The organism is Paenibacillus sp. YAE3, from assembly GCF_057546105.1.
In genome coordinates this window covers 173,014-230,684 of record NZ_BAAIYF010000010.1, presented here as the reverse complement: position 1 = coordinate 230,684, position 57,671 = coordinate 173,014, and the positions used below count along the sequence as shown (strand labels likewise).

General features: G+C 56.8%; 45 protein-coding genes and 5 riboswitches (2 of these 50 only partly in view). Of the genes, 13 read left to right on the top strand and 32 right to left on the bottom strand.

Annotation, left to right across the window (positions count from 1 at the left end):
* From AC27KL_RS20230 to AC27KL_RS20195, 8 genes are all read left to right on the top strand, one after another.
* Nucleotides 1–1,518 carry the 3' portion of a response regulator gene (locus AC27KL_RS20230; RefSeq protein ID WP_487170799.1) on the top strand. It extends 96 nt beyond the left edge of the window, so only the last 1,518 of its 1,614 coding nucleotides appear in the window; the start codon falls outside the window, past its left edge; its stop codon occupies nt 1,516–1,518.
* Complete coding sequence (locus tag AC27KL_RS20225) at nt 1,518–3,320, top strand: cache domain-containing sensor histidine kinase (protein WP_339325074.1); 1,803 nt, start codon at nt 1,518–1,520, stop codon at nt 3,318–3,320. The genes AC27KL_RS20230 and AC27KL_RS20225 overlap by 1 nt, the downstream gene beginning before the upstream one ends.
* A gap of 5 nt (nt 3,321–3,325) precedes the next feature.
* Nucleotides 3,326–4,309: a substrate-binding domain-containing protein gene (locus AC27KL_RS20220; RefSeq protein ID WP_487170798.1), complete on the top strand. Its 984-nt coding sequence runs from the start codon at nt 3,326–3,328 to the stop codon at nt 4,307–4,309.
* A 37-nt stretch (nt 4,310–4,346) separates the two neighbouring features.
* A complete protein-coding gene (locus AC27KL_RS20215) occupies nt 4,347–5,648 on the top strand; it encodes an extracellular solute-binding protein (protein ID WP_339323984.1) in 1,302 nt (433 codons plus the stop codon).
* Nucleotides 5,649–6,166: 518 nt separating this feature from the next.
* On the top strand, nt 6,167–7,543 hold the full coding sequence (locus AC27KL_RS20210) for an ABC transporter substrate-binding protein (protein ID WP_487170797.1): 1,377 nt from the start codon (nt 6,167–6,169) through the stop codon (nt 7,541–7,543).
* Nucleotides 7,544–7,644: 101 nt separating this feature from the next.
* A complete protein-coding gene (locus AC27KL_RS20205; RefSeq protein WP_036712436.1) occupies nt 7,645–8,547 on the top strand; it encodes a carbohydrate ABC transporter permease in 903 nt (300 codons plus the stop codon).
* Between the two features lie 26 nt (nt 8,548–8,573).
* A complete protein-coding gene (locus AC27KL_RS20200; protein WP_487170796.1) occupies nt 8,574–9,419 on the top strand; it encodes a carbohydrate ABC transporter permease in 846 nt (281 codons plus the stop codon).
* 128 nt (nt 9,420–9,547) lie between these two features.
* On the top strand, nt 9,548–10,777 hold the full coding sequence (locus AC27KL_RS20195; RefSeq protein ID WP_487170795.1) for an MFS transporter: 1,230 nt from the start codon (nt 9,548–9,550) through the stop codon (nt 10,775–10,777).
* Nucleotides 10,778–10,809: 32 nt separating this feature from the next.
* Here the strand turns inward: AC27KL_RS20195 and AC27KL_RS20190 are convergent, their stop codons facing one another.
* A complete protein-coding gene (locus tag AC27KL_RS20190; RefSeq protein ID WP_487170794.1) occupies nt 10,810–12,858 on the bottom strand; it encodes a methyl-accepting chemotaxis protein in 2,049 nt (682 codons plus the stop codon).
* A 465-nt stretch (nt 12,859–13,323) separates the two neighbouring features.
* Here AC27KL_RS20190 and trhO point away from each other — a divergent pair, with 465 nt between their 5' ends.
* Nucleotides 13,324–14,223, top strand: a complete 900-nt coding sequence (trhO, locus tag AC27KL_RS20185) for an oxygen-dependent tRNA uridine(34) hydroxylase TrhO (protein WP_339323979.1) — start codon at nt 13,324–13,326, stop codon at nt 14,221–14,223.
* A 130-nt stretch (nt 14,224–14,353) separates the two neighbouring features.
* Here trhO and AC27KL_RS20180 read toward each other — a convergent pair whose 3' ends face one another.
* From AC27KL_RS20180 to AC27KL_RS20155, 6 genes are all read right to left on the bottom strand, one after another.
* Nucleotides 14,354–15,118 (bottom strand): AAA family ATPase, encoded by a 765-nt coding sequence (locus tag AC27KL_RS20180; RefSeq protein ID WP_487170793.1) that lies wholly within the window; start codon nt 15,116–15,118, stop codon nt 14,354–14,356.
* A gap of 107 nt (nt 15,119–15,225) precedes the next feature.
* Nucleotides 15,226–16,200, bottom strand: a complete 975-nt coding sequence (locus AC27KL_RS20175; protein ID WP_339323977.1) for a diaminopimelate dehydrogenase — start codon at nt 16,198–16,200, stop codon at nt 15,226–15,228.
* Between the two features lie 190 nt (nt 16,201–16,390).
* Nucleotides 16,391–18,328, bottom strand: coding sequence for a DUF2207 domain-containing protein (locus AC27KL_RS20170; protein ID WP_487170792.1), 1,938 nt, complete (start codon nt 18,326–18,328; stop codon nt 16,391–16,393).
* 229 nt (nt 18,329–18,557) lie between these two features.
* Nucleotides 18,558–19,544, bottom strand: a complete 987-nt coding sequence (locus tag AC27KL_RS20165) for a hypothetical protein (protein WP_487170791.1) — start codon at nt 19,542–19,544, stop codon at nt 18,558–18,560.
* A gap of 214 nt (nt 19,545–19,758) precedes the next feature.
* Nucleotides 19,759–23,082, bottom strand: a complete 3,324-nt coding sequence (locus AC27KL_RS20160) for a DEAD/DEAH box helicase (protein ID WP_487170790.1) — start codon at nt 23,080–23,082, stop codon at nt 19,759–19,761.
* A gap of 83 nt (nt 23,083–23,165) precedes the next feature.
* Nucleotides 23,166–24,239, bottom strand: coding sequence for an undecaprenyldiphospho-muramoylpentapeptide beta-N-acetylglucosaminyltransferase (locus AC27KL_RS20155; RefSeq protein WP_339323973.1), 1,074 nt, complete (start codon nt 24,237–24,239; stop codon nt 23,166–23,168).
* 415 nt (nt 24,240–24,654) lie between these two features.
* On the opposite strand from AC27KL_RS20155, the gene abc-f reads away from it, so the two are divergent.
* Nucleotides 24,655–26,553 (top strand): ribosomal protection-like ABC-F family protein, encoded by a 1,899-nt coding sequence (gene abc-f / locus AC27KL_RS20150; protein ID WP_487170789.1) that lies wholly within the window; start codon nt 24,655–24,657, stop codon nt 26,551–26,553.
* 132 nt (nt 26,554–26,685) lie between these two features.
* Here abc-f and AC27KL_RS20145 read toward each other — a convergent pair whose 3' ends face one another.
* The 22 genes from AC27KL_RS20145 to AC27KL_RS20040 all read right to left on the bottom strand — a co-directional run bounded on the left by AC27KL_RS20145 (nt 26,686) and on the right by AC27KL_RS20040 (nt 50,166).
* Complete coding sequence (locus AC27KL_RS20145; protein ID WP_487170788.1) at nt 26,686–27,306, bottom strand: 50S ribosomal protein L25; 621 nt, start codon at nt 27,304–27,306, stop codon at nt 26,686–26,688.
* A gap of 161 nt (nt 27,307–27,467) precedes the next feature.
* Nucleotides 27,468–28,634: a multiple monosaccharide ABC transporter permease gene (mmsB, locus tag AC27KL_RS20140; RefSeq protein ID WP_487170787.1), complete on the bottom strand. Its 1,167-nt coding sequence runs from the start codon at nt 28,632–28,634 to the stop codon at nt 27,468–27,470.
* The gene (mmsA, locus tag AC27KL_RS20135) at nt 28,618–30,168 is read right to left on the bottom strand and encodes a multiple monosaccharide ABC transporter ATP-binding protein (protein ID WP_339323969.1); all 1,551 of its coding nucleotides are present in this window, start codon (nt 30,166–30,168) and stop codon (nt 28,618–28,620) included. The genes mmsB and mmsA overlap by 17 nt, the downstream gene beginning before the upstream one ends.
* Nucleotides 30,169–30,205: 37 nt before the next feature.
* Nucleotides 30,206–31,291 carry a multiple monosaccharide ABC transporter substrate-binding protein gene (gene chvE, locus AC27KL_RS20130; RefSeq protein ID WP_339323968.1) on the bottom strand — a complete coding sequence of 362 codons (1,086 nt, stop codon included), beginning with the start codon at nt 31,289–31,291 and terminating at the stop codon, nt 30,206–30,208.
* 288 nt (nt 31,292–31,579) lie between these two features.
* Complete coding sequence (locus tag AC27KL_RS20125; protein WP_339323967.1) at nt 31,580–32,794, bottom strand: response regulator; 1,215 nt, start codon at nt 32,792–32,794, stop codon at nt 31,580–31,582.
* Entirely contained in the window at nt 32,794–34,704 is a 1,911-nt protein-coding gene (locus AC27KL_RS20120) for a cache domain-containing sensor histidine kinase (RefSeq protein ID WP_487170786.1), read from the bottom strand. Before AC27KL_RS20120 ends, AC27KL_RS20125 begins: the two co-directional genes overlap by 1 nt.
* Entirely contained in the window at nt 34,694–35,704 is a 1,011-nt protein-coding gene (locus AC27KL_RS20115; protein WP_339323965.1) for a substrate-binding domain-containing protein, read from the bottom strand. Before AC27KL_RS20115 ends, AC27KL_RS20120 begins: the two co-directional genes overlap by 11 nt.
* 223 nt (nt 35,705–35,927) lie before the next feature.
* On the bottom strand, nt 35,928–36,380 hold the full coding sequence (locus AC27KL_RS20110; protein WP_339323964.1) for a cupin domain-containing protein: 453 nt from the start codon (nt 36,378–36,380) through the stop codon (nt 35,928–35,930).
* Between the two features lie 392 nt (nt 36,381–36,772).
* Nucleotides 36,773–37,453 carry a thiamine phosphate synthase gene (thiE, locus tag AC27KL_RS20105; protein ID WP_487170785.1) on the bottom strand — a complete coding sequence of 227 codons (681 nt, stop codon included), beginning with the start codon at nt 37,451–37,453 and terminating at the stop codon, nt 36,773–36,775.
* Nucleotides 37,450–38,262: a bifunctional hydroxymethylpyrimidine kinase/phosphomethylpyrimidine kinase gene (gene thiD, locus AC27KL_RS20100; RefSeq protein ID WP_487170784.1), complete on the bottom strand. Its 813-nt coding sequence runs from the start codon at nt 38,260–38,262 to the stop codon at nt 37,450–37,452. The genes thiE and thiD overlap by 4 nt, the downstream gene beginning before the upstream one ends.
* On the bottom strand, nt 38,259–39,092 hold the full coding sequence (thiM, locus tag AC27KL_RS20095) for a hydroxyethylthiazole kinase (protein WP_487170783.1): 834 nt from the start codon (nt 39,090–39,092) through the stop codon (nt 38,259–38,261). The genes thiD and thiM overlap by 4 nt, the downstream gene beginning before the upstream one ends.
* Nucleotides 39,089–39,787: a thiaminase II gene (gene tenA, locus AC27KL_RS20090; protein ID WP_487170782.1), complete on the bottom strand. Its 699-nt coding sequence runs from the start codon at nt 39,785–39,787 to the stop codon at nt 39,089–39,091. The genes thiM and tenA overlap by 4 nt, the downstream gene beginning before the upstream one ends.
* A 131-nt stretch (nt 39,788–39,918) precedes the next feature.
* A riboswitch (TPP riboswitch) is annotated at nt 39,919–40,023 on the bottom strand.
* A gap of 97 nt (nt 40,024–40,120) precedes the next feature.
* The gene (locus tag AC27KL_RS20085; protein WP_487170781.1) at nt 40,121–41,143 is read right to left on the bottom strand and encodes a ThiF family adenylyltransferase; all 1,023 of its coding nucleotides are present in this window, start codon (nt 41,141–41,143) and stop codon (nt 40,121–40,123) included.
* A gap of 11 nt (nt 41,144–41,154) precedes the next feature.
* Nucleotides 41,155–41,922: a thiazole synthase gene (locus tag AC27KL_RS20080; RefSeq protein ID WP_339323958.1), complete on the bottom strand. Its 768-nt coding sequence runs from the start codon at nt 41,920–41,922 to the stop codon at nt 41,155–41,157.
* A 5-nt stretch (nt 41,923–41,927) separates the two neighbouring features.
* Complete coding sequence (gene thiS / locus AC27KL_RS20075) at nt 41,928–42,134, bottom strand: sulfur carrier protein ThiS (protein ID WP_487170780.1); 207 nt, start codon at nt 42,132–42,134, stop codon at nt 41,928–41,930.
* Entirely contained in the window at nt 42,115–43,287 is a 1,173-nt protein-coding gene (gene thiO, locus AC27KL_RS20070) for a glycine oxidase ThiO (protein WP_487170779.1), read from the bottom strand. Before thiO ends, thiS begins: the two co-directional genes overlap by 20 nt.
* On the bottom strand, nt 43,271–43,903 hold the full coding sequence (tenI, locus tag AC27KL_RS20065; protein WP_487170778.1) for a thiazole tautomerase TenI: 633 nt from the start codon (nt 43,901–43,903) through the stop codon (nt 43,271–43,273). Before tenI ends, thiO begins: the two co-directional genes overlap by 17 nt.
* A 112-nt stretch (nt 43,904–44,015) precedes the next feature.
* Nucleotides 44,016–44,120, bottom strand: a riboswitch (TPP riboswitch).
* Between the two features lie 133 nt (nt 44,121–44,253).
* Nucleotides 44,254–46,320, bottom strand: coding sequence for a type I pullulanase (gene pulA, locus AC27KL_RS20060; RefSeq protein WP_487170777.1), 2,067 nt, complete (start codon nt 46,318–46,320; stop codon nt 44,254–44,256).
* 457 nt (nt 46,321–46,777) lie between these two features.
* A complete protein-coding gene (gene gcvH, locus AC27KL_RS20055; protein ID WP_487170776.1) occupies nt 46,778–47,170 on the bottom strand; it encodes a glycine cleavage system protein GcvH in 393 nt (130 codons plus the stop codon).
* A 62-nt stretch (nt 47,171–47,232) separates the two neighbouring features.
* Entirely contained in the window at nt 47,233–48,165 is a 933-nt protein-coding gene (sdaAA, locus tag AC27KL_RS20050) for an L-serine ammonia-lyase, iron-sulfur-dependent, subunit alpha (protein ID WP_339323953.1), read from the bottom strand.
* Nucleotides 48,166–48,170: 5 nt separating this feature from the next.
* Nucleotides 48,171–48,845, bottom strand: a complete 675-nt coding sequence (gene sdaAB / locus AC27KL_RS20045) for an L-serine ammonia-lyase, iron-sulfur-dependent subunit beta (protein WP_036714675.1) — start codon at nt 48,843–48,845, stop codon at nt 48,171–48,173.
* 199 nt (nt 48,846–49,044) lie between these two features.
* Nucleotides 49,045–49,156, bottom strand: a riboswitch (glycine riboswitch).
* 173 nt (nt 49,157–49,329) lie between these two features.
* Complete coding sequence (locus tag AC27KL_RS20040) at nt 49,330–50,166, bottom strand: ROK family protein (RefSeq protein WP_487170775.1); 837 nt, start codon at nt 50,164–50,166, stop codon at nt 49,330–49,332.
* Nucleotides 50,167–50,378: 212 nt separating this feature from the next.
* A riboswitch (glycine riboswitch) is annotated at nt 50,379–50,479 on the top strand.
* 3 nt (nt 50,480–50,482) lie between these two features.
* Nucleotides 50,483–50,612, top strand: a riboswitch (glycine riboswitch).
* 92 nt (nt 50,613–50,704) lie between these two features.
* Here AC27KL_RS20040 and gcvT point away from each other — a divergent pair.
* The 3 genes from gcvT to gcvPB are packed head-to-tail and all read left to right on the top strand — an operon-like array spanning nt 50,705 to nt 54,626.
* Complete coding sequence (gene gcvT, locus AC27KL_RS20035; RefSeq protein ID WP_487170774.1) at nt 50,705–51,823, top strand: glycine cleavage system aminomethyltransferase GcvT; 1,119 nt, start codon at nt 50,705–50,707, stop codon at nt 51,821–51,823.
* Nucleotides 51,820–53,172 carry an aminomethyl-transferring glycine dehydrogenase subunit GcvPA gene (gcvPA, locus tag AC27KL_RS20030; RefSeq protein WP_487170773.1) on the top strand — a complete coding sequence of 451 codons (1,353 nt, stop codon included), beginning with the start codon at nt 51,820–51,822 and terminating at the stop codon, nt 53,170–53,172. The genes gcvT and gcvPA overlap by 4 nt, the downstream gene beginning before the upstream one ends.
* Nucleotides 53,169–54,626, top strand: a complete 1,458-nt coding sequence (gene gcvPB / locus AC27KL_RS20025; protein WP_487170772.1) for an aminomethyl-transferring glycine dehydrogenase subunit GcvPB — start codon at nt 53,169–53,171, stop codon at nt 54,624–54,626. Before gcvPA ends, gcvPB begins: the two co-directional genes overlap by 4 nt.
* Before the next feature lie 199 nt (nt 54,627–54,825).
* Here the strand turns inward: gcvPB and floT are convergent, their stop codons facing one another.
* The 3 genes from floT to AC27KL_RS20010 all read right to left on the bottom strand — a co-directional run.
* Complete coding sequence (gene floT / locus AC27KL_RS20020; RefSeq protein WP_339323948.1) at nt 54,826–56,361, bottom strand: flotillin lipid rafts scaffold protein FloT; 1,536 nt, start codon at nt 56,359–56,361, stop codon at nt 54,826–54,828.
* Nucleotides 56,361–56,897 (bottom strand): NfeD family membrane protein, encoded by a 537-nt coding sequence (locus AC27KL_RS20015; RefSeq protein WP_212947389.1) that lies wholly within the window; start codon nt 56,895–56,897, stop codon nt 56,361–56,363. The genes floT and AC27KL_RS20015 overlap by 1 nt, the downstream gene beginning before the upstream one ends.
* 292 nt (nt 56,898–57,189) lie before the next feature.
* On the bottom strand, nt 57,190–57,671 hold the end of the coding sequence (locus tag AC27KL_RS20010) for a sensor histidine kinase (protein ID WP_487170816.1). The gene runs 895 nt beyond the window's last position; the window shows 482 of its 1,377 coding nt (coding positions 896–1,377); its start codon lies off the right edge, out of view; its stop codon occupies nt 57,190–57,192.

Genomic DNA, 57,671 nt, shown 5'->3' with positions numbered 1-57,671 from the left:
GATTTCGCGAACGGCCGGGAAGTGCTGGAGGTGATGGAGCATACGGTACCGGACGTCATCATCTCCGATATCTCCATGCCGTTTATGGACGGACTGGAGCTGGCCGCCAACGTAACCCGGAAATATTCGTACGTCAAAATCATCATCCTGACCGGCTTCGACGAGTTCGAATACGCGCAGCAGGCCATCCGGCTGAAGGTGTCCGACTTTATTTTGAAGCCGATTACGGCCCATGAAATGCGCGAGCTGCTGCGGAAGGTCAAATGCGAAATGGACGAGACGGCCCGGCAGCACGAGGATTTAAGCCGATTGTACAGCCAATTGAAGCAAAGCCTGCCGCTGCTTAAGGAACGTTTTTTGGAGCGGCTCGTCGTCAGCGGCTTAAGGCCGGCCGAAATCGAGGAACGTTTTCGCTACTTCGGGCTTAACCCCCTCCTCCCGCTTCAGCTCGTCATGGTGGCGGACATCGACGATTTCGGCGCGCGGCAGCTTCAGGCGGAAACGGGAAACGATACCGAAATTTTGCGCTATGCAGCCTACAACGTGCTGGAGGAGATCGCCGAACGCGAAAATTTGCTGCTGTTTCGGACGCGAGAGGAACGTCTCGTGCTGGTCGTCTCCGGCAACGCCGAAGCAGCCGGGCTTTACGAGCGGGCTTACCGCATCGCCGAAGAAGCCAGGTTTTACATCGAAAAATTTTTGAAATTTACGGTCAGCATCGGCGTCGGACAAGCGGTCAAAACCGCGGAGGAGCTTCCGGCCTCCTATAAAAGCGCCCTCTCCGCCCTGGATTACCGGTTTTTGCTCGGCAAAAACCGCGTCCTCAGCATTTTGGACTTCGAAGACCGGCCTGCCTACGAAAACCATCTGCGCGGCGATTGGGACCGCAAGCTCGCTTCCGCCGTCAAAACCGGCTCCTTGGAGGAGGTCCGGGAGCTCATTAAGCGGTTCGTCGCGGATTTGAAGGAAAGCATGGCTCCGCTCGATGCCTGCATTTTGCATATCCAAAAGGTCGTCCTGTCGCTGATGAATACGGCGCAGGAGCTTGGGCTCGACAACGCCCGGCCGATCCGCCTGACCGACGCCGACCGCTACAAAACACTGGACGAAATCGGGGCATGGCTTGAAGAAGCGGTGTCTTCCGTCATGTCCGCCATCGCCGAAAACCGCAACCATCATACCCTGGCGCAAGTCCGGAAAGCGGTCGAATACATCGAAACCCACTATGCGGAAGAAAAAATGTCGCTGCAGGATATATGCCGCCATTGCCTGATGAGCACAAGCTATTTCAGCCTGGTGTTCAAGCAGCATACCGGCGAAACGTTCGTCGAATATTTGACCCGGGTCCGCATGGACAAAGCCAAGGAAATGCTGCAGCACACGATGTTGAAATTTTACGAAATCGCCGGCAAGGTCGGGTATGGCGACCCGAATTACTTCAGCATTTTGTTCAAAAAGCACGTCGGCATGACGCCGCGGGAATACCGCGACAAATTCGCCAAGGAGAGCCGGGCGTGATGCTCAAACCGAACAAACGAACTTCCATCATTCCGTTTCCGCCGTTCAAGAGCATCCAGTCGAGCATCTTTTTCACGTTTTCATGCCTGATCCTGGTGACGGTCATGGTCATCAGCTTGAACAGCTACCGATTGTCGGTGGATGCGGTCGAGACGAACTCGCAAAGCTACGTGCAGGAAATCATCAAGCAGGTGAATTCCAACATCCAGTCGTACATCGACAACATGGAAAACATCAGCATGCTCGCCATGACCAACAAAGACGTCAAATATTACATTTCGGACAACAGCTTCATCAGCAAAAGCGACCGCATGCCGTACGAAAAGCGAATTTCCGACTTGTTTCAGGCGATTTTGTACTCCCGCAAAGACATTTCGGCGATCATGGTGTTCGGTTATAACGGATTTAACGTGTCGGACCGGCGAATCACCCTGCTCAATCCATACGTCAAGCTGGAGGAGCAATCCTGGTACAAGGAGGCGAAGCGGAAAGGCGGCCAATCCGTCATCTCGCCTCCCCACGTCCAAAACATCATCCAAAACGAATACCGCTGGGTCGTCTCCTTAAGCCGGGAGCTCAAAAGCACCGACGGCATCCGGGGCGAAGGCATTTTCCTCGTCGATCTGAACCTGAGCATCATCAACGACATTTGCAGCCAAATCAACATGGGCAAAAAGGGGTACGTCTTTATCGTCGATAAATCCGGAAACATCGTCTACCATCCGCAGCAGCAGCTCATCTACAGCAATTTGCGCTCGGAGCAGATTTCGCGGGCGGCGTCGGCCAAAAGCGGCACCTCCTTCACCGTCGACGACGACAAGGGCAAACGCGTTTATTCCGTTCAGGATACGAATTTCGGCTGGAAAATCGTCGGCGTCGCTTACACGGACGATTTGATCGCAAACGAGGGCATGATCCGCAATTCGATTTTGATGTACGCCCTCATCGGGATTCTCTTTTCCCTGCTGCTGTCGCTGTTTTTGTCCTACCGCATCTCGAAGCCTTTGCGCATTTTGCAGCGCGACATGAAAAAAGTGGAACGGGGCAATTTCGACGTGCGTACCAACATCGAACCGATCAACGAGATCGGGCAGCTCGGTCGGTCCTTCAACCTGATGACGGCGCAGATCAAAAACCTGATGGAGGAAATCATCGACAACCAGGAAAGCAAGCGAAAAAGCGAGCTGATGCTGCTGCAATCCCAAATCAACCCGCATTTTTTGTACAATACGCTCGATTCGATCATCTGGATGGGCGAGCAGAAAAAACACGAGGAGGTCGTCCTGATGACTTCCGCCCTGGCGAAGCTGTTCCGGGCCAGCATTACCAAAGACAAGGAGCTTGTGCCGATCCGCGTCGAAGTGGAACACATCACCAACTACTTGTTGATCCAAAAAATGAGATACGGCGAGCAGCTGGAATACGAGATCGACGTTTCCCCGGACATCATGCACTATAAAACGCTCAAAATCCTGCTTCAGCCGTTCGTGGAAAACGCTATTTACCATGGCATCCGCAACAAACCCGAGCCCGGGAAAATCACGATCCGCGGCCGCGAGCAAAACGAGACGATCCTTTTCGAGGTCGAGGACGACGGGATGGGCATGACGCCGGAGCAGCTTGAAAACATTTGGACGATGCACGACAAAAAACAAGGCGCCAAATCGACGAGCGGCATCGGCATCGGCAACGTCCATGAGCGAATCAAGCTTTTTTTCGGGCAAGAGTACGGCATCCGAATCCAAAGCGAGCCGGAAGAAGGCACGGTCGTCACGATCGCCATTCCGAAAATAAAGGAGTAGCGCCCATGCGAATTCAACGTGCCACGCTGCTCTTGACCATTATTTTTATCGCGTCCGTCGTGTATGTCATTTTGTATTTCAAGCTGTTTATCCCGGCGCCGGAGCATGAACGGAGCATTACCGTCATTTTGAAGGAACATAACATCCGCTCGGACTTTTGGCAGACGGTCAGCAGCGGAGCGAAAGCCGCCGCCAAAGAGGCGGGAGCAGAGATCGCCATTGCCGGCCCGCTGCAGGAGACCGACGTGGACGGCCAGGTCGAGCTGCTGGAGGAAATATTGGCGCAAAAACCGCAGGCGGTCGTGATCGCTCCGATCAATGACGACAGGGTGACCGAGCGGCTGCAAAAAATACAGGAAGCCAAAATCCCCCTCGTCATCATCGATACGCCGGTGAAGCTCGGTTCCGCGCCGGCTTTCGTGTCCAACGACCACACCGCCGCGGGCGTTCAGGCGGGAAAAGTGACGCTCGAGCAGACGGGGAACCGCCCCAAATCCGTCATTATCGGCGATTTTGCCGCGTCGGGCGTTTCGGCGGAACGGGAAAAGGGCATTCGCCAAGCGCTCCTTCCCTATGGCCAAAGCGTGTACGGCACGTATTACTGCTCGGATTCGGAGGAACGCGCGTATTTGATCGCCAAAACGATGATGCGGGACCACGGCGATTTAAACGCCATCATTGCCTTAAACGAATCGGCGGCGCTGGGAGCCGCCAAAGCGATCAAGGATGCGAGCAAAATCGGGCTCATCAAGCTGATCGGCTTCGACACGTCCGCTTACGAAATCCGCCTGCTCGAAGAAGGCACGTTAAACGCCACCGTCGTCCAGCAGCCGTTCAACATCGGCTACCTCGGCGTGCAAACGGCGCTCGACATGCTGGACGGCAAAAAGGTCAAGCCGGTGACGTATACGAATTCGATCGTCGTCACGAAAGAAAATATGTACTCCCAGGAAAACCAGAAGCTTTTGTTTCCGTTTATCGATAAATGAATCATGCTAGCGATCCTTATGAAAGGTGTGAGCGCCGATGAACTCCCGCCTGCTGCTTAACCTGGCGAAGCTGTCGATTTCGTTCATGCTCCTCTCCCCGCTGTTGTTGTCCTGTTCCGGCACGAATCCGCCGAAGCCGGCGCTGAAGCCCAAAGACAATCCGCCGGCGGTGATCAATTTCATCGCCTCGGAATACAGCTCGCAAACGAGGCCGCTGCTCGAAAACCTGGTGCAGGACTTCATGCTGAAAAATCCGGACATCGTGATCAATCTTCAAGTCGCCAACTGGGACATCCTGGACATCATTTATACGACCATGATCAGCAAAAACCAGCCGCCGGATCTGCTGAACACCAACGTGTACACGCATTTTGCAAGCGACGGCCTGCTGAACGACATGGATGACCTGATGTCGCCGGAGCTGAAAAAGAAATTTTATCCCGACCTGCTCAAGCTGGACAACTGGAACGGAAAGCAATACGCCATCCCTTACGTCTCTTCGACGAGGAAGCTGTATTACAACAAGGCGTTGTTCCGCGAAGCGGGGATCGAAGCGCCGCCGCAAACGTGGTCCGAGCTCAAGGAAGATGCCCGCAAAATCAAACGCTCCGGCAAAGCCCGCGGGTTCGGGGTGGATCTGACCGACAACGAAATTCAGGCCTACCTTTCCTACTTTTTCCTGGGCGCCGGCGGCGGGTGGATCAAAGACGGAAAATGGACCATCAACTCGCCCCAAAACGTGGAAGGCCTTACCTTTTTGAGGGATATGTACGCCGAGGGATTGACCGATGCCGACCCGACGGTGACGACCCGGGACGAGAAGCAGCGCGTCCTCGGCGACGGCAAGCTCGGGATGATGATTTCTGGCAACTATTTCAATCTCGTCGTTCCGCGCGAATTCCCGAACCTCGAATACGATAAGGGGCCCATCCCCGTCAAGGACGGGGTGAAGCCGATCAACTTCGGCGTGCACGACATGCTCGTGTCGTTCAAAACCGACCACACGAACAAAGAGGCCATCTCGAAATTTCTCGATTACCTGTATTCCAGCCCCGTCTATGAGGAGATCATCCAGCAGGAGGGTTTCCTTCCCGTCACGCAGCTGACCGGGGAACGCCTGGGGTCGGCCAATCAAGAGATGAAAGCCGATTTGGCCGCGCTGCGGAAAGCCAGCTTTTACCCGATCCAGCAACCCGAATGGCAGGCGGTGATGGATACGGCCCGGAAAATGGGGGACGCCGTGCTTCACGACCATATGTCGCCGCAGCAGGCGCTCGACGAACTGCAGAAATTCGCCGAGGAGGAGCAGCGGAAGCTGATGAAGCAGCATAAGAAATAACATTTATCGACGCACTTTCTATGAAGACAGACCGCGTTTATAGGTAGTTAATCTTGCAATATCAGGAAACAACAGCTCTGTAGTTTATTCCTTCTGATATTATAAAATTAACGATGCAAAGCGAGGAAAGCCGGACACAGGGTCCGGCTTTTTTGCGCTTTGACGAGAAGAAATGCTGATGAAAAAAAGCGGGTAGCAAAGGAGACGGAATCGATCTGAAGAAGCGATAGCGGTCGCCTTTGTCCCCGAATTTTCACTTTTTGGAAAGATATCATTCAATAAAATTTGGGGGCAACAGCGATCGGAAGAACGATCTAGATCAGCAGCTGCAGCATCGCTTATTTTCAATCATATATCATAGAACCCAATTTTCCGGAAAGAGAAAATAACAAAGAATTCATGGAAGAATTTCGATAGAGTGATGGAGCCTCTCTCTTTATGATTACTGTAGGCGCTGTAATTCGAGGGCAGCAGACAATATGGCGTTTGAACACGATTCCAAGGGAGGGTTAGCTTTTATGGTGTCTAAAACAAGATTGGCTGCGCTTGGCATCGCGGCATTGATGGCCGTCGCCCCGCTTGCAGGCTGCGGCAGTTCCAAGGAAGAAGCGAAACAGACGGAACCCGCCAAAACGGAAGAACCGGCGGCAACCAATACGGATGGCGGAGCCAAAACGGGCAGCGACGACGGAGCCAAAAAACTGACGGGCGAATTCGAAATCCAATATTTCGTCGGCGGCTACGGCGATAAATGGTGGAAAAAAGTCATCGCCGATTTTCAGGCCGCAAATCCGGATTTGAAAATCAAGGAAAGCGGCGGCCCGAAAATCAACGATCAGATGAAACCGCGCTGGGTTGGAGGCAATCCGCCGGATTTCGTCTACATCGACGGACCGAACCTGAACGACCGGCAAATGGTCGAAGACGGGCAGCTGGAGGATTTGACCGACTGGATTAAGGACGCCAAAAATATCGACGGCGACAAAATTTCCGATATTTTGGCCCAGCCTCCGCAGCTGTTCGACGGCAAGGTCTACGACATTCCGCTCGTTCTGAATTCCTGGGGCGTCTTCTGGGATAAAGCCCTTTTCAAAGAAAAAGGCTGGGAAGAGCCGACCGACTGGCAGTCCTTCATGGCCGTCAGCGACAAGATCAAAGCGGCCGGCGTGACGCCGTTTATCCATACGGGCAAATACCCGTACTACATCAACGGCGCGATCCTGTATCCGGCCATCGTGTCTGCGAATAACAACGACATATCGATCCTTCAGGACATGGCGGCATCCAAGGTGGAAGCCTTCCAAAGCCCTGCCGTCCTAACTGCCCTGAACAAAATCGTGGAGCTGCGCGACAAAGGGTTCATCGACAAAGCTTCCATCCAAATCAACCATACCGATTCCCAAATGCTGTTCCTGCAGCATAAGGACGCGTTCATCCCGAACGGCCTCTGGCTGCCGAACGAAATGGCGAAAGACATTCCGGGCGGATTCGCCTTCGGCTTCATTCCTTCGCTTACGCAGGACAACGGCGGCAAAGTCGTGGCCAACACGTCCACGGCGAACGTAGCGATCGCCAAAAACGCGAAAAACAAGGAAGCGGCGAAAGCGTTCCTGCAGTTTATTTTCTCGAAGGCGCAAGCTTCCCAATGGGCCGAGCTTAGCGGCGCTCCTTCCAACATCAAAGGCGACATCAGCGATTCCAACGCGCCGAGCCACGTGAAGGACGCGGCCAAATATTTGACCGACCCGAACACGGTCGTCGTGCCTGCCATCACCTTCAACGCTGACGTCGATAAGGCCATGCAGGATGCGACCGACGCGCTGACCATCGCCAAAATCACCCCTGAGCAATGGGTGGAACGCGTGGTCGAAGCGGCAAAAAAAGCCAACAAATAAAAAATTGAATCCATTGGGGTTTTGACGATCAGGACGGAGGATGACGGGGATTTACTCTTCGGCCATCCTCCTTATCTTATTTTGAAAGGCAGGTTTAACGGATGAGATTGGGAACTACCAAGTGGCAGCGGAGCCTGTTTATCGCGGCGTTCATTCTCCCCACCTTTTTGTTCTTCTGCCTGTTTACGATTTATCCCGTCGTGCAGGCGATGTATTATTCGTTGTTCGATTGGTCGGGCTCGTCCGACAACAAAACGTTTATCGGGCTCGACAACTTCAAGGAAATGATTCACGACCCGATCATCTGGAACGCCATGGGCAACGACTACTTTCTCGTCGTCGGCAAAATCATCGGCATCATGATTTTGGCCACCTTTTTTGCCGTCGCCTTGACCCGCTTCCGGTTCAGGCTGTCGAACTTTTTCCGGTCCATCTTTTTTATCCCAAACGTCATTTCCGTCGTCGTCATCGGCGTCTTATGGAACTTCATTTACAATCCGCAAATCGGCTTTTTGAACGCGTTTCTGTCGCTGTTCACGAAAGAAAAGGTGGACATTACCTGGCTCGGCTTTACCAGCCATACGATTTGGATGCTCCTGCCTCCGGCGATCTGGGCCGGCATCGGCTTTTACATGATTCTGCTCATTGCGGCGATCCAGGGCATACCGGAATCCTATTACGAAGCGTCCAGCCTTGAAGGCGCGGGCCAGTGGGCCCAGTTCCGCCATATCACGCTGCCGCTCATCTGGGAACAAATGAAGGTATCGATCCTGAACATCATGATGACGACGCTGAACGGCTCGTTCGTCATCGTCATGATCATGACAAACGGCGGTCCGGACAACTCGACCCAGGTCATGGGTTCCTACTTGTACCAAATGGCTTTCAGCCAATACCATTTCGGTTACGGCGCAGCCATCGGCGTACTGATTCTGATCGTTTCGCTCATCACGACCGTCGTCCTGCAGCGCCTGATGCGCCAGGAAACGATCGAAATCAGCTGATCTTATATGCCCGGGAGGAACGTATTATGAAATCAGGCGGTTTACATCCTATCTATAAAATCCTGTTTTATGCCATTCTCGTCATTTGGGGGCTGTCCGTGCTTTATCCGCTGCTGTGGACGCTGCTCGACGCGCTCAAAAACAACGATCAGTTTTTCCGCAAAATGCCCTGGTCCCTGCCGGACGTTCCGCTCCTCTGGAGCAACTTTACCTACGTATGGAGCGAATTCAGCTTCGATAAATATTTCGTGAATTCCGTCGTCGTCACCATCGGCTCGACGCTGCTGGGGTTGTTTTTGGCCGCTTCGACGGCTTACGTGCTTGCAAGATACCCGTTTAAAGGCAGCAACGTGCTTTATCTCATTTATATCGCGTCCATGATGATCCCGTTCAGCCTGGCGCTGATTCCGCTGTTTTTCTTGCTCAATTCGATGCATCTGACCAATTCGTCCTTCGGACTGATCCTGGTGTATGCCTCCACCCTGATCGCCTTCGGCGTTTTCGTGCTCGTCGGCTTTTTCAAAAGTTTGCCCAAAGAACTCGAAGAAGCGGCCGCGATTGACGGCGCCTCGTATTTCGGCATCTTTTTCAGGGTGATGCTTCCGCTCTCCCAGCCCGGATTGATTACGGTCGGCATCGTCAACGTGCTGAACATCTGGAACGAATACATCATCGGCACGATCCTCGTCAACGATCCGGACCATTATACGCTTCCCGTCGGGATCGCGATGATGCAGGCGCAGATGCAGTACCGTACCGAATGGGGTCCGCTGTTCGCGGGACTGCTCATTACGATGGTACCGGTGCTGGTCGTCTACATGTTCTTCCAGCGCCAGATCGCGAGCGGAATTACGGCCGGCGCCATTAAATAAGGCCAAGCTTGGTCAGCCGGATGCAGCTTCGCACACATTAAAAAAGCGGATGAACAAGCCTTAGTTTTGGTTTTTCCATGCTAAGGTTATTGTTTTTTTCCAAGGGCGAAAAAGGGAGCGTTACTTACGTGTCAAAGACAATCCGAAAACTGCTGGTCATGAACATCCTCAGTTCGATCATCTCCATCTATATTTCGATTTTTGTGAATCTCTACATTTGGGAATCCGATCATGGCATTGGCGACGTTTCCCTTTATAACGCATCGATGTACGTCTGCTGGGGGCTGACGTTTGCGCTGGCCTCGAGGATGAACAGCCGCTTCTCCATCAGGCCGCTGCTCGCTTTGTCCGCCTTATGCGGCGGTTTGGCGTTCTTATATTTGATGACCGTCCATTTGGAGTCCCGCATGCTCTGGATCGTGCTGCTTGGCGTCCCGGTCGGCATGATGTTCGGTTTATCCCAATCCTCGCAAAATTTGAGCATCGCGCTGCAGGGCAAGGAAAACGAGCTCGCGCCGTATTTCGCCGCCGTCAATATCACCTCGCAGGTTTTGAACATGGCCGTGCCGATTTTTTCCGCCGCAGTGATCGAATGGTTCGGCTACAACGGCTCCTTTGTCGCCATGCTTCTTTTTATTGCGGCCATGCTCGCCTATTCGGCAAAAATGCCGAAAATATACGTGCAGGTTCGGCCGGCAGCCCACGGGGAGCGGATCAAGGAGCCTTTTTACGCCTTGGGCTTCCGGACCGCCTTCAGCTATCCGGGCGCCAAATGGGTCCTGCTTTCCCTGCTTGCGGCAGGATTGTTTTTGCAGTTTCAAAATATGTTCGCATTGCTTTTTACGTTTTCGGTCACGCAAAACAAGATGCTGATCGCCGTGTTGAATCTATTGTACACGTTATCCTCTTTGCTTGGATTATGGCTGTACCGGAGAATCCGCCTCCATGAAATGCGCTGGCTCTGGATCGGCACGCTGCTGCTTGCCGCCGGCTTTTTGATCGCGCTGCTGCATCATCCCGCCATGCTGATCGCCTCCAACCTGCTCACTTCCGTGGGGATGTTTTATTTCTCGATCGTATGGAATGCGCAGCAGTTCAAATACATCAAACATTTGTCCCCCGGGACCAAACGCAGCTTTCTGGTGTGGCGGGAATGCATCCTGGTACTGACCCGCTGCGTCCTGCTGGGACTTACCTTTTCGCTGACCGAAATCAAAGGCGCTGCCTTTGTCGTTATCGCAGGTTTGGCCGTCGCCTGCCTGATCGCGATCCCCGTGTTCCAAAAATGCGCCGGCAGGGAAAACGGCAAGCTCGGCCCGCCGCATTCCCCGGAGCCCGAACCTGCAGCGATGCCATAGGCGATGCCAGAAAAAAAAAGACTCCCGCCGGCTCAGGTTTTGAACCGGGATAGGGAGTCTTTTAACGTTCCTGACAGCACCTGGAGTTTTCTGGACAGCTGGACCAGCCCCGAGCTGATGCCAAGCTGTTCCGTGCTGAGCGAAGCCACCTCTTCGGAGGTTGCCAGGGATTGATCCGACACGCTGCTCACGCCGGCCATCGCATCCGACAGCAGAAGCTGGGACTGCTCCAATTCGAGGATGGAGCCGTTCACCAGCGCCAAATGCCCCATCAGCTCGTTCATTTGCGCGCCAACCTGGTTAAACAGCATGTCGGCTTGTTTCACGGAGGCGATTTGCTCCATGAAAATCGGGCCGGACTCCTGCAAAACCTGCGCGGTTTCGCCGATCTCGCGAAGTATGGCCCCGGTGATCGGACGGACGGCGTCCACGGATCGTTTCGCCTCCTCGGAGAGCTCGCGGATTTCGTCCGCTACAACCTTGAAACCTTTGCCGTAGCTCCCAGCCCGGGCCGCTTCGATCGTTGCGTTGAATGACAGGATGTTCGTCTGCTTCATCAGCTGCGTCAACATTTCGAGCACTCCGGAGATGGATTCCGTGCTTTGCTGCAGTTTGGCCACTTTCCCGGTCATGATGCCGATTCGTTCTTCCATATCCCCGGTTTTGGCGATCAGTCCGGCCATATATTCCGTTCCCGTCCGGCTCGTTGCGTTGACGTCCTCCGCCAGCATGCGCATGTCCCTGCTCGTTCGCACCAGCATTTCGGTCTGTTCTTGGGACCGCTGCGCAAGCTGCTTCCCGCGTTCGGCCTCGCTTGCCAGCCCTTCTCCACCCCGAGCGATTTCGGAGGTGGCGGACGCGATTTCCTTGGCCGTTTCCGCCGTGTTCAGGGACACGTACGAAAGCTCCCCCGCCATCTCCCGCATCTCGTCCGCGGACCGCTCCGCCTGCTCGACCAGACCGGTCAGGTGCCGCATCATTTCGTCGAAGCTTCGGCCGACCTGTCCGATTTCGTCCCTGGAGACGGCATCGGTTCGAACCCGCAGGTTCCCTTCCGCTCCCTGCTTCATCAATTCCCGGAGGCGGCCAAGCGGTCTGCCGATCATCCGGGCGACCAGCCATCCGATGGCGACGGCAAGCGCAAATGCGCAGGCCAGCACCCATATCGTCGCTTGAAAGATGCGTTTCGTATCCTTCACCATCTCGCCGACCGGAATCATCCCGATCGTGAACCAGCCGTTGATTTCCGACTTGGCCATCACCACCTGCTTCGACCGGTCCGGCGCAAGGAAAGCGTATTTCGGCTTGCTCATCCCTTCGGGAGGCAGCGAAATACCGGACGTACGTCCCAGCTGCGAGGCACTCTCGCTGTAGATCACCTGATTTTGGGGACTGATGACCTGGATGCTGCCGCCGTCGCCCATCCCCACATGCTCCACCTGATCCTTGATCGCAGCCAGATCGATATCGATTAGGATGACGCAGTAACCCCGCGAGGCCCCTTCGCCGGAAATGACCCGGCCGAGCGTAATGGTTGGATTCGTATTCCGGTTTCCGTCCAGATTGTGGTGGATCCAGACGGAGCGGCCGCCATTTTCGGCAATTTGCTTGAACCAGTCCTCGTTGCCGTAATTTTTGCTCGCCAGCAGGCCGGAACGCGTCGGAATGACCGTACCGTCGGTTTCCAGCACCTCTATCGAAGTGATGTACGCATCCGAAAACATATACGACTGCAAAATTTCATCCAACCGATCGGCAAGCCGCGTATATTCCGCCGGTTCGTTTTTTTGCTGAAGCAAATCCAGGACCGTCTCCTGCATCGCTTTATCCACCAGCATCTGCATTAGAATCTTGTCGAAGGAATGAAACAAAAAGTCGAGCTTTTGGCTCGTTTGCACCGCGGTTTCCAAATACGCCCCCGTCACTTCGCGTTCCAGCGCCCTTTTGGAAATGCGATAAGATACCGCGCCGGTCACCGCCACAAAAACCATAACGGCCGCAATCATCATCAGCGCGATTTTCGTTCCGATCGACCGCAGCGGATTCCAGCGGAACGATTCCTTGAAAGCTCTTTCCGACATCGGCATGCCCCCCTATTGTATCGTACCGTTTTTTGGAAGCGGCATAACCTTACTATATCGGTCTTCAAGGGGATGCTCTATCGATTATCTTCTACATTTTCTCGAAATTATTCTCTTCTGAAAAACCGCCCGTCCCGGAATCGCCGCAAATGTTTGTGCCAATAATGGGAACATTGCCTTTTTAAGTTGACTATCCGCGTCACGTTCATCTACAATAGATTAGAAAAGCGTTTTAGGCGCATTTTCACAAAAGCGGACCGCCTTTTGAGGTGGTTTTTGCGGTTTTAGGATGACCGGCTTCGCGGAAACGAAAGATTTTTTAACAGGATTTTGCAGCGTTCGTCCAGCCGCTCCCGGTGCCGGCCGACCAACGGGACTCCCCGTTTTCGGTCCGGCGGAAGCGACTCTGCGAAGTTCGCAGCATCCTCTTTTTTAAGATAAATTTACAAGACAGGTGAAGAAAGAATGACAGCATCCAAAGATTACCGTATTCTGCTATATTATAAGTTCGTACAGATTCCAGATCCGGAGCAGTTTACTGCTGAGCATCTTCAATACTGCAAGGATCTGGGCGTGAAAGGACGCATTCTGATTGCCTCGGAAGGCATTAACGGAACGTTGTCCGGAACGGTGGAACAAACCGAGAAGTACATGAACGATTTGAAGGCGAACCCGCTGTTCTCCGACATCGTCTTCAAGATCGACGAAGCCGACGGCCATGCATTCAAAAAGATTTTCGTGCGCCACAGAAAAGAACTGGTTACGTTCCGTTACGAAAAACCGCTTGATCCGAACGTAATCGGCGGCAAAAGACTGTCTCCGAAGGAATGGCATGAGCTGCTGCAAAGAGACGACGTCGTCGTGATCGACGGACGGAACGATTATGAATACGAGATCGGCCATTTCCGGGGCGCGATTCGTCCGGAAGTTAAGTCCTTCCGCGAGTTCCCGGAATGGATCCGGAACAACCTCAGCGAATATAAGGACAAGAAGGTGCTTACGTACTGCACGGGCGGCATCCGCTGCGAAAAACTCACCGGATTCCTCATTCACGAAGGCTTCAAGGATGTCAACCAGCTTGAAGGCGGCATCGTGACCTACGGTAAAGATCCGGAAGTCAAAGGACATCTGTGGGACGGAAAATGTTACGTGTTCGACGAGCGCATTTCGGTTCCGATCAACCGCACGGAAGAAGACGTGGTGATCGCAAAATGCCATCACTGCGGCACGACGGAAGACCGTTACATCAACTGCGCGAACCCGGTTTGCAACAAGCAGCATGTATGCTGCCCGGATTGCGAGGAAAAACATCAATCCTTCTGCTCGGATGAATGCCGCGAAGCGGTTCTCGGCGTCAACGCGTAAAGAAAGGTTCCAAAAAAACGGCTTGTTCGTTCAAAACGAACAAGCCGTTTTTGTATGCCTTGCCGGCCGTTTCCGCGAGAAAACAACATGGGTTCCCCGTTGGGTCGGGACGTTTTGGGACAACATCCGGCTACCGGCCTCCTTCTTCCTCCAGCAAAATCTCCAGCATCTTCTCGCGGTCGTTCATCATTTGGCGGGTAATGATGTAATGTTCCGTTTCCTCCAGCTCCACCTCGCGCATTCCCGATTCGTCGAGCAGCCAAATCTCCGCATGGGGATAAGACATCAAAATCGGCGAATGCGTGGCGATGACCAGCTGCGAATTTTGCTTGACGAGCTGATGGATGCGGGACAACATCGACATCTGCTTCAGCGGCGAAAGCGCCGCCTCCGGTTCGTCCATCAAATAAAGCCCCCGTCCCCCGAAGCGATGCATGAAGGTTGCGAAAAAGCTTTCGCCGTGGGACTGCTCATGGAGCGACTTGCCGCCGTAGGATTCCTTGATGGGGCGGCCGCCCCCCTCAAGATCCAGCTTGTCGATCGTCGTCGCCACGTTATAGTAGCTTTCCGCCCGGAAAAAAAATCCGTCCTTCGGCCGCACCGCGCCGCGAACGAGCCGCAAATACCGGTACAGCTCCGAATGGGAAGCCATCGTCTCAAAGGCGAAGTTTTGCGTCCCGCCCTCCGGGTTGAACCCCCACGCGATGGCCAACGCTTCGACCAGCGTCGATTTGCCCGAGCCGTTTTCGCCGACGATAAACGTGACCGGCTTCCGGAACGACAGGCTGGCCAGATCATGCACCGCGGGAAGGTTAAATGGATACGTCCGGAAGGACGGCACCTCGTCCCTTTTCAGCATCATGCTGCGCAAATAAAGCGAACGCGGGTCCAGCATTCGGCCCTCAGCCTCCTTTCCACCCGATCCGTTCCTTGTGAAAAAGGGCATCATCCACCCTCAAACTCCGGTAGGAATGATGCCCTTGCGATAGGCTTGTCCGAAAATTACAGCAGTTCTTTGCGAAGCTGCTCGGCCGATTTCGGCGACAGCAGGCCGAACGGAATATCGAACACCGTTTTGGCGCCTTTGTCTCCTTGAGCGGACAGCTTGGCTGCGGCACGCGCATAAGCGACCAGCACGCTCGCGGTAAATTCGGGGTTGCTGTCCAGCTTGAGGCCGAACTCGATGATTTGGGTGCTGTTTTCGCCGGTGCGTCCGCTGCGAAGCACGGTACCGCCGTGAGGCATCGCCGAGTGGTTCGCCTTCAGCTCCTCTTCGCTGATAAAGTTCACGGTCGTGTCATAGTCGGCGAAGTAGTTCGGCATTTCTTTGATTTCTTTTTCGATGCGGGCCACATCCGCGCCTTCCTCCGCAACGACAAAACATTCGCGAAGATGCTTTTGGCGGGTGCTCAGCTCCGGATTTTCCCCGGCGCGCACTTTGGCTACCGCTTCTTCGACCGGAATGGTGTACTGCACGCCGTTTTTAACGCCCTCCACGCGGCGGATCGCATCGGAGTGGCCTTGGCTGACGCCGCGTCCCCAGAACGTATATTCCTTGCCTTCCGGCAGGATGGCTTCCGCCAGCATCCGGTTCAGCGAGAACAGGCCCGGATCCCAGCCCGTGGAAATGACGCTGACATGGCCGGACGCAGCCGCTTCGGCGTCGACGGCCGCAAAATATTCGGGAATGCGCGCATGCGTGTCGAAGCTGTCGACGGTATTGAACCATTTCGCGAATTGGGGTCCCTGTTCAGGCAAGTCGGTCGCAGATCCTCCGCACAGAATCATCACGTCGATTTTGCCGATATATTTTTCCGCTTCCGAAATATGTACAACCGGCACGCTAGCCTCTACGCCGTTGGGCTCGCGGCGGGTGAAAATCGCTTCAAGCCGGATGTCCGGGTTTTGCCGGATCGATTTCTCCACGCCTTTCCCGAGATTTCCGTATCCCACAATACCAACCGTAATTTGTTTCATATAATCCTCCCAAAGCAAGCAATATAGTGTCTTTTCTATTTCTGACCTCTATTATAAACGGAATTGCGGATACATGCCATTCGATGTGAGGAAAAGCACAAATTTTTGGCATAAAAATGCAGGGACGTCTGCCCCTGCACAGCGTAAACGATGCTTCCGCATCCAGGTCCGGATGCAACAATTTCCATGGTTAAAACGCTCCCGTCCCCCCGCCGTCGCCGCCTCCACCGCCGCCGTCGTAACCTCCCCCGCTGTCGCCGGAACTATAGAGAGGGCGGGGAGGGATGAAGTTCAAGTGGCTTTGCGTATACGCAAGCGACGACAGCAATTCGGCATGCAGCAGAACCGGCAATGCCGCGGCGGATAAAACCGTGCCGGCCGCATCTTTTTTCTCCATATTTTTTAAGTATTTCGGCACGACCCCAAGCAGAACCGCATCCTCCGCCTCCCGTTCCGCCGCGGCCGCGTCTCCGGTTGGAGCGTCTCCGCCCTTGGCCAGTCTTTTTTTTGACTTTTTAAGCGCGAAACGGTATTTCAGCATCTCCGTCGACAGGATCGTTCTCGGCATCAGCGCCGCGAACAGTAGCGAGCTCAGCACGAAGATCAGGTACGCATCCATCCCCTGCTCATGCGTCAGCTGGGCTCCGGCGAAGAAGCAGCCGGTCAGATAGGCGACCAGCCACCATTTGTTTTTGGATTTGACGCAGGCGAAGATGCCGGCAATCCCGATCAGTACGGCAACCGTGACGATAGCCGCGGCGGATGCGGCATCGGCGTAAAACAGGTAAAGAAGCAGCCCGTAATGAACGATCACGGTCAGCGGCGCAAGCAGTTTAAGAAGCCCGTTAAATCTGACCTCGCGGGCGTACGGCTCCGTCTTTGCCAGGATGCTGCACCATTGTTGAAAGTTTTTGGCGTGTTTCGCCGCCTGAAGGCGGTATTTCATAATCTGCTTCTGATCCTGTTTTTCCTTAAAGGTCGGAAAGGCGACCGAATCCAAACGAAATGCCCTTTTTTCGCCGAAAAGCCAATGGATCAGCTGCCGGTCGGCGGCATTCAGCTGATCCGCTTTTCCTCGAAGCGTAAATTCCAGCGTCGCGTCGGGAGCGGTCGGCTCCTCCAAAAAGCGTTTGGACGCTTGGACCTCTTTGACCGTCACGTGCCCCCTGCTCCGCAAAGACAGCAGCCCCGCGATGAAATCCTGGGATTTCAGCTTTCCTTTGCGAAGAACATAGGTTTTCATCAGGGGGTCCAGTTCTTCCAGCTCCCGCTTCGTTACGCTTCTATGCCCGAACCAGGCCGACAGGGTTCTGACGGACAGCACGTTGTACATCAAGGCGCCCAGCAGGGCGACCGCCGTCAGGACGCGAAGGACGTTGCCGGCTTGCCCCATCTTCGCATCGCGCGCCTTGAGCCGCGCTTCCGCCTTCTGCTCTTTTTGAAGAAGCTCGGAAGCAGAGACCTTTTTTTCGCTCGCCGTCATCTGCGACAGCTGCTCCTGCGGAAAAAAGATCGACAAATGCGCATCCCCGCGTTCGGACAGCACCGGGTTTTCATAATGAACCGCCGATTCGCCCCCGGCCGTGACCGTCCCGCCCGTGCGGTCAAGCAAATAGGCATGGACATCGGCCTTGCCGTCACCGGAAGGCAAAAACACATCGAGCGTGACGTGATGAAGCTCCTGCTTGTTGTTTTTGAAAAAGCGCCAATCCAGCTGTCCCACATCGCTGTATCTAACGGCGGCCTTGTCGATCCGGTAGCGGTAATAAACCCGCTTCGTTTCGTCTTTGGCGGCATCATAGACGTAGTAAGTTTCATTTTCGCCGTTCCATTCGGTCTTCAGGCGTTCCAAATGTTCATATGAAAACTCCCCGAGCTTTTTGCCCTCCGGCGGAACATAAGCTTCGAAAAATTCGATCCCGTCGTGCTCTCCCGGAGAAACGGCCCGGGTCACACCTTCGTAATCGCCTTTAAACGTATACGTGAACAGCTCTTCCACATATAAGTCCCCGTCAGGCGTAATATATGCTTTCGAATCGACGCGATCCATGGAATAGGCATCATTATCGCATCCCGCGATGACGATGGCCAAAAGGAGAGTCCCCAGCGCCAGCATCCATTTTTTCATCCGCTCACTCCCATCGTCTCTTTTCCCCAATGCCCGTTTTTTCTATTTTCCAGGCGTTTGCTTTATATATTAACAAATGCTCCGGGCGGTTCTTCAAGAGGAAAAGGTACCAATCTTGCTTGGGACGGGGAAGGCTTCGGATTGAAAAAGAGCGCGCGAAAAAACGGCCGCCGCCTGGGCGCAAGCCGGTTCAAGCGGAACGGGGGACGACCTCCCCCTATGCCTATACCTAAGCTTCGAGCGGCTCCACCGGAGCAAAACCGCCCGCCGGATCGAACCGGACACGGTGAGTAAAATGCCCCAGCAGCTGCAAATAAGACCCCGGGGCTACGTCCAGCCGGGACAACGTGTCCCGGTCGAGGCTGATGGACAACACGGTCACATACTCCTCCTGTCCCGAGTCCCGGTTCATTTTCGTGTCGCGGGCATGGATAAGCACCGTTTCGAGGGGCAATATCATAAGCAGCTCCCGGGCGATCCGTAGGACGCAGCCGCAAACGTATTCGTATTCCAAGGCGTTTCGAGCCTCCGCATCGAGCGGAGCAGCCGCCAGTTCCCCTTCTTCCGTAAGTCGTTTGGATGCAAGCGGAATGATCTGCCCCGAATGGACGTCCAATTCGACTTCAACCGTCTTCGGGTCCAGAACCACGAATTCCAATCCGCTTCCAAGGGCCAGCAGGTCATTCAGCGGGGCAAATTCCTCCAGCACCCGCAGATACGCGGTGCGATGGCCTTCCATAATGTCGCGGGCAAAATCGGTCGCGTGTTTCCATGCGGCATATTCCCGCCGGTCCTGCTCCTTTGCCTGCGCCAGCTGCTCCTCCAGCTCCTGCCGGATGGCGGCATCCTGTTTCAGAAGTTTCTGCAGCCGCGTCGGCTTAAACTCGGCATAACGCGTTTCCGCCGCCTGTTCGCGCGGACCTTTTTCCCCTCGGCGGAACGGAGGCGCCAATGAAGCGATCCGGCTCCAGTCGACCGCTTCGCCGCAAACGTGGTGAACAGATTTGATCAGCTCCAGCCGATCGGCGTACCTCTCCGCTTCCAAAGCGGCTTTGCCGGCTTCGCCCCCTTCCGGCCCTTTTTGACGCCAAACATGCCGGGCCAAAAGCTCCTCGCGCCTGCGGCACGGTCCGCTTGTCTTTTGGCGATGAAAAAACGGCTCCATGAACGTTGGCTCAGGATGTTGTTCTGTCATTAGGTCTGGTTTGTACCCCATATCGTCGTTCTCCTCATATAAAATCTATGATGAATCACAGATTAATAGGTCAAATATACTAGTCCTTATGCTGGTACATTTCGCCATACCCTCCGAAATTCCTTCATAAATCCGTTAAAAGTACATCCTTTTTTAGGGCTTCGCACCAACGAACCCATAAAAAAACGCTTGGCTCGCGCCAAGCGTTGCGTCGTAGTGAGGGAAGCGTTTTTCGCTACAGCGCCAGCAGCTCGCGGATTTCCTGCTCCGTCAGCGCCGTTTGGCTCTGTTCCCCCGGTTCCATCACTTCTTTGATCAAGTCTTTTTTGCGCTGTTGCAGCTCCACCATTTTCTCCTCGACGGTACCTTTCGTGACGAGCCGGATGACCTGCACCACGTTTTTTTGGCCCATCCGGTGGGCACGGCCCGCCGCCTGCTCCTCGACCGCGGGATTCCACCACAGATCGTACAAAATGACGGTGTCCGCTCCGGTCAGGTTCAGTCCGGTGCCGCCGGCTTTCAGCGAGATCAGGAACACGTCGTGTTCGCCGGCGTTAAAGCGGCTGCAGATGTCCACCCGCTCTTTGGCCGGCGTTTGGCCGTCCAGGTAAAATGCGGGAATGCCAAGCTTGCCGAGTTCGCTGCGGATGATGCGCAGCATGCTCGTAAACTGGGAGAAAATGAGGATGCGCCTGCCGCTTTCCAGACAGTCCTGCGCTACCTCGAGCAGCTGCTGCAACTTGCCGGATTCCCCCTCGTAGCCGTCGACGAACAGCGCCGGGTGGCAGCACAGCTGGCGAAGCCGGGTGATGCCGGCCAATATTTTCATCCGGCTGCGCTGAAAGCCTTCGAATTCAAGGTCGCGGATCGTTTCCTCCTTGAACTCTTCCAGGTAGGCGGCATACAGCTTTTTCTGATCCCTGGACAGCTCCGAGTGCCGCACCGTTTCGATGCGTTCGGGCAGCTCTTCAAGCACCTCCGAGCGCAGGCGCCGCAAAATGAAGGGCCGCACCATCCGGGCAATCCGGTCCCGGGACAACCCGCGGAAATTTTTCAAGCCCGAAAAAAGCCCCGGAAAAACGGCGTCGAAAATCGACCACAGCTCGTCCACCGAATTTTCGATCGGCGTGCCTGTCAGCGCAAATCTGCATCCGGCGGTTATTTCGCGGACCGCCTGGGCGGTTTGGGTCGAGGCGTTTTTGATCGCTTGCGCCTCGTCCAAGATGAGGGTGCTGAACGCCATTTCCCTGTAGATCCGGATATCCTTGCGCAGCGAAGGATACGAGGTGATGATGACGTCGGCATCGGATTCCCCGGCGGCGTCTTCGCCGCCCTCCTGTACGTCCGTTTCGCTATCCGCATCCGCCATGCGCAGCAGCATTTCGCTTCGTTCCTTCCTTGCGCCCAGGGCCACCTCTACCTTAAGCGACGGGGCAAAGCGGCAGAATTCCTGCTCCCAGTTATATACGAGCGACGCCGGCGCAACGATCAGCGCGGGTTTGCGAGTCGCCTGCCCGCGAGCCTCCGACAAAAGGTAGGCGATGCTCTGCAGCGTTTTCCCCAGCCCCATATCGTCGGCCAAAATGCCCCCGAATCGGTAAGAGCCGAGCGTTTTCAGCCATTGAAAGCCTTCTTTTTGGTAATCGCGCATAACGGAGGCGAGTTCGGCCGGAACCTCAAACTCCCCGTGCTGCGGATGGAGCATATGGTCAAGCAGGACGCGCAGCGATTTTCCGAGCTTGAGGCTGCCGTGATCCCGGTCCCGCAGCTGAAGGCTCCTGAACAGGGGAAGCTCCATGCGGCTTCCGGCGAGGTCCCCTTTCCTCATGCCCAGCTCGTCGTACAGCTCGCCGAACAATTGGAAAGCCTCTCCCTCAAGCGACAAATACGTACCTTCGGCAAGCCGGTAAAATTTCTTTTTTTCCACGATGCTGAGCAAAATGTTGCGGATTTCCTTTTCGCTGATGCCGTCCAGCTCGAAGCTGATCTCCAGCCAATTGGTCGTCTCGTTGGTATCCGCCTTGATTTTGGGCGCCTTGCGGCCGGTATGGATCATCTGCTTGACGCTGTCCGTCGCATAGACCTCGACCCACGAATCCAGCTTCGGAAGCAGATGGAACAGCACGTCGTATACGCTGTCCTCCTCCGCCAAATCCAGCTGCCACGCTTTGTCCAGGCGGATAAAGTCGCTTTCGTTCAGCGCGTCCAGCAGCTTTTTCTCCTTTTCCGAATCCCTGACGAGGATCAGGTCGGCATGTTTCCGCGTTTCCCAATCGCCCGCTAGCGCGTCGATCACGATCCCGCCGTACACGAACTCCGCTCTGGCATGCAGCGCGGCCTCGTCCCGGTCGAGATAGAGTTTCGCGGACAACGCGGGCTGGACGATGCGGTCACGGATCGCCGGATCCACGGACACCCGGCCGATGCTGCGCAATCCCGGGACGACCTTCTCCATCAACGCATCCATTTGATGCGGGGATACGTGGATTTTCGTATGATCGTGACGGTATAGGAGCGACTTCATCTCGGACAGCAGATAAAGCTCCCGTTCCGGCAGCAGGTACACCTTCCCCTCCAACACGGCGCAGCGGTAGGCGTTCATTACCGTCACCCTTTTGAGGCCCCGGATTTCAAGGCCGTAGGCCTCGCCCGTGCCGCCGCCGATTTCGAACGAGACGGGAAGATTCCCCTCCGCCGCCTCCATCCGCGCAGGCTCGCCGAAGTCCCGTTCAAGGAAGGCGCCGGCGGCGATCAGCCGCGGCAGCAGCGTCTCCCATGCCAGAGGCGGAACCGTCAGCAGCCGCTGGTTTCCCGATGAGGCGAATCCGGCATAATACCGGCCCGTCTCGTCGTATGCGAATTCGCTGGCGGCAATGCGCAGCAGCTGCTCGATAACCGCCCAGTCTTCGTCCCGAAACGTATGCTTCGCGGGATCGTAGGTAAACAGCCTCGTAAACGGCAGCGGCCGTCCTTCTTCGATATGCAGCAGCAGCTGCCGGATGTTCTGGACAACGTACGTCCGCTTCAGCCCCACCTTCATTTCGATTTTGAATTTGGGCTCGGGCAGGTATTCGTCGGTGATTTTGCATATGAATTCGACGCTAAGGGTTTCCTTCAAGGCGTTCGCAAGCCTTTGCCCCGCTTTGATGCGCCTTTGGTCCGCGGCTTTGCCGAACAAATCAATCAAACCGCCGGTCAATCGGATGTCTCGGGAAGTCACGCCGGGCGTCGGGAGCGGCACCACTTCGCCTTTTCCCCGGTTCTCCCGCGCTCCGTTTTTCTCCTCGTCCAGCATCAGAATCAGCACGGCCGCAATGTGCTTGCAGTACGGATAATAACCGCCGTAAGCGCCGCATTCGCATTCCGCATGGAAGTCCGCCCCGTCAATGTCGATATGGACGTGATATACTTCATGGTCCTGCACGACGGCCCGGCTGCAGCGGTCCTCATCGTCGCGCTCCGCGACCATGACCTGTCCCTGCTCGACCATCGCCTCGCCGCGTTTATAGCCCGTGACGCCGCACAATGTCCTGATTCGTTCAGCGGTAAATGCCAGCATGAATGTATCCTTTCCGAAGCGTATTTGGTCTCTGTCTTACCAATATACCATATATCCCGCGAAACCGAGAACTCTTGTTCTCCTTATCGGCGGTTGGCCGTCTCTTTGATCAAGCGGAACACCTCGGAAAGCGCATCGGAACTCGGGTTGCTCCGCATGTTCTCAACTATTTCTTTCCGGCTTTTGAATACGTCCATCACTCCCGAGAACAAGGTGTCCCCGTTCAGTTCTTCCTCCTCCAGAACTTTGCAGTATCCCGCCTTTTCGAACGAGCGGGCGTTCAGGATCTGATCCCCCCGGCTCTGCTGCCTGGACAACGGAATAAGAAGCATCGGCTTGCGCAGCGATAAAAACTCGAAGATCGAATTCGATCCCGCGCGGGAAACCACCAGATCCGCCATGGCCATGACGTCCGGCAGCTCTTCGTTGATATATTCGTATTGAATATAACCGGGTCTGTCCATGCTCGGGTCGACCTGGCCTTTGCCGCATATGTGGACGACTTGGAAATATCTCAGCAGGGTAGGCAGCGCCGATCTGACCGCCTCGTTGATTTTGCGGGCTCCCAGGCTTCCGCCCATGACCAGCAGCACGAACTGGTTCGCTTGGAAACCGCAAAAATCCCTGCCCCGGTCCGCATGGCCTTGGTGAAGCTCCTGGCGCACCACCGCGCCCACGTAACGGCTTTTAGCCGTATTCATCTGTTCGGCCGTTTCCGGGAACGTCGTGCAGACGACGGACGCCATCGGAATCGAGATGCGGTTCGCAAGGCCCGGCGTAATATCCGATTCATGGATCACGACGGGCACATTGTTCAGCCACGCCCCGATCACCACGGGGACGGACACGAACCCGCCTTTCGAAAAGACGACCTGCGGCTTGCGCTTTTGGATCAACCGGTAAGCCTCGTACACGCCTTTGGCTACCTTAAACGGATCCTTTACGTTTTGGATGTCGAAATACCGTCTTAATTTGCCTGTCGAGATTGGAAAATATTTCACGTCGGGCAGGGCGCTTACCAGGTCTTTTTCGATGCCCGCCACGGACCCCGCGTATTCTACGGTCCAGCCTTCTTCCAAAAAAAGCGGCATCAGCGCCAAATTTACGGTGACATGACCAGCGGAGCCCCCGCCGGTAAACATAATTTTGTTCATCATTTCCCCCTGAATCTGCTTGCAGTGTTTTATTCCATTATACAGCCCAAAGGAAGGCTTGTGACGATGCCGTCGGCATCAATCGGGAATATGGCGTCTTTAGCCTATTGCCATTTGCGTCCAAAGCCGCTAAAATGAGCGTATCTATATTTTGAAGGAGGTGAGGTAGCAGTGGTGCGCAATTTTTCGAACGACCGGATCAACCAATTACCCATGGCATTGTCCGGAATTTTTTATGCAGCGGCATTTCACGGGATCAGTCTGTCCATTTTTAAATATCCGGTTGCTTCAAAAAATTGCGAAATGCCGCTCCTACCTTAACTTCAACGGATGATGTTGCGTTGAACGCTTAAGCCGCAGGGACATTTCCCTGCGGCTTTTTTTCTGTAGGTCCCGGCATCTATGGAGGAAAAAACAAATGATGATTCAATGCAAAAACGTGCAAAAATACCATGGCGCTGAACTGGTGCTCTCCGATATCAGCTTCGAAATATCCCGCGGGGAAAAGGTCGCGCTCATCGGCCGGAACGGCAGCGGCAAAACCACCCTGCTCCGCCTCCTGAACGGGAACGAAACCCCGGCTCAGGGGCAAATCGCCATCTCGAAAGGAACGAAAGTCGGCATGCTCGCCCAAATTCCGGAAGCGGCCGCGGAAGAAACGGTTCATGACGTGCTCCTGCGTCCGTTTGCCCATGTCCTGGAATGGCAGGGCCGGATGCGGGCGCTCGAGGCGCTGATGTCCGATCCGGCGCAAAGCGGCGATCCCAAGGCGCTGGCCGGCTGGCTTGACGAATACGGCAAGCTGCAGGAGCGGTTCGAACGCGCAAACGGCTACGAAATCGAAGCCTCCATCGCCAAAATCACGGCCGGCCTGGGGATTCCAGCAGACCAGCTGCCGCAAGCCTTCTCCTCCCTTTCCGGCGGGGAGAAAACGAAAATCGGCCTCGCTTCGCTGCTGCTCGAACGGTCGGATCTGCTGCTGCTGGATGAACCGACGAACCATCTGGACATGGCGGCGCTCGAATGGCTGGAACAGTTTTTGGCGGAATACGCCGGCACGGTGCTCGTCATTTCCCATGACCGTTATTTCCTCGATCGCGTGATCACCAAGGTCGTCGAAATCGAAGACGGCGAAGCTTTCATTTACCACACGAATTATTCGGGCTACCAAAAGGAAAAGGAAGAACGTCTGCTGCTGCAATTCGCGCAATACCAGGAACAGCAGAAAAAGATCAAAAAAATGCAGGAAAGCATCAAGCAGCTGATCGAATGGGGCAACCAGTCTAATCCGCCGAATCCCGGTTTTCACCGCCGCGCCGCTTCCATGCAAAAAGCGCTGGATCGCATGGTCAAGCTGAAACGGCCCGTGCTGGAGCGCAAAAAAATGGGGCTGGAGCTCCGCCAGGAGGACCGCTCGGGCAAGCAGGTCGTATATCTTGACCGGGTCGGCAAGGCGTTCGGGGAACGTTTCCTGTTCCGGCATGCGAACGGACTGCTCCGCTACGGCGAAACGGTCATGCTGCTCGGGGCGAACGGCTGCGGCAAAAGCACCCTGCTCCACATGCTTATGGGGCGCGAAGAAGTGACGGAAGGTTCGATCGCTTTAGGTTCGCGCGTCGTCATCGGCTATCTCGCCCAACAGGAGCATCCGGACGACAACCGGCAAACGGTGCTCCAATTTTTCCGCGAACAAGCGGGGGTCGAAGAAGGCGAAGCCCGCGGCAAGCTGGCGCGTTTCCTGTTCTACGGGCCGGACGTGTTCAAAAACGTGTCGAACCTCTCCGGAGGCGAGTGGACGCGCCTGCGTTTTGCCGTTTTGATGGAGCTGAAGCCCAATCTGCTCATTCTTGACGAACCGACAAACCATCTGGATATCGATTCCAGGGAAGTGCTCGAGGAAGCGCTGGAGGAATTTCCCGGAACCATCCTTGCCGTATCCCATGATCGTTATTTTATCGACCGGCTTGCCGACACGATTTGGAGCCTGGAGGAAAGCGGGCTGCGCGTCATCCATGGGGGGCTGGAGGAATACAGGCAGCAGGCGGTTTCGGAAAAGCTGAGGACCGTGCGCGAAACCGAAACCGCTCCTGCCCCGGCTCCCGGGAAGCAGCGCGTATCCCCTCCGAATGCGCCGCGGCGAAACCGGGAAGAGGAAATCCAAGCCGCCGAGCAGGAGCTGCAGCGCCTCGATTCGCAAATGATGGACGACGAGGTCGCCTGCGACGCGATCCGGCTGGCGGAGCTTCACGAACAACGCGAACGGCTGGAGGAACATCTTCACCGGCTGTACGAGGAATGGCTGCTTCATTCCGAATAAAACGACGCCCGCGAACGGCCGGTTTTTAGCAGGCAGCATATATAAAAAACCAGCCCGTCTCATTCCAGAGACGGGCTGGTTTCAAATGGGGATCAGTCTGCCGTCCATTCGATGAACGGCCTTGAGGCGGCCTTATTCCTTGGCCGCTTCTCCCGCAGCATCCGCGGCTGCTTCGCCTTCGGCTTCCGCTTCGTTTTCGGCTTGCAGCACGGCACGCGGAGCGGTGACGGAAGCGATCAGTTCCTCGGGGGACGCCACCAGCGTCACGCCCTCAGGAAGCTTGATGTCGCCTGCGACCAGCTTGTCGCCCATGTTGAGGTGGGAAATGTCCACCTGAATCGTGGCCGGCAAATTCGCCGGAAGCGCCTCGACCTCAAGCTCCGTTTCCTGATGCTGGAGCACGCCGCCGGCTTTCGTCCCTTCGGCGGTTCCGAGGAACTCGATCGGCACGCGGACCTTCAGCCGCTTATTCGCGGATATTTGCAAGAAATCGACGTGGCTCACGGCCCCGCTTTTTTTCTGGAAATCCTTAATGATGACGTTAAAATCGGAGGAACCTTCGACCTTCAGCGTAAACATTTCGGTGCGTCCGGTCCGGGCCACCTTCATCAGTTCCTTGACATCGACGCTGAGCGGAATGCTTTCCGTTTGGGATCCGTACACGACGGCCGGAATGCGCCCGCTTTCCCTCAACTTGCGCAAGCTCGAATGCTTGGTATCTTTTCGCGGCTCAGCCGTAAGTGTCTGTGACATCTAGCATTACCTCCTTGGATATCGCCAAATCTGCCGCCTTTTCTATCGAAACGGCATACTTATGTATTACCCATAATGGAGCCAAATCAAACATTGCGCCTATGAATTTGCGGCCCGAACAAAAAAATAGACGGAGGCTGTTGCCCCCGTCTGGCGTCGATTTACGATACGCTGCTTTTCTTTTTGTTATAAATGTCGAAGGCGACGGCCGCAAGAAGCACAAGCCCTTTGATGCCTTGCTGCCAGTCGATGCCGAGGCCGATGAGCGACATGCCGTTGTTCAGGATGCCCATGACCAGGCCGCCGATAATTGCCCCGAACACCGTTCCGATGCCGCCTGTCGCCGAAGCGCCGCCGATGAAGCTTGCGGCGATCGCATCAAGCTCGAAGTTGGTGCCGGCCCGCGGCGTGGCCGCGTTGAGGCGCGCCGCGAAGATGAGACCGGAGATGGCGGCCATGACGCCCATGTTGACGAACACCCAGAACGTCACCTTTTTCGTTTTGACGCCGGACAATCCCGCCGCTTTTTCGTTGCCGCCGATCGCGTAAATATGGCGTCCCATCACCGTTTTGTTCATGACGAAGGAATAGATGAGGATGAGCGCAAGCAGCAGAATCAAAATGTTCGGCAATCCCGCGTAGCTGGCCAGCATAAACGCAAACGCCATGATGACGGCCGCGATGATGACGAGCTTGAGGATGAACAAGCCGCCAGGCAAAACGTCGAAGTTGTATTTTTTCTTGGACTGCCGGTCGCGAAGTTCATTGATGACAAAAATGACGGTGCAAATGACGCCGGCCGCAATCGCCACCACGTTGATGCTGCCGCTGCCCACATCCGGGATGAAACCGGAGCTGATCTTTTGAAAGCCAGCAGGGAACGGCGCGATGGATTGGCCTTTCAGCACGATCATGGTCAATCCCCGGAACAACAGCATGCCCGCAAGCGTGACGATAAAAGCCGGGATTTTGACGTAAGCGACCCAAAAGCCCTGCCATGCGCCGATCAGCCCGCCGACGATCAGGGAAGCGATGACCGCGACGACCGGATGCAGATGCATATCCACCATCATGATGCCGGCGACGGCACCGACGAAGGCCGCCACCGATCCGACCGAAAGGTCGATATGTCCCGTAATGATCACCAGCACCATGCCGATGGCGAGGACGAGAATGTAGCTGTTTTGCAAAATGAGGTTCGTAATGTTGATCGGCTCAAGCAGCAGGCCGCCCGTGATCAACTGGAAAAAGATCATGATGACGACAAGCGCGATAATCATTCCGTACTGGCGGATGTTATTTTTGAACAATTTAACTAACGTTTCCATGCTTTGGACCTCCTGTCTTGGTCATGTATCTCATCAACGTTTCCTGCGAAGCCTCTTCCCGGCTGACTTCCCCGGTGATCCGCCCGGCGTTCATCACGTAGATCCGGTCGCAGATGCCCAGAATTTCCGGCAGCTCGGAGGAGATGACCAGGACGCCTTTTCCTTCGTCGGCCAGCTGGTTGATGATCGTATAAATTTCGTATTTGGCCCCGACGTCGATGCCGCGCGTCGGCTCATCCAGAATGAGGATGTCCGGTTCGGAAAAGATCCATTTGCTGAGGACCACCTTCTGCTGGTTGCCGCCGCTGAGATTGCCGGTTTTTTGCAGAATGTCCGGGGCTTTGATCTTCAGCTTTTTCCGCATGTCTTCCGCCACCAAAATCTCCTGCTTATCGTTGATCACGCTTTTTTTCGCCAGCTTGGATAGGCCGGTAAGCGAGATGTTCCGCTTGATGTCGTCGATCAAGATCAGCCCGTAATGTTTGCGGTCTTCCGTCACGTACGCGAATCCGTTGTTTATGGCCTGGGTGACCGAGTTGTTTTCGATGGGCTTGCCGTCCTTGTACAAGGTGCCGCTGATGTTCCGTCCGTAAGATTTTCCGAAGACGCTCATCGCAAGCTCCGTCCGCCCGGCGCCCATTAGTCCGGCAATCCCGACGATTTCGCCGCGGCGAACGTGCAGGTTGACGTTATCGAGCACCTTCCGGTCGCTCCGCACCTCGTCGTACACCGTCCAATCCTTGATTTCCAAAATACAATCGCCGATGTTTGGCGTCCGCTCCGGATACCGGTTCGTCAAATCCCGCCCGACCATGCCGCGGATGATGCGGTCTTCGTTCACTTCTCCGCTTTTCATGTCCAGCGTTTCGATCGTTTTGCCGTCGCGCAGGATCGTGATCGAATCCGACACCTTCGACACCTCGTTCAGCTTATGGGAAATGAGAATGCAGGAAATGCCCTGCTTCTTGAACTCCAGCATCAGCCGCAGCAGGTTCTCGCTGTCGTCTTCGTTCAACGCGGCCGTCGGTTCGTCCAAAATGAGCAGCTTCACTTTTTTCGAGAGCGCTTTGGCGATTTCCACCAGCTGCTGCTTGCCGACCCCGATATTGCCCACCAGCGTGTTCGGGTGCTCGTTCAGTCCCACCTTTTCCAGCAGTTCGCGGGCTCCCGTGATCGTTTCGTTCCAGTTCAGCAAACCTTTGCGGGAACGCTCGTTGCCCAGAAAAATGTTTTCCGCGATGGACAGGTAAGGGATGAGGGCCAGCTCCTGATGGATGATGACGATGCCGAGCTCTTCGCTTTGCTTGATGTTTTTGAATTCGCAGGTTTTGCCTTTGAACAAAATATCCCCTTCGTAGGAGCCGTGCGGGTACACGCCGCTGAGCACCTTCATCAGCGTGGACTTGCCCGCTCCGTTCTCCCCGCATAACGAATGGATTTCGCCTTCCCGGATTTTCAGGTTGACGTTATCGAGCGCTTTGACGCCGGGAAACGCTTTCGTGATGTTCCGCATTTCAAGAATGTATTCCGACATGGATTTCACCTTCCGATCCTTCGAGTATGTGAACGGCTTATTTCAGGCCGATTTCCTCCTTGGTGTAATAGCCGCTTTCGACTAGCTCCTTTTCGACGTTGGACGCATCGACGGAAACAGGAGGAAGCAGGTACGCGGGAACGACCTTCACGCCGTTGTCGTAGGACTTCGTGTCGTTGACCTCCGCCTCTTCGCCTTTCAGGATGCTTTCCGCCATTTTGACCGCCTGCTCCGCAAGCTTCCGCGTATCTTTGAATACCGTTTGGGTCTGTTCCCCGGCGACGATGGACTTGATGGAGGCTAGCTCGCCGTCCTGTCCGGTAATGACCGGCATCGGTTTTTTCGCGGTTCCGTATCCGACGCCTTTGAGGGACGATATGATGCCGATGCTGATGCCGTCGTACGGGGACAGGACCGCATCCAGATGCGCGCCCGAGTAGTTTGCGCTGAGCAGGTTATCCATCCGCGCTTGCGCAAGCGAACCGTCCCACCGCAGCGTCGCGATCTGGGCCATCGTCGTTTGTTTGCTGCGGACGACCAGCTGCCCGGAATCGATGTACGGCTTCAAGACCGACATGGCGCCGTCGTAGAAGAAATAAGCGTTGTTATCGTCCGGCGACCCGCCGAACAGCTCGATGTTGAACGGCCCCTTCCCTTCTTTCAGTCCGAGCTTTCGCTCGATATAGGACGCTTGCAGCACGCCGACCTTGAAATTGTCGAAGGTGGCGTAATAGGATAAGTATTCGGTGTTCCGGATCAACCGGTCGTAGGCGATCACCTTGATGCCCTGGTCATGGGCTTTTTTGATGACATCGGTCAGCGTATTGCCGTCGATCGAAGCCACGACAATGACGTCGACGCCTTTGGTGATCATGTTTTCGATCTGCGAGATTTGATTTTCCACCACGTCTTCCGCAAACTGCAGATCCGTCTTGTATCCTTTTTCCTGGAACAGCCGCTCCATGTTTTGTCCGTCGGCAACCCAGCGCTCCGACGATTTGGTCGGCATGGCCAGTCCGACATAACCTTTATTTTTGTCGCCGGCTCCCGATTCGGCCAAGTTGCAAGCCGTCAGGACCATCAGCATCGATGCGATCAAAAGTCCTGCTAATGCTTTCTTCATCGGTTCAATCTCCTTTCCTGAATGCTGCATCCGAGAGCGCTTACACCTGCCCGGCCGTAAGGCCTCTCTGTATTAAAAAGAATACACTTGAAGGCCGGGCGGGGTCTTTTCACCGGATCGACCATTTTTTATAAATTTCATACCTTTGTCGATCTTCCAAGTCGCAAATGTTTAAAAACGTCTCCGTGGGAGGCATGCTGCGGATAAAAAAAAGAGCACCCCTCCGCCGACCGTCAAACGGCCGGAAGGGATACTCTCCGGAATACGCGGGATGATTGCCTAAAGCGGCTACATGTCTTGGAACGCTTCTCCTTTGCGGTAACGGTTGGGCGAAACGCCCATCACCTTCTTGAAGGCGGTGCTGAAATAATGCTGGCTTTCGTAACCGACCCGCTCCGCGATCTCGTACATTGTCATATTGGTGGAATTCAGCAGCTGGATCGCTTTCCGGATCCGGGTCTGCGTCAGGAAGCTTACAAAAGACGTTCCCAGCTCTTTTTTCAGCAGCCGACTCAAATACACCGGGGACACTTGCAGGCTGGATGCAAAAGTCTCCAGCGTCAGTCCCGGCTGGTCGTATTGCTCATGGATAAGCTGCCTTGCCCTCCGGACGAGCGGCGACAGCTGCGCTTCGCGGAAGACGGCTTCCCGGCAGGCGTCGTAGGCTTCCGCCACCGCTCCGGGCCCCTCCTTCACCGCTTCCAAATGGACGTGGACCGTCATTTTCAAAAAGTTCTGCACCGCCTGCTCGATTTCCGCCGCGATTTCCACCGGCGTCTCGTCCCACAGGCAAATGCCGATCAATCCCGTATGTTCGCGGAAAAGCAAATGGTCCGCCTGCTGGACGAACTCCGCGACGATGTTTTCGATGGCGAACAGGAACAGCTGCCTTTCGCTTTCCTTCATCAAAGGCTGATTCACCGATGTTTCCGGCCAGCGGACGACGCCGACCTGCACGGGCAGCCTGGAAGGAAGGCCTAGAAATTCAAGCTGCTCCGCCGCCTCCGTGTCGCCGATGAGCCCTTGGATCCATTCCCGGCAAAACCGTTCCCGCAGCACGGGAATATTTTTTTCGATCTGCTCGGAAGCTTTTTTCAGGTAATGGTCCCGGACATGCAGCTCGTCGAGCTCCTCCTTGACGCTTTGCAGCACTTCCCTTAAATGGCCGGCATTGACCGGTTTAAGGATATAGTCCTTCACCCCGAGCCGGATGGCTTCCTGCGCGTAAGCGAACTCGTCGTGGCCCGTAATGATGACGAATCGGCATGCGGGCTGCGACTCCTTCAGCTTTTTCATGAACGTGATGCCGTCCATGATCGGCATGTTCATGTCGACCAAAACGATGTCGATATGGCGCCCTTGGGCAATGTCGAGCGCCTCTTCCCCGTCCTCGGCTTCGGCGGCTACCTCCATGCCGAGGTTTTCCCAATCCACGGCGTCGATGATCCCTTCGCGAATGATCGGTTCATCGTCGGCTATCAGCACTTGGTACAGATTGTTCATCACATGTTTCCCCCATCGTTTTCGGTTGGCGAAGGGGCTTCATGGAGCAGAGGATGACGGATCGTCACGCTTGTCCCTTTCCCCTCCGTGCTTTCGATCGAAATGCCGTATTCCTCCCCGAAGGTGAGGACAATCCGCGCCTGCACGTTCAGCATGCCGTAGTTGCGTCCGGCCGGCCCGCCCCCGCCGGCGTTTTCTTCCATCGCCGACAGCGGATCCCGCAGCTGACGGCGCAGCTCCCCGAGCTTGTCGGGCGGAATCCCGGCCCCGTCATCGGATACGGTCAGCAACAGGGCGTGTTCGTCCACGGATGCCGCAATCCGGATATGGCCGGGGCCTCTGCGGGCTTTGATGCCGTGATAGATCGCGTTTTCGACGATCGGCTGCAGCAGGAGCTTCAGCACGAACAAACCTTCCGCTTCCCGGGGAAGCAGGAAATCGCATCGCAGCCTGTCGCGGTACCTTGTTTTCTGGATTTGCAGGTAACTCGATATATGCGTCCACTCGTCCCGGATCGGGATGATGTCGCTTCCCTTGCTGAGTCCGATCCGGAAAAGCGTGGACAGCGACTCGACCATGTCGGACACGTCGTCCGCCCCTTTTTTCTTGGCCATCCAATGGATCGTATCGAGCGTATTGTACAAAAAATGCGGTTTGATATGCGCCTGCAGGCTTCGCAGCTCGGCTTCGCGCTTCTGCCGCTCGCGCAGCTCGTTCAGTTTGATGAGCTTGCGTATTTCCAGCAGCATGCGGTTAAAGCTGCGTCCCAGCATCCCGACCTCGTCCTGCCGGTGCCGAAGGTAGCGGACGGTCAGATCCCCGGATTCGGCCTTTTGCATGAAAGACATCAGCTGGCGGATCGGCCGGGAAATGGACTGGGAAAGCGTATAGGAAGCCGTAAGGCCGAACAGGCAAACGACGAACAAAAAGCAAATGAGATAAAAACGGATTTCCCGGACCTCATATATCGCTTCATTCGTTTCGAAGACGCCGATGGTCCGCCACCCCGTAAACGAGGACGTGCCGTAGATGAATTGCAGGCGGCGTCCCCCCGCCTCCTTTACGAACGCGCCGCTATCCTGTTGTGGAAACCAGGCCGAAGGCACCTCCGGTACGAGAGGGTCGTCCGGCGCATAGATCGGGGCGCCGTTTTTTTCCGTCACCATAAGATACCCGTTTTTCCCAAGCGTCACATCGCGGACCGCCTTCGCAACCGCCCGCAGCTTCAGGTCGATCAGCACCGCCCCGGTAACCTTGCGGGTATCGGGATCCACAAACGAACGGACGACCGAAACCAGCTCGTCATTCGCATAATGGACATGGGTCGTTACGTTGCGCTGCTGCGGATGGCCAAGCACCGTAAACAAACCTTCATGTTTGGCCGCTTCCATGTACCAGTCATCGCGCGTCAAGTTCTCCGGAGACCGGGCATACATTTCGTTGCTGACGTAATCCCCGCTGCCGTTTACGACCAGGATCGCCGCAATCTCGGGGTAAAGCGTCGTAAACCCTTGCAAATACTGCTTAACCGCGTACAACTCGCCGTTTTTATCGTCAAGCACCGGCTTTTGCCCGCCTGCCGCCGTGCCGCCGCGAGCCGAAGGCATCCGGCCGTCCAGAAACCGTTTGATCTTCGGATCGAACCCGATCAGGTACGTGATGTTTTGCAGGTTCTCCATATCGTTATCAAGCGTTTGGTTCACCTTGCCGATCAATTGGATCGTGTTCGCCGTCACCTGCTGGTCCACGATCCGGTTCACCGTGAAGTTGACCAGCACGCCGAGCGCGATCGACGGCAGGATGCCGACCATCAGAAACAGGACGCTAAGCTTGTACCGGAGCGGCAAGTCGCTGAAGCGGCCCCACTGCATCAACTTGTCCCTCCATGTTCCCTTCCGTTTATTTCGCATAATAATCCTTCACATTCTCCCGGGTTACGATCGTTACCCCCGTGTCCACCCGCGGCGGCAGGGGAGAAACGTCATTCCCGAGCGTCGGGGCGGGGACCGTCAGACCGTGGTGCAGATGAAACAGATACTGCAGCGACCAATACCCCATGTTCCAAGTGCCTTGGGCGATCGTGGCCGAAATCGTTCCGTCGGAAATCCGGTCCAAGGTGGCCTTATTCGTATCGAATCCGATGATTTTGACCTTGCCGGTTTTGTTCGCGGCGATGACCGCATCCGCCGCCCCGGCTCCGCCGCTCGCTTCCGTGGCGAAGATGCCTTTTAACGCCGGATGTTTTTTTAGCATTTCCGACGCGCCGTTTTTGGCAATCATCGTATCGCCCTTCCCCTCCTTGACGTCCACGACCGACATGGCCGGATATTTGGCGGCGATCGTGTCGCGGAACCCTGACATCCGGTCGTCATGGTTCTGCTGTCCGGGCTGCGTAATGATCCCGACCTCGCCTTCCCGCCCCAAAATGAGGGCCATTTGGTCGGCGGCCGCGGCCCCCGCGTCGTAATTGTTCGTGGCGAGGAATGAATAAGCTTTGCTGTCCGGAGCGTCGGCGTCGAACAAAACGACGGGAATGCCGGCGTCCACCGCCTTGTTGATCGTCGAGGTCAACGCCCTGGAGTCGATGGCGGACAACGCAATGCCTGCCGGTTTTTTGGCGATGACCTGCTCCAGCACCGTGATCTGCTCCTTTACGTCATATTGCGTGGAGCCGCGATAATCGACGGAGACGCCAAGGGCATCGCCTCCGTCTTCGAATCCTTTAAGAATGTTTTTCCAATATTCCATCCCGGATTGAAAGGTGACCATGACATAATTTTCGCCGATGCTGCCGTGCAGGCCCCCGTCCTGCCAGGCGTTGCTGCGGCGCTGGTCTTCAAGCCGGTACATCACGACATATCCGACGAAAGCGGCGATAAGCAAAATGTAGATCATCATCAACTTCTTCATGTTTATATCCCCCGTATCGGCGTTCATTCCGTATGTGGAATCGGTTACATTATAACATGATGTAATATACTTCATCCGTGAGGGAAAGTTCAACAATTCTTGGGAAGTTGCCTGGGTCGGGGGGATGGGGAAGCGATATCGCCTTGTTCGGCGAAAAACGCAAAAACCCTGCCGCAACGTGGATTGCAAGCAGGGTTTCCTATTCAGGCGCTGGACCGCTGTGTTAATCGATCATCGTAAAATCGTCGAAATGAAAGCCGGGCGATACGACGCAGGAGACGAGCACCGGTTCGTTCCCAAGCGGGCGCGCTTCCTGCCATACGTTGGCCGGCACCAAAGCTTGGGGAACTTGTCCTTTCTCCAGGTCCATGCCAAGCACGATTTCCTTCCGCTCTCCCGGGTTCTCTCCGTCTCCGCCAAGCACGAGCTGCAGCGGGCTTCCGGCATGCCACAGCCACAATTCGTCGGAGTAGACACGATGCCATTTCGAAAATTCGTTCGGGTGCAGCAGGAAATAAATGGACGTGGCCGCCGGCCGCGAACCCGAATATTTGGCGTCAAGCACCGCTTGAGGAATCTCGAACGAAGATTTCCAAAGCTCCTTGTACCAACCGCCCTCGGGATGGGGCTGGAGGTCCAAGGTTTTAACCAAAGGGGACAACATTGCTTCCGTCATGTTCTGCCTTCTTTCCGTGCCAGGATTGTACATACTGTAGAATGAAATGAACCCTGTTTATGAGGGAATCCGCCCTTTACTTTAACAAATAAAGGAGCGGATTGTAAATGACGGATTCCCTTCTGCCGAAGCATTGGCGAATCCTTCCCTATTTTGCCCCGGACGGCCCGGACTGAACCGGGCGGTAAGTTTGAGTGCGTTCATCTTCGAATGACCCCTTTCCAATTCAGCCTGTAAGCGAAACCGTATGCATGGTTTTCCTTTTCGGTGCAACATGCCCTGTCATGCGGTACATGCTCGAGCTGATGCGCAGCGTTACCTTGTTGTTGGATTCATATCCGCGATCATCAAGGATTCCGGATCCATCCTTCGGGACGTCAAACCGGGATATGTTAAGCTTGGGGATTTCGTCCAGCCATGGATACGGTCAACGCGCGGGACAGCTCCATCGCCGCCAGGTACGGATCGGGCGTTTGCGTAATCGCCGAAATGACCGCGATGCCGTCCGCCCCCGCTTGAATCACCTCAGGGGCGCGGGCTGCGGTAATGCCTCCGATGCCGACGACCGGCATGGCCGCATGCATCCGCCGGATATTCCGCAGCATTGCCGTGCCTTGAACCGGGCGGGCATCCTCTTTGGAAACGGTCGGAAAAACCGGGCCGACCCCGAAATAATCGGCACTCAGCTCCGCGCCCAGCTTGGCTTCTTCAAGCGTATGCACGGACAAGCCCAAAATTTTGTTCCCGATGCGTTCCCTCACCCGGTCCGCCGGCTCGTCCTCTTGTCCGATGTGCACGCCGTCGGCGTCCAAAGCAAGCGCCAGGTCGACGTCGTCATTGACGATAAGCGGCACGCCGTATCGCCGGCAAACCGCAAGGATGCGTCCGCCCAGCTCGGCCTTGGCGTTCCCCGCGAGCGCATTTCGCCCTTTCTCGCGAAGCTGTACCATCGTGACCCCGCCCCGGATGGCTTCCTCCACGACCTCCGCCGCATCTTGCCTGCAATTGACGCTGCCGACGACAAGATAAAGCTTCAGCCTTTCCTTCAAGTCGGTCGGTTCAAAGCGTTTCACCGGACCATCTCCTTCCTGCGCCGGTACGCCCAATGATTGGTCGGGCCGCTGCCTCCTCCGATGCCAAGCGCCTCCTCGATGGCGGCCTGGATGTAATCCCTTGCGGTATGTACGGCTTCGCCAGGGGACGCCCCTTTCGCAAGTTCGGCCGCGATGGCCGCGGAAAACGTGCAGCCCGTTCCGTGCGTATGTTTCGTCGCTATTCTGGGCCGCGCGATCTCCGTAAACGACTCCCCGTCGTACAGCAGGTCGACGGCCTCGTCCGACGCCGGATCGTGGCCCCCTTTAATGACGACCATTTTGACGCCGAACTCCGCGATTGTTATTGCTGCTTCGCGGCGCTCCTCCATCGAGGCAATCGGCCGCCCGGCAAGCACTTCCGCCTCCGGTATATTCGGCGTGACGATGAGCGCAAGCGGCAGCAGCCTGCGCGTCAACGCCTCGACGGCATCGTCCCGCAGCAGTTCCGCCCCGCCTTTGGCGATCATGACCGGATCGACGACTACCCGGTTCCATCCGAATGTTTCGATCTGATCCGCAACCGCTTCGATAATGTCGGCGCTGAACAGCATGCCCGTTTTGACCGCGTCCGGGCCAAGATCCGTCCCCACGGCATGGATTTGCCCGGCAACGGCTGCGGCCGGCAGCGGATAGACGCCGTCCACGCCCAGCGTGTTTTGGATCGTAACCGCCGTAATCGCCGACATTCCGAATGCGCCGAGCTCCTGGAACGTTTTCAGGTCGGCCTGGATTCCGGCTCCGCCGCCGCTGTCGGAACCGGCTATCGTCAAGGCTTTCGGAACGCTCATTGCACGAACCCCCTTCCGGCCGAAACCGGGTGCTCGCTAAGCGCCTCTTCCGGAAGCGGATATTGATCCATTTCGGACAAGGCGTCAAGGAACGCGGCTTGAAAGCTTCCCGGCCCGCGGCCGCCTGCCGCCGCGTACGCCCGCGATGCCGCCGCCCCGTAAAAGGCAAGCGCAGCCGCCCCGGCCGTCAACAAATCCGTTTCAACGGCGGCAAACGCGCCGATGACCGACGTCAACAGGCAACCCGTCCCGGTTACGCGGGTGAGCATCGGATGTCCGCCCCGGACCACGTATCCCTTCAATCCGTCCGTAATGACGTCCTCCCGACCGGTGATCGCCACGACGCTGCCGAGACGGCAGGCGGCCCGCACCGCGAGGTCGACCGAAGGCTCCGATTCGGACTCTTCCGCATCCACGCCTTTGATGGCCGCCGTTTCGCCGATCAGGTTCGCGATTTCGGCCGCATTGCCGCGAACCAAGGCGACGCGGACTTCCCGCAGAATCTCCAGGGCGGCTTTCGTCCGGAACGGAGTGGCGCCTGCACCTACCGGATCGAGAATCACCGGCACTCCGTGCAAATTCGCCGACCGGCCGGCAATGATTGCGGCTTCGACCAGCCCGGCGCTGAGCGTGCCCAGGTTCAACACCAGCGCGCCCGCTATTTTCGCCATATCAGCAACTTCCTTCCGGGCATAGGCCATGACGGGGGACGCTCCGATCGCCAGCAATCCGTTCGCCGTAAAATTCGTCACCACCATATTCGTGATGTTGTGCACGAGAGGCCTGCGCCGCTTGACGATGCCGGGCAAATGCTGCATATCCTCGATCATCGTCCCACCCCTTCCGCCGGGATCATGGGAACCGGCCATTCTTCCAGCGTATATGCCATGTCCCAGAACATGTACTCCAGACGGCAGCTTGCCGCGAAATGCTCCTTGAGACGTTTTTTCCGGTCGGAAGACAAACCTTGCGCCCGCTCGTCCAGCAGCAGACGCATCTTATCCGTAATCCCGCCTTCGAAGCGGCCGTAAAAGTGCATCCAATCGTAAAACGGATGGGAACGGTCCGGCTTCACTTCCGCCAGCAATTTGGCGCCGATCTCCGTATACGTCCAAGGGCACGGCAGCATCGCCGCCAAAATATCCTCAAGCGTTCCTCCATGGGCCACGCTCAGCATGTGGCGGACATAATGGTTCGCCGACGGGGCAAGCGGGTAACCCTGCAATTGTTCGTACGAAACGCCCGCCACGCTGCAAAAATTGTTGTGCGGATGCGTTTCGCTGTGCAAGATGAACGAAATTTGCTCGTTAAAAAGGGCCATCGTGTCGCGGCTGTCGCATTTCGAGATCGCGATTCCGTATAACTGGATATAGGCGTTCAAATACTCGAAATCCTGCTTCACGTAATGGATCAGCTGCTCCTTCCGCAAAGTTCCCTCCGCAATGCCGCGCACGAACGGATGGTCAAAAATGGCGCGAAAAATCGGATCCGCTTCGTTTCGAAGCTCATCGGTAAAACGGGTCATGCCAACACCTCCGAATGAATTTGGATGAAATCCAAACAAGAAGAAGCCGGAAGCGGCCGATCAAACTCAAAAAAGCCGCCCCGAAATGGAGCGGCTCCGAAACGCTATCAGCATGAAAAGGCATGGGATAGGCGAAGTCCGTTCCACTTCCCTACGCCGGTATGATCCGGATCAGGTTCAAAGGGTCCAAGCATCCTTGTCTCAGCCGCTTGCTCGCGGCTCCCCCAGTGGATTTCGTATGAAGTTCGTTTTTCACCCTTTACTTTATCCTTCAAGCCGCCGCTTGTCAAACCGGAAACATCGGCGCCGAATGTTCCCTCCGCCCCTTCGGACTCAGCCTAAATAGCGGTGGTACAAGCTTTTGGCTTCCGCGATGTCCTTCGTTCCGTGCACGAGAACCCGCCCGTCCCAAAAAACCGTCAACCGGCATCCTCCCGCCGCAAAAGACACGAGATACGGGTTCTCCTTGACCTCGCCGCCCAGCCGGGACAATCTGCGCGCCAGCTCCTTCAAATCGCGCCGGACCGGTGCGTGCGGACGAATTTGCACCGTATCCCGGCCGCACAACACGGCTGTCCGGGACTGATTGGCCGGCTGCAGGTACGGGTGGGTGCGGTGTTTTCCGCATGACGGGCAATCCGGCTTCTTCATGCCCCCGACCCGGATCGCGGCATGGGCGCCCGTCCATAAATCGAACGAAACGAGCTTGCCGTGCAAAGCATCCCGATCGCCTACCAACAGCTTAAGCGCTTCGGAGGCTTGGTAAGCCGCGACCATTTGCGCCGCCGGAGCGATGACGCCGGCCGTATCGCAAGTTGCGCCGCCGGTCGGCACCGTCCCAAGCAAACAGTAGAGGCATGGCGTTCGGCCGGGCACGATCGTGAAGGTTATGCCGTAACTGCCGACGCAAGCGCCGTAAATCCATGGAATGCCCAGCTTCTGGGACAAATCGTTGATCACGAGCCGCGTCTCGAAGTTGTCCGTCCCGTCGAGGATGACGTCCACGCCCTGCGCCAGCCCTTCGATTTCCGCAGCGGCGGCGTCGGCGACGACGGCCCGGATGTCGATGTCCGAATTGATGCGTTCCAGGCGGGCTTTGGCCGCCGCCGCTTTCGGCAGGCGCAGCAGGGCGTCTTCTTCGCAGTACAGCTGCTGCCGCTGCAGATTGCTCGTCTCCACGTAGTCGCGGTCCACGATGGTGACGGTGCCTACGCCTGCGCGCACAAGCGTTTCCGCGCTTACCGACCCCAGCGCTCCCGCGCCGACGATCAGGACATGCCCCTCTCCAAGCTTCCGCTGGCCGTCCGGACCGATTTGGGGGAACAACGCTTGCCTCGAATACCGATCGTTATGCATCCCGTCCCCGCTCATGTGACGCTGATTCCCTCGAGCGGGCTGCTGGCGGTCCCGCAGCGCTTTTTCGGAATGCGGCCGGCTTCGTAGCCGAGCCGCCCCGCTTCGATGGCGAGCTTCATGGCGAGGGCCATTTTTACCGGGTCCTTGGCGCCCGAAACCGCCGAATTAAGCAGCACGCCGTCGGCGCCAAGCTCCATGGCGACGGCCGCGTCCGACGGCGTGCCGATGCCGGCGTCGACGATGACGGGCACGGTAGATTGCTCGATGATAAGGCTCAAGTTCAAGGGGTTCACGATTCCTTGGCCGGAGCCGATCGGCGATGCTCCCGGCATCACCGCGTGCACGCCGAGTTCCTGCAGCCGCTTCGCCAGCAGCACGTCGTCCGACGTGTAGGGCAGCACGATGAATCCTTCCTCCAGGAGCATTTCCGAAGCCCGCAGCGTTTCGATCGGATCGGGAAGCAGCGTCTTCATGTCGCCGATCACCTCGACCTTGATCATGTCGCATAATCCGGAGGCTTTGGCGAGCCTTGCGATGCGCACCGCTTCCTCCGCCGTCCGCGCGCCCGCCGTATTGGGCAGCAGCGTAAACCGTTCGATGTCGATCATCTCCAAAAAATTAGGCTGGTCCGGTTCGTAAATGTTCATCCGCCGAACGGCAAACGTCAAGATTTGGGCGCCGGATACGTTTACGGCTGCCTTCTGCACCTCAAAATCCGGGAACTTCCCCGTTCCCAGCAGCAATCTCGATTGAAATTGATGCGGTCCGATAGTTAACATGTTCCTTATCCTCCTCCCACAAAATGCACCAGCTCGATCCGGTCTCCGTTTCGGACGGCCGTGTCCGCATGTTCGTTTTTCCCGAGTACGGCCTGGTTGATTTCCACGACGACGACTTGCCGATCCAGGCCAAAATGTTCCAACAGCCGCGATACCGTCGCGACCGACTCCGGCACCTGCACGGCTTCCCCGTTAACGATCAGATCCAGCATGAACGCCCCTCCCTTCCGGCTGCCTGACGGCCCCATGCCGCTCGGGCGCAAAAGATTCCCAGCCTGCGAATGCGGGCTGCCCGCCGCTCATCTGTTCGGCGATCAGTGCCCCGGTAATGGGGCTCAGCAGTACGCCGTTGCGATAATGCCCTACGGCGACGAACAAACCGTCGCAGCCTGCCGCCGCTCCGAGATAAGGGAGGCCGTCGCGGGTTTGCGGCCGCAGCCCTGCCCACGCCTTCTCCCACCTGGCAGCCGTTATCCGCGGCACGAGAGCGGCTGCTTTGGCCATCAGCCCCATCAAACCTTCGACGGACACCGTCAGCTCATCGTTGCGCTCGACCATGGAAGCTCCGACGAGGAGTCTCCCTCCCCGCTTCGGCACCAAATAACAGCCGTCGGTGAATATGGTATGGCTTACCAAAGGGACCTCCGTTACGACCGAAAAGCATTCGCCTTTCACCGGGTATACGCCGGTTTCGATTCCCGCTTGCGCCAGCAGCCGCTGGCCGTGGACGCCTGCAGCGATGACCGCCTGTCCGCAGCTTATCGTCCCTTCATCCGTGACGACGCCGGTAACCCGCCCCCGTTCCAGCCGCAGCGAACGAACGCTGCAATTCTCCTTGGCTTCGGCGCCGAGCATGACGGCTGCCCGGACATAGGCGGCCGTCAATTCGGGCGCCGACACCTGCCCGTCCCCGGGAATCCGCATCGCGCCTTCGATGCGGCCCGTCAGGTTAGGCTCCAACTCGTTAGCTTCAGCAGGCGTAAGCCACGCCGCCGTTTCCCCTGCTTGGCGTTGAGAGGCGATCATCCGCCGGCAATCGGCGGCCTGGTCGGGCGTCAACGCCACCTTCAAAAGCCCTTTCTGCACCAGTCCGATGTCGATGCCGGTAAGCTCCCTCAGCTCCTCCGCCAGCCGGGGAAACATCGCCCGGCTCTGCCGTGCGAGGTCGAACAGCACGTCCGCCCGGTGCGTCTCCGACTGGGCGCCGAGCATGCCGGCCGCCGCGCCCGACGCGCCGGAGCCGATTGTCTCCCGCTCCAGAATCAATACGCGCCTGCCCTTCTTTGCCAGATGGTACGCGATGGAACCGCCGATGACGCCGCCTCCGACCACGACGACGTCAGCAACGTCAGCTTGATGGACCATGGTTTTCCCTCCCGTTATGTAAACATTGATAATAAGCGGCAGCAGCGCTGACCGGGTCTGCCGCTTCCAAAATCCCGCTCATGACAGCCACGCCCGCCGCGCCGGCTTCAAGTATCTCCGCCACGTTCGCCGGCTTCACCCCGCCGATGGCGATAACGGGAATGCGGACGCGGCTCGCGAGCAGCCTCAGTTCCCCAGGTCCGCGGGCCGGAGAACCGGGCTTGGATGCCGTCGCATAGACATGCCCGAAAATCACGTAATCCGCCCCTTTCTCCTCGGCCTCCACGGCCTCGTGCAGCGAATGGACCGACCGGCCGATCCGCAACTGCGGAAACCACTTCTTCACATCGGATACATCCAGGCTGTGATGCCCGAGCTGCACGCCCCGCACCCCGGCGGCAGCCGCGACGTCGGCCCGATCGTTCAGCACGATGCGGTTTGCGGGAACCCCCGCAGCCAGCAGCATTCCGATTCCCTCCAGCAGCTCGCGCGCCGTTTTGGCCCGTTCCCTTACATGAAACGCATCCACGTATGGATGGATGAGGCCGGCAATTCTCGCCAGCTCATCCAGCGGCTGCCTTCCCGTCGAAACGACATGCAGTTCCCTCCCTGCCACAGGACCTCAACTCCCGCAAAAAAATAAAGGCCGCTTTCCCGAAAGAAAGTGGCCTTTTCCGCACGTCGACAGCCTTGCGCCCCCAAAAAAACGCATAAGGCGCAAGCATAAAACGTTGTTCTTACCACTTCCCTCCGCTGGCATCGCTCCAGATCAGGTTCAAAGGGTCCGGAAATCGCACTTCCGTCTCAGCCGTCAGGCACCCCTAGTGATTTGCTATGAAATTGAAATTTACTATAACATGAATTCCGGCATGTGGCAATCTCTTCCATCCTGTTTTTTCAGCCAGCGCATCCGAAGCATCCGGCCAAAGCGCCCCCGGACCGAAAACCGGAAAAACGCGGCGGCAGTCAACGCGTAAGCAGAAATCGATGGGCTTGGCTGATGCCGCCCGCATCCTCGAACAACACCATCATGGACAGAGCCGGAACAACCGCCTGTTCGTCCCGGATCCAATCAAGCGCCTCGTTCCCGGCACGCTCTTCGTTTACCGCGACCTTCCAGCCGGTTTTGGAAAAAGGAATGTCCAGCTTAATCTCATGGTTGTTCGCGTTATAGACGACGATGATGTTTTTCCAAGCATCGCCGCCCGCAAAGTCCTTCAGCATAAAAGCGACCACCTGGTCCCCGCAGCGGAGCGTTTCCAAATGATTGTCAATCTGCTCCCGGGAGGTCAAGCGAAAGGCGGGGTGGCTTCTCCGAAGCTCGATCAGGCCCCGGTAATAGTCAAAAACCGGCCTAAACCTCCGCTTGTTTTCCCATCTTATGGCATTGACGGCATCGCCGCTGCGGTAGCTGTTATGATCCCCGTATTTCGTGCGGAGCAGCTCGTCGCCGGCATGAATGAGCGGAATCCCTTGGGAGGTCAGCACGATGCCGTTGGCCAGGAGGGCGCGTTTTACCGTCTCGCTTTTCATGATGTTCTCGCCGTCTATGCTCCGGTACGGCTCGGATTTTTCCACGGCCTCATGCAGGCTCCCTCCATGAACGAGTTCCCCGTTTCGGATGTCCGGAAACTTGGCCTCGTCCCGCAGCCCCTGCGTCGCCAGCACTTTATCCCATAAATTCAAATTGTCGTGAACGGTCACGTAATTGACCGATTCGAGCGGAGCATCCGCGAAATCGCAAATCGATCCCCTGACCCCTTCAAGGACCGCCGCTTCCGTGCCCGTTCCGCCCGTGGCGAAACCTTTCCCTTCGCCGTCGCTGTCCCCTTTGATCGCGCCGCGGAAATGGTCGTTGAATACGGCAAAGCCGAGATTCCTCTGGCTGCCTTTCAACGTTTGCCGCGCGAGCGGAGATTCCCCGCCCGTCCAGGGCTCCCCGTAGACGATGATGGCCGGGTCCGCCTCGCGGCGCAGCTCTTCGACCATCAGCTTGACGGTATCGGTATCGATTAGTCCCATCAAGTCCAAACGGAATCCGTCGATGTGATATTCGTCCGCCCAATAACGAACCGAATCGAGAATGAATTTCCGGACCATCGGGCGCTCCGTCGCCAGCTCGTTGCCGACGCCGGAACCGTTTGCCAGCCTGCCTTCGGCGTCCCTGCGGTAGAAGTACCCGGGCACGACCGCCTCGAACGGTCCGTCCTCGACGCTGTAGGTATGATTGTACACGACGTCCATCACTACGCGGATCCCTTTGCCGTGCAGCGCCATGACCATTTCCTTGAATTCGCGGATCCGGAGACCCGGCACGGTCGGATCGGTCGCGTAGGAGCCTTCCGGCACGTTAAAATGCTGCGGATCATACCCCCAATTGTACTTCGGCCCGGAAGCGCCGGGATCGTCCGCCTGCAGTTCGTTCACCGTTTGGAAATCGAATATCGGCAGCAGGTGGACATGCGTGACTCCAAGCTCCGCCAGATGGTCGATGCCAATCGCATTGCCGTCCTTATCGCGCAGTCCCGTTTCCGTAAACGCTTTAAATTTTCCTTTATGTTGAAAACCGGCGCCAGGGTCGGCCGAAAAATCGCGCACATGCAGTTCATACAAAACGGCGTCTTCGCACCCTGCCATGGGCGGCCTGCGGTCCGCTTCCCAGCCGGGCGGGTTCCAGGCTTCCATGTCCACGATCGCCGACCTGGCGCCGTTGGCGCTGACGGCTTTCGAATACGGATCTGCGGCATAGCGGATGGTTCCATCCGGGTGCTCGATTTTGTACATATAATAGCGGCCGGCAAGATCGCCGGAAAATCGCAAAAACCATACGCCGTCCTTCCACTTTTTCATCCCGACTTCGAGTCCGCCCGCATGATCGAAGACCTCGCCGTCCGCGTTATAACAACCCGCATCCTCATAAAGCGCGAGCGTCACTTTTGCGGCCCCGGGCGCCCACAGCTTAAAAACGCTTTCCGTTTTGCTATACGTGCAGCCCAAATCCCGTCCGCCGTAATACTCCGTGATTTCCCTCATGATTACACCACCGTAAGCTATGACATTCGATGCACGCAAGGATGCTGCATAATCCCCAAAACAGACTTTCAGTCCGAAATAGACAGCGACAAAGTTTGGTTCGGCTACATACTGTTTCCGGGAGCGGCCGGAACCGGATTTTGCATCATCCCAACGTCAAAAAGCCTAACCTATCCTATGTGCTTTTGTTGCCAAATGTACAGGTTTGTATGCATCGAAAGAGCCCAATTTGAAGCGTGCCGCCGTCAAAATAGGCGGAACGTGGTTGCGGGCTTGCGGAAGGCGGCAACGGCGCAGCTGCGCCGCCATTTAGGCGGGGCGTCGCTGCTGCAGGCCCTTTAAGGCGGACTTCGGCCCTCCCGCTTATTCAGGCGCTTCAGCGCGGATTCAGGCGCAAAAAAGGCGCCGGATCATGCCGGATCCGACGCCTTTCCCCTCCGTTTTTTCGGATTGAAAGCTACTCTTCGAGAAACTCTGCGTATTGCTCCGGACTGAGCAAAGCCGAGAGCTGCTCCTCCAGATCGCCTTCGACTTCGATTTCAGCCATCCACCCGCCGCCGTACGGCTCGTTGTTGACGAGCTCCGGCTCGTCGCCGAGCCGCGGATTGATTTTGGCGATTTGACCGCTGACGGGGCTGAACAGGTCCGACACGGTTTTGACGGATTCGATCGTGCCGATGCTTTCTTCAGCCTGTACGCTTGCGCCTTCTTCGGGAAGCTCCACGAATACGATGTCGCCAAGCTGATGCTGGGCGAAATCGCTGATGCCGATGCGCACGACGTTTCCGCTTACCTTTTCGACCCATTCGTGATCCTTGCTGTACCAACGGTTTTCTTTCACATTGCTCATCGTTTTTCGACTCTCCTTCGATTCTTGTCGTCATCCTTCGAAATAGGGTTGCTAATGAGCCATTATGGGGTGTCTGACGGCGGCTGCTTGGTTTCTTTGGCTTCCTTGGCTTTGCGGCGGCGCTGCTCGACCAGCTCTCGGGTCAGCCTGCGGCCGGTAGGCGTGGCGGCAAGGCCGCCTTTGCCCGTTTCGCGGTGTTTGCTCGGCATGGCGCTGCCGACCTCCAGCATGACGCCGATGACCTCGTCGGCGGGAATGACGCTGCCGACGCCGGCAAGGGCCATATCGGCGGCTGCCAGCGCGGTGACGGCGCCGAGGCCGTTGCGGACGATGCACGGAATTTCCACGAGTCCCGCAACGGGATCGCAAATGAGGCCGAGGCAGTTTTTCAAGGCCAGGCCGACCGCATGGACGGCCTGAAGCGGCGAGCCGCCCCTCAGTTCGACCATCGCCCCGGCCGCCATGCCGATCGCCGATCCGACCTCGGCCTGGCAGCCGCCTTCCGCGCCGGAAATCGACGCGTTGTTGGCAATGACGTACCCGATCGCCCCGGCCGTAAATAAGCCGCGCACCAGCTTGTCGTCCTCCCAGCCGAAGCGTTCCTGCGAGCTGACGAACACGCCGGGAATGATGCCGCAGGAGCCCGCCGTCGGCGTGGCGATGATTCTCCCCATCGAAGCGTTCACTTCGGAGACGGCGAGCGCGTAAGCCATCGCCATGGCGGAGGGCTCGCCGAGCGACGTATCGCCCTGCCGCATGTAATCCGCAACCTTCTTGGCGTCGCCCCCCGTCAGGCCGCTGCGGGATTTCGTGTTGCCGGTCAGCCCTTTGCGGACGGCTTCCTTCATCACCTGGTAGTATTCGGCCATCTGCCGGAATACGTCTTCGGCGGGAACGCCCGTTTCCTTGGCCTGATCCTCCAGCATCACCTCGGCGATCGTTTTGTTTTCTTTCAGGCATATGTCTGCCAGCTGTTCCAGCGTCTCGAATCTCATCGCATTTAGCTCCTTTGGGTCAAATCGATCATCGTCACTTCCAAAATATGCGGAAGGCGGGCCATCTCCTCCAGAACGGAGGGGGCGGGCGCCGAATCCAGCTCGAACACTGTCATGGCCGCTTCGCTGCGCCCCTTGCGGTCCACGTCCATGTAACCAATGTTGACGCCTTCCCGGCTGAGCAGGCCCGTCAGGCCGGCAATCACGCCGCGGCTGTCGGTATGCGTCACCGCGATCGTCGGGTATTCGCCGGTCATCTGCACGTCGAATCCGTTCAAGGCATAAACGGCAATCGTTCCTCCCCCGATGGAAGCCGCGACCATCTCCGCCTTCCGTTCCCCGGCCCAAAGCTTGAGTTTGACGGAATTCGGGTGCGGACCGTTGCCTTTCCCCTGAACCCATTCGATGCTCATCCCGGCTTTTTCGGCTTCAATGTCCGCCTCCGGGATCCGTTCATCGTCCGTGTCGAAGTTCAGCAGGCCCGCGGTCAAGGCAAGGTCCGTTCCATGTCCCCAATACGTCTCCGCAAAAGAACCGTACAAAGTGGCTTCAACCTTCTCCGGCTGACATCCGAGCAGTTGGCGCGCCACCCTGCCGATGCGCACGGCGCCCGCGGTATGCGAACTGGAAGGACCCACCATGGACGGGCCGATGATGGAAAATACATGTTTGAATCTCACTAACTCCACGCTCCTGTTTTAGGTCATTCAAGTCAGGAAGTTTCACGGTGTTCAACATCGCACGAACAAGGGCAACAAAAAAGAGGACAGCAAAAAAGGTATGCAGCACCTTTTCTCTGTCCCTTGTACCTGAGAGTTTGGACGGAAACCTGCCGTTTCCGCGTTCCCCTTGGGTGGCTGACGCTCTCTCCAGAGCCGCGTCCGGCGACGGTTCCTTGTACCTGAGAGATTAGCCGCCGGTTTGTGCCCTCCCGCAGCTTGCTCCTTCGGTGCCGCCTTACGAAAAAGGCAGTCTCTCCCGTTCGCCATCATCCGCTTGTATATAAATGTCCATTCATGATTGAAACCATTTACAATCCTAATCACCTTAAGAATAAAGCAGAGCAAACGGCGCTGTCAATATAACAGGAACCTGATTTCCCCGAACAGCGACAACCCTCTTGTTTTCCGCGGTTTTCCCGTCGTTCTTCCGCCTTCCGGCCGCCTAAATCCGCATGCCGCTGCGCATGTATTCCATGGCGCCGAGGGCGACGATGCGTTTATTGTCTTTGGCCGGGGCGATCAGGCAAGCGCTGAACATGTCCGGAAGGGTATGTTTTTGCGCCGTTTCGAGCGCATGCTCCATATACCCGGGATAGGTGGCGGTGCTGCCGCCGACCACGATCACATCCGGATTAAACAGGTGGATCACGTTCGTCAACGCCATTCCGAAATATTCGCCCGCCCGGGCTATCAGCTGCATGGCGGCCGGTTCGTTTCGGTTGATCCGCTCCAGGAACTCATCAATGCCGCAGCCGGCCTGCTGCAAAATACCGATGCCCCCCGCGATGCTGTCCAGCCTCTGGGGACCTTCTGCCGTCTGGATGATGCAGTAGCCCAGTTCCCCGGCAAAACCGTGTGCCCCCGTAAACATCCGTCCCTTCGAATAGACGCCGAGCGCCGTGCCGGAACCGGCCATAATCACCGCTAGCGTGTCTTTGTCCTTATAATGGACCGTTTCCGCAATCGTAGCGGATTTGACGTCATTTATAAGCCGGACGGGAAACCTTCCCTGCCCGAAATCATCGGCGGTAATTCCGCTTAAGGAGCGGACGTCCGACAACTGAACGCGGTGATCCCCCTCCACGAGGCCCGGCACCGCCATGCCGACCCCTTCCGGCTCGAACGGAAGGCGCTCGATAAACGCGTCGAGCTCCTGCTTCAGCCGCTCCCGCGGGCAATCCAGCCCGGTCGACACTTTGTTTTCAAACGTTTTTCCTTCATGCTCCGCGTACATGTACATTTTCGTGCAGCCGATATCCACGCCGACGATTTTTTCCACGTGTTCATCCTCCCCGGATTACAGCTCGTAATGGGTCATGCCGATATCATTGTATCGCGGCGAACGCGGAAAAAGTATGTTAAAATTCAATGTTTTCCGATACTTTTGCCGTCGGGCGTCCGCCCTGCCAAGCTTCGGCCTTTCCCCCGGATAATGTTGTTGACATTCCGCAAGGCTTTGAGTATTAATGGTAGTAGACAATTCAATAGCGGATGAAGGTAATGGGAGAGATTACTGTTTACCGGTGACGCCGAAGGAGTAAGCCCGCGTGAAAACGGGTGAATCTCTCAGGCAAAAGGACCATTATCGGACGCATCTCTGGAGAGAATTCTTGAGCGAAAAGAATCACCCAAGGGGAAATTTGTTGACCGGCACGACAGCGGCGCGCAGCCTTGCACCCGCGATGAGCCGTCAAGCAAAGTAACTCTCAGGTACCAAGGACAGAGCAAGAGGATCCGTATGCCGATGATCGGCATGCTTGTTCTTTTGCCTGTCCTTTTTGTGCTTTCGAAAAATGGAAAGAGAAGGTGATGGAAACGTGTCCGAGCTTAAACGAACCCCGCTATACCCGCTGTATGCCGACATTCCGGGCGTGCGCTGCATTGATTTTGGCGGCTGGGAGCTTCCCGTCCAGTTCAGCGGCATCCATAAGGAGCATGAAGCCGTCCGCGAAGCCGCAGGTTTATTCGACGTGTCCCACATGGGCGAATTTTTCGTCAGCGGCCCGCAGGCTGAAAGCTACCTTCAGCGCATGACCGTCAATGATGTAACCGCTCTCGTCCCCGGGCAGGCGCAATACAGCGCCATGTGTTATCCGGACGGAGGCGTCGTCGACGATCTGCTGGTTTACAAGCTGGCCGAGGCATCCTATATGCTTGTCGTCAACGCTTCGAATATCCGCAAAGACTGGGAATGGCTGAGCCGGCATCTTGCGGACGGGGTCCAAATGACCGACAAATCCGATGATACGGCTCTGCTCGCGCTGCAGGGGCCCAAAGCGGAAGACATTCTCGCCCCCCTTGTCGATTGCGATTTGACGCAGCTCGGCGCGTTTCATTTTCTGCAAAACGTATCGCTGTTTGGCGCGTCCGTCCTCATCTCCCGCACCGGCTATACCGGCGAAGACGGATTCGAAATTTATCTGCCTGCCCAAGATGCGCCGGCCGTTTGGACCGGATTGCTTGAGCGCGGCGTTGCCTTCGGCCTGATCCCGGCCGGCCTCGGCGCCCGCGACACGCTCCGCTTCGAAGCCAAGCTGCCGCTTTACGGGCAGGAGCTGTCCCAGGACATCTCGCCGCTGGAAGGCGGCATCGGCTTTTTCGTGAAGCTGGGCAAAGGCGATTTCATCGGCAAAGACGCTCTGCAGCGGCAGAAGGAAAACGGCGTGCCGCGCAAATTGGTCGGCGTGGAAATGATCGACCGCGGCATCCCCCGCTCGCATTACGCGGTTTATGCTGGCGGCGAGCGCATCGGAGAAATTACGACCGGCACCCAATCCCCCACGCTGAAACGGAATTTGGGGCTGGCGCTCCTCGATAGCCGTTTTGCCGCCGTCGGCACGCAGGTCGAGGTCGATGTGCGGGGCAAACGCCTGAAAGCCGAAGTTGTTCCCGTTCCATTCTACAAACGAGCCCGAAAAGGAGCTGACTCCAAGTGAAGCACCGTTATCTGCCGATGACCGAGCAGGATCAGCAGGAAATGCTGAAAACCGTCGGAGCGAATTCGATTGAAGATCTTTTTAAGGATATTCCCGAAGAAATCCGTTTCAAAGGCGAGCTTCCGGTCTCCAAGCGGCTGGACGAGTACGCCCTCACGACCCATCTGTCCGCGCTTGCCGCCAAAAATGCGAACACCGACCAATACCCCAGCTTCCTTGGCGCCGGACTTTATGATCATCATATTCCTTCCGTCATCAACCATGTCGTATCCAGATCCGAATTTTATACGGCTTACACGCCGTACCAGCCTGAAATCAGCCAAGGCGAGCTGCAGGCGATCTTCGAGTTCCAGTCTTATATTTGCGAGCTGACGGGCATGGCGGTCGCCAACGCCAGCATGTACGACGGCGCGACGGCCCTCGCGGAAGCCGGCTCCCTGGCGAGCGCCGCCACCAAGCGGACCAAGCTTGTCGTCTCCGCGGCGGTTCACCCGGAATCGAGACAAGTGCTTCATACGTATGCGCGGGGACTCGGTCTGGACATCGTCGAGGTCGGCACGAACAACGGCGTGACGGACATGGCCGAGCTGGCCCAAGCCGTTTCGGACGATACCGCGGCCGTACTCGTGCAAAACCCGAACTTTTTCGGATCGGTCGAAGATCTTGCAGCCATCGGCCGCTTGATCCACAACCACAAAGGGCTTATGGTGGTCAGCGCCAACCCGCTGTCGCTCGGGCTGCTGGAAGCGCCGGGCAAACTCGGCGCCGACATCGTCGTCGGAGACGCCCAGCCGCTTGGCATCGCGGCTTCTTTCGGAGGTCCGACCTGCGGATTTTTCGCCGTGTCCCAAGAGCATATGCGCCGAATCCCGGGCCGCATCGTCGGCCAGACGGTCGACCGGAACGGGAAACGCGGCTTCGTCCTGACGCTTCAGGCCCGCGAACAGCATATCCGCCGGGAAAAGGCAACCTCCAACATCTGCTCGAACCAGGCGCTGCTTGCGCTTTGCGCATCCGTATACTTGTCCGTCATGGGCAAGCAGGGATTGATCGAGGTCGGCCGGCTGAACCTGCAAAAAAGCCATTATGCCGCGGGACAACTTGCGAAAGTGCCCGGCGTGACGCTGCCGCACGCCTCTCCTTTTTTCAACGAATTCGTGATCAAGCTGCCTGCCGGCACATCCGTCGCGGACGTCAACGCGAAACTGCTGAAGCAAGGCTTCCTGGGCGGGTACGATCTCGGCCGCGCTTATCCGGAGCTTGAAGGTCATATGCTGGTTGCCGTCACCGAACGCCGTACGAAAGAACAGATCGACCAATTCGTTTCATTGCTGGAGGGCTGTTTATGATACAGGAAAAAGCGTTGATATTTGAGCTGAGCCACCCCGGACGCATCGCCTATTCCCTTCCGGAGCTCGACGTGCCCGAGGCGGAGGCCGAATCCCTCATACCGGCCGCCATGCTGCGCAGCGAACCCGCGGCGCTGCCGGAGGTGTACGAGGTCGACGTCATCCGCCACTACACGGAGCTGTCGCGCCGCAATTTCGGCGTGGATAACGGGTTTTACCCGCTCGGCTCCTGCACGATGAAATACAATCCGAAGGTTAACGAAGACGTGGCGCGTTACCCGGGCTTCGCCAAAATCCATCCTTACCAGCCCGAAGAAAGCATCCAAGGCGCGCTCGAGCTGATGTACCAGCTGCAGCAGGACTTGGCGGGGCTTACCGGCATGGATGCCGTCACGCTGCAGCCTGCCGCAGGCGCGCACGGCGAATGGACCGGCCTGATGATGATCCGTGCGTATCATGAAAGCCGCGGGGAACATCGCGACAAGGTGATCGTGCCGGACTCGTCGCACGGCACCAACCCGGCCAGCGCCTCCGTGGCCGGACTCAAAACGATTACGATTCCGTCCACGGACAAGGGACTCGTCGACCTGGAGGCGCTGCGCGCGGCGGTCGGCAGCGACACCGCGGCGCTGATGCTGACCAACCCGAACACGCTCGGCCTGTTCGAGGAGCAGATCCAGGAAATTGCGGCGATCGTTCACGAAGCCGGCGGGCTTCTGTATTACGACGGCGCCAATTCCAACGCGATCATGGGCATTACGCGCCCCGGCGACATGGGCTTTGACGTGGTGCACCTGAATTTGCATAAAACGATGAGCACGCCGCATGGCGGCGGCGGTCCCGGCGCCGGTCCGGTCGGCGTCAAAAACCTGCTCGTGCCGTTCCTGCCCCTGCCGCTCGTCTCGAAAAAGGAAGACGGGTCGTATACGCTGGAAGGCGACAGCGAATCGTCGATCGGCCGCGTGAAAGCTTATTACGGCAACTTCGGCATTCTCGTCCGCGCCTATGCGTACATGCGCAGCTACGGGCCCGAAGGTCTGCGCCGCGTATCCGAATGCGCCGTGCTGAACGCCAATTACATGATGAAACGCCTCGAACCCTATTACGACATTCCGTATCCGGGCGTCTGCAAGCATGAATTCGTCATGTCCGGCACGCCGCTCAAGCAATACGGCGTCCGCACCCTGGACGTGGCGAAACGGCTGCTCGATTTCGGGTATCATCCGCCGACCATCTACTTCCCGCTGAACGTGGACGAATGCATGATGATCGAACCGACGGAAACCGAAAGCAAAGACACGCTCGACGCCTTTATCGACACGATGATCCAAATCGCCAAGGAAGCCGAAGAGCAGCCGGAACTGCTGCTTAACGCCCCTTACGGCACGCCGGTCACCCGTTTGGACGAAACGACGGCCGCGCGCAAGCCGGTGCTGAACTGCACCTGCAGTTAAACACCCCTTAGACGCGGGGAAAACAAATCAAAAAGGCGGCCCAAGCCTATTCGCTTGGACCGCCTTTTTCATGGATATATGACTGGCCATGCGCCAGATCCGAAACATGCCTTCGGCAAATGGGTCATTGAAGGCCTGCCGATACCTCCTAATCCCTCGTTTGCTCAGTCAACCGCCAAGAGGCAACAGCAGCGAGAAACTACTCCTCCTTGGCCGCGCCCGCCTCCAGGTTCACCAGCTCGCGTTCCTGCTGCGCATGCTGGGCCGCCACCGGAGCGGGTTTCGATTTGCCCGTCAGGTTTTTAATCAGTCCCTCCACGTCGATGCCGGACACGCTTTTCAGCATTTCCGGCGCGGTGGACATCAGCTCGGTCACGTAGTTGCTTACGCGGGCCGCGCCTTCGCCTTTGCCCGTATCCACCACGGTAAGCTTGTCGATCGAAGAGATCGGCTGCGCGATTTTGCCGGCCAGCTCAGGCAGCATTTTGACGATGATGTCGAGCACCGCCGCTTCGCCGAACTTCTGGAACGCTTCCGCCAGCTTTTCCTTCGCTTCGGCTTCGGCCAAACCGCGCAGGCGGATGACTTCCGCTTCTGCGGTACCTTTGGCCCGCTCCGCATCGGCGATCGCCTGGCCTTCCAGCCGTTTTTGCTCCGCGGAAGCTTTGGCCTGCGTTTCAATGGAATACTGCAAAGCGTCCGCTTCGCGCATTTTGCGAGCTTTGTCCGCTTCGGCCGCCTGCTCGACGGCGTAACGGTCGGCATCCGCTTTTTTCTTCACTTCGGCGTCGTATTGCTTTTGCCGGACCATGATTTCTTTTTCCTGCAGGTCGATTTCGCGTTCCTTGCGGACCAGCTCGACCTTCATCTGTTCTTCGACCATCGTCTGCTTGGCGCGGGCTTCCTGGATGTGGTATGCCTGGTCGGCTTCCGCCTTGGCCGTGTCCTGCTCCTTCTTAAAGGAGGCAACCTTCAGCTCTTTTTCCTTGGTCGCTTCGGCAATGTTGGTATCGCGCAGCAGCTCGGCCTTTTGCCCCTGTTCTTCCGCGTTCGCCTTCTGAATTCGCGCATCCCGCATCGCTTCGGCTTCCGCGATTTCAGCGTCCCGCTTCACTGCCGCAATCCGCGGCTTGCCCAGCGCGTCGAGGTAACCCTGCTTGTCGCGGACATCCTTGATCGTGAAGGAAACGATCTGCAGCCCCATCTTCTTCAAATCGCGGGCCGCCACGCCTTGGACCTCCTGGGCGAATTTGTCGCGGTTCCGGTATACTTCCTCCACGGTCATGGAGCCCAAAATCGCCCGCAGATGGCCTTCCAGCACCTCTTGGGCTTCGCCCTTCAGCGCGTCGATCGGCTTGCCGATAAATTGCTCGGCCGCGGTCGCGACGTCTTCGATCGAACTGCCGACCTTGATGATCGCAACGCCGTCGGCGATGACAGGCACCCCTTGCTCGGTGTAAACCTCGGGCGTTGATACGTCCAGCTTGTGGGAAAGCAGCGAAATAAATTCCGACTGCTGGAATACGGGCAAAATAAACGCGCCGCCCCCGCGGACGATTTTGATCTTGCGTCCCGATTCGTCTTCCGCGATGTTTTTGCTTCCCAAAAAGGAACCCGTCACGATCATGGCTTCGTCCGGCCCAACCGTCTTGTAGCGGGCCCAGAAAGCCAGCCCCAGCACGATAATAACCCCGACGACAATGATGGGAATGAGCATGTAATCCGGCAAATCCATTAAACAACATCTCCTTTTCTCTCGTCTAATTTGGCGACGCGCAGTACCCCGTCAAGCACGTCAACGACGACCACCCTGGTGCCTGCGGCCAACAGGCAGCGATCGAAACTCGAAGCGATATGGAGCGTGTTCCCGGCGCCAAGCTTGATCATGACCTCGCCGAAGCCCGATTCGGGAATCGGTATGGTGACCTCGCCGATGCGCCCGGACAACTCGCGGATGGAATAAGCGGTGGAGTTTTCGCTGTTGTCCATCGGCCTGACGTAAAACCAATAGACCAGCGCCGAAATGATCACCGCTGCAGCAATCGACAGCAAAACGACCGCCAAACCTCCCCATCCCGTATAGCGCTCAAGCAAAACGCCGGCACCTCCAAACACCGTCACAGCGCTTGCGATGACCATCGGTTTCAGGAAATCGACCGACAAAAAGTCGAGCAGCCCGTCAAGGGCATGGCTGACCAGATCCCCCAAAACGACGCTGACCACCGCAAACAGAATTCCGCCTGCAAGACAGCTCCAGAAAAGCGTTTCCATGGTCGCATCCTCCCATGCCGGGATTTTGCAAAATTCGTCAATCCGTCCGCTTCCGGATCGCAATTGTGGAAACATACCCCTTCGATCCACCTATTGCCGCTTGGAAATTCGCTTTCACATTGGATTTTTGCAAAATCCCCCAGATATGTTCAAACTGCCTATATAAGGATATACGTAATAAGACTCGAATTGTTTCAAATATTTCCTCGCTGATAAAATCTTGGCGAAACGAAACGGTTGTCGGCGGGAACCCTTTGGAATCCCTTTTGTTTCGTTGGTCTATTCTCCCCTCCTACCCCAACTGCACATAAAAACTCGTCTGTTCGTTAGGGACGCTTTTGACGAATATTTTCCCTTTATGGCCCTCCACGATCGATTTGGCGATCGCCAGGCCAAGGCCGTACCCGCCGTGCTTCCGCGAGCGGGAGGCATCGGCGCGGTAAAAGCGGTCGAAAATATGTTTTATATGTTCCGGGGCGATGCCTTCGCCCGTGTTGGTCACCTTCAGCAGCGGGCGGTGATGCTGCTTTTTCAGTTCCAGATGGATGGCCCCCCTCGGATTGGCGTATTTGACGGCGTTGTCGAGCAAAATCATCACGACCTGCTTCACCTGCTCGCTGCTCCCCGTCATGCTCAAACGGGGTTCGATTTCATACGTGAGCGCGAGCTCTTTTTCGTATATGACCGCTTCCATGGTCAAAATGACGCTTTCGACCGCTTCGCTAAGATCAAACGGGACGAAGATCAGATGTCCGCGGGCGTCGTCCATTCGGG

Coding starts and splice junctions, on each gene's coding strand:
- AC27KL_RS20225 (WP_339325074.1), top strand. CDS start 1,518: ATGCTCAAACCGAACAAACGAACTTCCATCATTCCGTTTCCGCCGTTC.
- AC27KL_RS20220 (WP_487170798.1), top strand. CDS start 3,326: ATGCGAATTCAACGTGCCACGCTGCTCTTGACCATTATTTTTATCGCG.
- AC27KL_RS20215 (WP_339323984.1), top strand. CDS start 4,347: ATGAACTCCCGCCTGCTGCTTAACCTGGCGAAGCTGTCGATTTCGTTC.
- AC27KL_RS20210 (WP_487170797.1), top strand. CDS start 6,167: ATGGTGTCTAAAACAAGATTGGCTGCGCTTGGCATCGCGGCATTGATG.
- AC27KL_RS20205 (WP_036712436.1), top strand. CDS start 7,645: ATGAGATTGGGAACTACCAAGTGGCAGCGGAGCCTGTTTATCGCGGCG.
- AC27KL_RS20200 (WP_487170796.1), top strand. CDS start 8,574: ATGAAATCAGGCGGTTTACATCCTATCTATAAAATCCTGTTTTATGCC.
- AC27KL_RS20190 (WP_487170794.1), bottom strand. CDS start 12,858: ATGTCGGAAAGAGCTTTCAAGGAATCGTTCCGCTGGAATCCGCTGCGG.
- trhO (WP_339323979.1), top strand. CDS start 13,324: ATGACAGCATCCAAAGATTACCGTATTCTGCTATATTATAAGTTCGTA.
- AC27KL_RS20180 (WP_487170793.1), bottom strand. CDS start 15,118: ATGCTGGACCCGCGTTCGCTTTATTTGCGCAGCATGATGCTGAAAAGG.
- AC27KL_RS20175 (WP_339323977.1), bottom strand. CDS start 16,200: ATGAAACAAATTACGGTTGGTATTGTGGGATACGGAAATCTCGGGAAA.
- AC27KL_RS20170 (WP_487170792.1), bottom strand. CDS start 18,328: ATGAAAAAATGGATGCTGGCGCTGGGGACTCTCCTTTTGGCCATCGTC.
- AC27KL_RS20165 (WP_487170791.1), bottom strand. CDS start 19,544: ATGGGGTACAAACCAGACCTAATGACAGAACAACATCCTGAGCCAACG.
- AC27KL_RS20160 (WP_487170790.1), bottom strand. CDS start 23,082: ATGCTGGCATTTACCGCTGAACGAATCAGGACATTGTGCGGCGTCACG.
- AC27KL_RS20155 (WP_339323973.1), bottom strand. CDS start 24,239: ATGATGAACAAAATTATGTTTACCGGCGGGGGCTCCGCTGGTCATGTC.
- abc-f (WP_487170789.1), top strand. CDS start 24,655: ATGATGATTCAATGCAAAAACGTGCAAAAATACCATGGCGCTGAACTG.
- AC27KL_RS20145 (WP_487170788.1), bottom strand. CDS start 27,306: ATGTCACAGACACTTACGGCTGAGCCGCGAAAAGATACCAAGCATTCG.
- mmsB (WP_487170787.1), bottom strand. CDS start 28,634: ATGGAAACGTTAGTTAAATTGTTCAAAAATAACATCCGCCAGTACGGA.
- mmsA (WP_339323969.1), bottom strand. CDS start 30,168: ATGTCGGAATACATTCTTGAAATGCGGAACATCACGAAAGCGTTTCCC.
- chvE (WP_339323968.1), bottom strand. CDS start 31,291: ATGAAGAAAGCATTAGCAGGACTTTTGATCGCATCGATGCTGATGGTC.
- AC27KL_RS20125 (WP_339323967.1), bottom strand. CDS start 32,794: ATGAACAATCTGTACCAAGTGCTGATAGCCGACGATGAACCGATCATT.
- AC27KL_RS20120 (WP_487170786.1), bottom strand. CDS start 34,704: ATGCGAAATAAACGGAAGGGAACATGGAGGGACAAGTTGATGCAGTGG.
- AC27KL_RS20115 (WP_339323965.1), bottom strand. CDS start 35,704: ATGAAGAAGTTGATGATGATCTACATTTTGCTTATCGCCGCTTTCGTC.
- AC27KL_RS20110 (WP_339323964.1), bottom strand. CDS start 36,380: ATGACGGAAGCAATGTTGTCCCCTTTGGTTAAAACCTTGGACCTCCAG.
- thiD (WP_487170784.1), bottom strand. CDS start 38,262: ATGAGCGTTCCGAAAGCCTTGACGATAGCCGGTTCCGACAGCGGCGGC.
- thiM (WP_487170783.1), bottom strand. CDS start 39,092: ATGATCGAGGATATGCAGCATTTGCCCGGCATCGTCAAGCGGCGCAGG.
- tenA (WP_487170782.1), bottom strand. CDS start 39,787: ATGACCCGTTTTACCGATGAGCTTCGAAACGAAGCGGATCCGATTTTT.
- AC27KL_RS20085 (WP_487170781.1), bottom strand. CDS start 41,143: ATGCATAACGATCGGTATTCGAGGCAAGCGTTGTTCCCCCAAATCGGT.
- AC27KL_RS20080 (WP_339323958.1), bottom strand. CDS start 41,922: ATGTTAACTATCGGACCGCATCAATTTCAATCGAGATTGCTGCTGGGA.
- thiS (WP_487170780.1), bottom strand. CDS start 42,134: ATGCTGGATCTGATCGTTAACGGGGAAGCCGTGCAGGTGCCGGAGTCG.
- thiO (WP_487170779.1), bottom strand. CDS start 43,287: ATGGTCCATCAAGCTGACGTTGCTGACGTCGTCGTGGTCGGAGGCGGC.
- pulA (WP_487170777.1), bottom strand. CDS start 46,320: ATGAGGGAAATCACGGAGTATTACGGCGGACGGGATTTGGGCTGCACG.
- gcvH (WP_487170776.1), bottom strand. CDS start 47,170: ATGAGCAATGTGAAAGAAAACCGTTGGTACAGCAAGGATCACGAATGG.
- sdaAA (WP_339323953.1), bottom strand. CDS start 48,165: ATGAGATTCGAGACGCTGGAACAGCTGGCAGACATATGCCTGAAAGAA.
- gcvPB (WP_487170772.1), top strand. CDS start 53,169: ATGATACAGGAAAAAGCGTTGATATTTGAGCTGAGCCACCCCGGACGC.
- floT (WP_339323948.1), bottom strand. CDS start 56,361: ATGGATTTGCCGGATTACATGCTCATTCCCATCATTGTCGTCGGGGTT.
- AC27KL_RS20015 (WP_212947389.1), bottom strand. CDS start 56,897: ATGGAAACGCTTTTCTGGAGCTGTCTTGCAGGCGGAATTCTGTTTGCG.